This window comes from Trichocoleus sp. DQ-A3, assembly GCF_039961975.1.
Classification (GTDB): Bacteria; Cyanobacteriota; Cyanobacteriia; order Cyanobacteriales; family FACHB-T130; genus FACHB-T130.
This window is the reverse complement of the sequence record NZ_JAMPKC010000001.1, coordinates 1-57,671: the sequence shown is the minus strand read 5'-3', so window position 1 is coordinate 57,671 and position 57,671 is coordinate 1. Positions and strand designations below refer to the sequence as shown.

The 57,671-nt window shown below is 45.6% G+C and carries 51 protein-coding genes, 1 tRNA gene and 1 pseudogene (1 of these 53 running past the window's edge); 25 read left to right on the top strand and 28 right to left on the bottom strand.

The window, feature by feature from the left end:
• Positions 1-376: the 5' portion of a group 1 truncated hemoglobin gene (locus NDI44_RS00265; RefSeq protein WP_190410034.1), read on the bottom strand. The gene continues 5 nt to the left of window position 1, outside the view; the window shows 376 of its 381 coding nt (coding positions 1-376); its start codon is at positions 374-376; its stop codon lies off the left edge, out of view.
• 256 nt (positions 377-632) lie between these two features.
• Complete coding sequence (locus NDI44_RS00260; protein ID WP_190410033.1) at positions 633-1,934, bottom strand: glutamate-5-semialdehyde dehydrogenase; 1,302 nt, start codon at positions 1,932-1,934, stop codon at positions 633-635.
• Positions 1,935-2,192: 258 nt separating this feature from the next.
• Between NDI44_RS00260 and NDI44_RS00255 the strand changes: the two genes are divergently transcribed.
• From NDI44_RS00255 to NDI44_RS00245, 3 genes are all read left to right on the top strand, one after another.
• Positions 2,193-2,873, top strand: coding sequence for a hypothetical protein (locus NDI44_RS00255; protein ID WP_190410032.1), 681 nt, complete (start codon positions 2,193-2,195; stop codon positions 2,871-2,873).
• Between the two features lie 202 nt (positions 2,874-3,075).
• On the top strand, positions 3,076-3,279 hold the full coding sequence (locus NDI44_RS00250) for a tetratricopeptide repeat protein (protein ID WP_190410031.1): 204 nt from the start codon (positions 3,076-3,078) through the stop codon (positions 3,277-3,279).
• A gap of 258 nt (positions 3,280-3,537) precedes the next feature.
• Entirely contained in the window at positions 3,538-3,771 is a 234-nt protein-coding gene (locus tag NDI44_RS00245; RefSeq protein WP_190410030.1) for a hypothetical protein, read from the top strand.
• Positions 3,772-3,775: 4 nt separating this feature from the next.
• Here NDI44_RS00245 and mazG read toward each other — a convergent pair whose 3' ends face one another.
• The gene (gene mazG / locus NDI44_RS00240; protein WP_190410029.1) at positions 3,776-4,633 is read right to left on the bottom strand and encodes a nucleoside triphosphate pyrophosphohydrolase; all 858 of its coding nucleotides are present in this window, start codon (positions 4,631-4,633) and stop codon (positions 3,776-3,778) included.
• Positions 4,634-4,661: 28 nt separating this feature from the next.
• On the bottom strand, positions 4,662-5,276 hold the full coding sequence (locus NDI44_RS00235) for a metal-binding protein (RefSeq protein ID WP_190410028.1): 615 nt from the start codon (positions 5,274-5,276) through the stop codon (positions 4,662-4,664).
• A 91-nt stretch (positions 5,277-5,367) separates the two neighbouring features.
• Between NDI44_RS00235 and NDI44_RS00230 the strand changes: the two genes are divergently transcribed.
• Both NDI44_RS00230 and NDI44_RS00225 read left to right on the top strand, forming a co-directional pair.
• Positions 5,368-5,440 (top strand) — tRNA-Val (locus tag NDI44_RS00230).
• Between the two features lie 99 nt (positions 5,441-5,539).
• Positions 5,540-5,716, top strand: coding sequence for a hypothetical protein (locus tag NDI44_RS00225; protein WP_190410027.1), 177 nt, complete (start codon positions 5,540-5,542; stop codon positions 5,714-5,716).
• 59 nt (positions 5,717-5,775) lie between these two features.
• Here the strand turns inward: NDI44_RS00225 and NDI44_RS00220 are convergent, their stop codons facing one another.
• Positions 5,776-8,397 (bottom strand): S8 family peptidase, encoded by a 2,622-nt coding sequence (locus NDI44_RS00220; protein ID WP_190410026.1) that lies wholly within the window; start codon positions 8,395-8,397, stop codon positions 5,776-5,778.
• Positions 8,398-8,425: 28 nt separating this feature from the next.
• A complete protein-coding gene (locus NDI44_RS00215) occupies positions 8,426-9,457 on the bottom strand; it encodes an ATP-binding protein (protein ID WP_190410025.1) in 1,032 nt (343 codons plus the stop codon).
• Between the two features lie 157 nt (positions 9,458-9,614).
• On the opposite strand from NDI44_RS00215, the gene NDI44_RS00210 reads away from it, so the two are divergent.
• The 5 genes from NDI44_RS00210 (at position 9,615) to NDI44_RS00190 (ending at position 14,618) form a co-directional block, all read left to right on the top strand.
• The gene (locus NDI44_RS00210; protein WP_190410024.1) at positions 9,615-9,773 is read left to right on the top strand and encodes a hypothetical protein; all 159 of its coding nucleotides are present in this window, start codon (positions 9,615-9,617) and stop codon (positions 9,771-9,773) included.
• Between the two features lie 226 nt (positions 9,774-9,999).
• Positions 10,000-10,950, top strand: a complete 951-nt coding sequence (locus NDI44_RS00205; protein ID WP_190410023.1) for a phosphoribulokinase — start codon at positions 10,000-10,002, stop codon at positions 10,948-10,950.
• Between the two features lie 135 nt (positions 10,951-11,085).
• Positions 11,086-11,817, top strand: a complete 732-nt coding sequence (gene radC / locus NDI44_RS00200; protein ID WP_190410022.1) for a DNA repair protein RadC — start codon at positions 11,086-11,088, stop codon at positions 11,815-11,817.
• A gap of 486 nt (positions 11,818-12,303) precedes the next feature.
• The gene (locus tag NDI44_RS00195) at positions 12,304-13,230 is read left to right on the top strand and encodes an RnfABCDGE type electron transport complex subunit D (protein WP_190410021.1); all 927 of its coding nucleotides are present in this window, start codon (positions 12,304-12,306) and stop codon (positions 13,228-13,230) included.
• A 29-nt stretch (positions 13,231-13,259) separates the two neighbouring features.
• Complete coding sequence (locus NDI44_RS00190) at positions 13,260-14,618, top strand: DUF2330 domain-containing protein (RefSeq protein ID WP_190410020.1); 1,359 nt, start codon at positions 13,260-13,262, stop codon at positions 14,616-14,618.
• A gap of 76 nt (positions 14,619-14,694) precedes the next feature.
• Here the strand turns inward: NDI44_RS00190 and dtd are convergent, their stop codons facing one another.
• Positions 14,695-15,150, bottom strand: a complete 456-nt coding sequence (gene dtd, locus NDI44_RS00185) for a D-aminoacyl-tRNA deacylase (protein WP_190410019.1) — start codon at positions 15,148-15,150, stop codon at positions 14,695-14,697.
• 129 nt (positions 15,151-15,279) lie between these two features.
• Positions 15,280-16,419, bottom strand: coding sequence for a GTP-binding protein (locus NDI44_RS00180; RefSeq protein ID WP_190410018.1), 1,140 nt, complete (start codon positions 16,417-16,419; stop codon positions 15,280-15,282).
• A gap of 547 nt (positions 16,420-16,966) precedes the next feature.
• Between NDI44_RS00180 and cysS the strand changes: the two genes are divergently transcribed.
• The 3 genes from cysS to NDI44_RS00165 all read left to right on the top strand — a co-directional run bounded on the left by cysS (position 16,967) and on the right by NDI44_RS00165 (position 22,014).
• The gene (gene cysS / locus NDI44_RS00175) at positions 16,967-18,448 is read left to right on the top strand and encodes a cysteine--tRNA ligase (protein WP_190410017.1); all 1,482 of its coding nucleotides are present in this window, start codon (positions 16,967-16,969) and stop codon (positions 18,446-18,448) included.
• 445 nt (positions 18,449-18,893) lie between these two features.
• Positions 18,894-20,432, top strand: a complete 1,539-nt coding sequence (locus NDI44_RS00170; protein ID WP_242032601.1) for an ATP-binding protein — start codon at positions 18,894-18,896, stop codon at positions 20,430-20,432.
• A gap of 547 nt (positions 20,433-20,979) precedes the next feature.
• Positions 20,980-22,014 (top strand): tetratricopeptide repeat protein, encoded by a 1,035-nt coding sequence (locus NDI44_RS00165; protein ID WP_190410016.1) that lies wholly within the window; start codon positions 20,980-20,982, stop codon positions 22,012-22,014.
• Positions 22,015-22,139: 125 nt separating this feature from the next.
• Here NDI44_RS00165 and NDI44_RS00160 read toward each other — a convergent pair whose 3' ends face one another.
• The 3 genes from NDI44_RS00160 to NDI44_RS00150 form a co-directional block, all read right to left on the bottom strand.
• Positions 22,140-23,144 (bottom strand): ribose ABC transporter permease, encoded by a 1,005-nt coding sequence (locus NDI44_RS00160; protein WP_190410015.1) that lies wholly within the window; start codon positions 23,142-23,144, stop codon positions 22,140-22,142.
• Positions 23,141-24,763, bottom strand: a complete 1,623-nt coding sequence (locus NDI44_RS00155; protein WP_190410014.1) for a sugar ABC transporter ATP-binding protein — start codon at positions 24,761-24,763, stop codon at positions 23,141-23,143. The genes NDI44_RS00160 and NDI44_RS00155 overlap by 4 nt, the downstream gene beginning before the upstream one ends.
• Positions 24,764-24,851: 88 nt before the next feature.
• Positions 24,852-25,829 (bottom strand): substrate-binding domain-containing protein, encoded by a 978-nt coding sequence (locus NDI44_RS00150; RefSeq protein WP_190410013.1) that lies wholly within the window; start codon positions 25,827-25,829, stop codon positions 24,852-24,854.
• 1,020 nt (positions 25,830-26,849) lie between these two features.
• Here NDI44_RS00150 and NDI44_RS00145 point away from each other — a divergent pair.
• Positions 26,850-28,994, top strand: coding sequence for a peptidase domain-containing ABC transporter (locus NDI44_RS00145; protein ID WP_190410012.1), 2,145 nt, complete (start codon positions 26,850-26,852; stop codon positions 28,992-28,994).
• 10 nt (positions 28,995-29,004) lie between these two features.
• On the opposite strand, the gene NDI44_RS00140 is transcribed toward NDI44_RS00145, so the two are convergent.
• The 4 genes from NDI44_RS00140 to NDI44_RS00125 form a co-directional block, all read right to left on the bottom strand.
• Positions 29,005-29,736 carry a hypothetical protein gene (locus tag NDI44_RS00140; protein WP_190410011.1) on the bottom strand — a complete coding sequence of 244 codons (732 nt, stop codon included), beginning with the start codon at positions 29,734-29,736 and terminating at the stop codon, positions 29,005-29,007.
• Between the two features lie 1,012 nt (positions 29,737-30,748).
• Positions 30,749-31,453 (bottom strand): actin-binding WH2 domain-containing protein, encoded by a 705-nt coding sequence (locus NDI44_RS00135; RefSeq protein ID WP_190410010.1) that lies wholly within the window; start codon positions 31,451-31,453, stop codon positions 30,749-30,751.
• Positions 31,454-31,782: 329 nt separating this feature from the next.
• Positions 31,783-33,495 carry an adenylate/guanylate cyclase domain-containing protein gene (locus NDI44_RS00130; protein WP_242033881.1) on the bottom strand — a complete coding sequence of 571 codons (1,713 nt, stop codon included), beginning with the start codon at positions 33,493-33,495 and terminating at the stop codon, positions 31,783-31,785.
• Positions 33,496-33,534: 39 nt separating this feature from the next.
• Positions 33,535-35,094 carry an FAD-dependent oxidoreductase gene (locus NDI44_RS00125; RefSeq protein WP_190410009.1) on the bottom strand — a complete coding sequence of 520 codons (1,560 nt, stop codon included), beginning with the start codon at positions 35,092-35,094 and terminating at the stop codon, positions 33,535-33,537.
• A gap of 161 nt (positions 35,095-35,255) precedes the next feature.
• Between NDI44_RS00125 and NDI44_RS00120 the strand changes: the two genes are divergently transcribed.
• Both NDI44_RS00120 and NDI44_RS00115 read left to right on the top strand, forming a co-directional pair.
• Positions 35,256-36,479 carry a damage-control phosphatase ARMT1 family protein gene (locus NDI44_RS00120; protein WP_190410008.1) on the top strand — a complete coding sequence of 408 codons (1,224 nt, stop codon included), beginning with the start codon at positions 35,256-35,258 and terminating at the stop codon, positions 36,477-36,479.
• A 178-nt stretch (positions 36,480-36,657) separates the two neighbouring features.
• On the top strand, positions 36,658-36,951 hold the full coding sequence (locus NDI44_RS00115; RefSeq protein ID WP_190410007.1) for a hypothetical protein: 294 nt from the start codon (positions 36,658-36,660) through the stop codon (positions 36,949-36,951).
• Between the two features lie 99 nt (positions 36,952-37,050).
• Here the strand turns inward: NDI44_RS00115 and NDI44_RS00110 are convergent, their stop codons facing one another.
• A complete protein-coding gene (locus NDI44_RS00110; protein ID WP_190410006.1) occupies positions 37,051-37,230 on the bottom strand; it encodes a hypothetical protein in 180 nt (59 codons plus the stop codon).
• 200 nt (positions 37,231-37,430) lie between these two features.
• Positions 37,431-37,703: a hypothetical protein gene (locus tag NDI44_RS00105; protein ID WP_190410005.1), complete on the bottom strand. Its 273-nt coding sequence runs from the start codon at positions 37,701-37,703 to the stop codon at positions 37,431-37,433.
• A gap of 305 nt (positions 37,704-38,008) precedes the next feature.
• Between NDI44_RS00105 and NDI44_RS00100 the strand changes: the two genes are divergently transcribed.
• Together NDI44_RS00100 and NDI44_RS00095 are read left to right on the top strand one after the other, a co-directional pair.
• Positions 38,009-39,319: an HlyD family efflux transporter periplasmic adaptor subunit gene (locus NDI44_RS00100; RefSeq protein WP_190410004.1), complete on the top strand. Its 1,311-nt coding sequence runs from the start codon at positions 38,009-38,011 to the stop codon at positions 39,317-39,319.
• Positions 39,320-39,426: 107 nt separating this feature from the next.
• Positions 39,427-40,254: a SirB1 family protein gene (locus tag NDI44_RS00095; RefSeq protein ID WP_190410003.1), complete on the top strand. Its 828-nt coding sequence runs from the start codon at positions 39,427-39,429 to the stop codon at positions 40,252-40,254.
• Between the two features lie 3 nt (positions 40,255-40,257).
• Here NDI44_RS00095 and NDI44_RS00090 read toward each other — a convergent pair whose 3' ends face one another.
• On the bottom strand, positions 40,258-40,713 hold the full coding sequence (locus NDI44_RS00090) for an SRPBCC family protein (RefSeq protein ID WP_190410002.1): 456 nt from the start codon (positions 40,711-40,713) through the stop codon (positions 40,258-40,260).
• Positions 40,714-40,988: 275 nt separating this feature from the next.
• On the opposite strand from NDI44_RS00090, the gene NDI44_RS00085 reads away from it, so the two are divergent.
• Positions 40,989-42,752 (top strand): mechanosensitive ion channel, encoded by a 1,764-nt coding sequence (locus NDI44_RS00085; RefSeq protein ID WP_190410001.1) that lies wholly within the window; start codon positions 40,989-40,991, stop codon positions 42,750-42,752.
• 75 nt (positions 42,753-42,827) lie between these two features.
• On the opposite strand, the gene NDI44_RS00080 is transcribed toward NDI44_RS00085, so the two are convergent.
• Positions 42,828-43,460: an ankyrin repeat domain-containing protein gene (locus NDI44_RS00080; protein WP_190410000.1), complete on the bottom strand. Its 633-nt coding sequence runs from the start codon at positions 43,458-43,460 to the stop codon at positions 42,828-42,830.
• A 326-nt stretch (positions 43,461-43,786) separates the two neighbouring features.
• Positions 43,787-45,193: a GTP-binding protein gene (locus NDI44_RS00075; RefSeq protein WP_242033884.1), complete on the bottom strand. Its 1,407-nt coding sequence runs from the start codon at positions 45,191-45,193 to the stop codon at positions 43,787-43,789.
• 275 nt (positions 45,194-45,468) lie between these two features.
• Between NDI44_RS00075 and NDI44_RS00070 the strand changes: the two genes are divergently transcribed.
• Positions 45,469-45,732, top strand: coding sequence for a DUF3146 family protein (locus tag NDI44_RS00070; protein ID WP_190409998.1), 264 nt, complete (start codon positions 45,469-45,471; stop codon positions 45,730-45,732).
• Between the two features lie 56 nt (positions 45,733-45,788).
• On the opposite strand, the gene NDI44_RS00065 is transcribed toward NDI44_RS00070, so the two are convergent.
• From NDI44_RS00065 to ntcA, 3 genes are all read right to left on the bottom strand, one after another.
• Positions 45,789-46,196 carry a pre-16S rRNA-processing nuclease YqgF gene (locus NDI44_RS00065; RefSeq protein WP_190409997.1) on the bottom strand — a complete coding sequence of 136 codons (408 nt, stop codon included), beginning with the start codon at positions 46,194-46,196 and terminating at the stop codon, positions 45,789-45,791.
• 74 nt (positions 46,197-46,270) lie between these two features.
• Complete coding sequence (locus tag NDI44_RS00060) at positions 46,271-47,872, bottom strand: DUF3084 domain-containing protein (RefSeq protein ID WP_190409996.1); 1,602 nt, start codon at positions 47,870-47,872, stop codon at positions 46,271-46,273.
• Positions 47,873-48,119: 247 nt separating this feature from the next.
• Positions 48,120-48,791 carry a global nitrogen regulator NtcA gene (ntcA, locus tag NDI44_RS00055; RefSeq protein ID WP_190409995.1) on the bottom strand — a complete coding sequence of 224 codons (672 nt, stop codon included), beginning with the start codon at positions 48,789-48,791 and terminating at the stop codon, positions 48,120-48,122.
• Between the two features lie 379 nt (positions 48,792-49,170).
• Between ntcA and fabI the strand changes: the two genes are divergently transcribed.
• Together fabI and hisB are read left to right on the top strand one after the other, a co-directional pair.
• Positions 49,171-49,947 carry an enoyl-ACP reductase FabI gene (gene fabI / locus NDI44_RS00050; protein ID WP_190409994.1) on the top strand — a complete coding sequence of 259 codons (777 nt, stop codon included), beginning with the start codon at positions 49,171-49,173 and terminating at the stop codon, positions 49,945-49,947.
• Between the two features lie 153 nt (positions 49,948-50,100).
• Positions 50,101-50,745, top strand: a complete 645-nt coding sequence (gene hisB / locus NDI44_RS00045) for an imidazoleglycerol-phosphate dehydratase HisB (RefSeq protein ID WP_190409993.1) — start codon at positions 50,101-50,103, stop codon at positions 50,743-50,745.
• 130 nt (positions 50,746-50,875) lie between these two features.
• On the opposite strand, the gene NDI44_RS00040 is transcribed toward hisB, so the two are convergent.
• The 3 genes and pseudogenes from NDI44_RS00040 to NDI44_RS00030 form a co-directional block, all read right to left on the bottom strand.
• Positions 50,876-51,994, bottom strand: a complete 1,119-nt coding sequence (locus NDI44_RS00040; protein WP_190409992.1) for a WG repeat-containing protein — start codon at positions 51,992-51,994, stop codon at positions 50,876-50,878.
• A 221-nt stretch (positions 51,995-52,215) separates the two neighbouring features.
• Positions 52,216-52,617, bottom strand: a complete 402-nt coding sequence (locus NDI44_RS00035; protein WP_190409991.1) for a hypothetical protein — start codon at positions 52,615-52,617, stop codon at positions 52,216-52,218.
• Positions 52,618-52,737: 120 nt separating this feature from the next.
• A pseudogene (locus NDI44_RS00030) lies at positions 52,738-52,930 on the bottom strand (hypothetical protein); the annotation flags it as partial.
• A gap of 249 nt (positions 52,931-53,179) precedes the next feature.
• Here NDI44_RS00030 and crcB point away from each other — a divergent pair.
• Together crcB and mgtE are read left to right on the top strand one after the other, a co-directional pair.
• Positions 53,180-53,578, top strand: coding sequence for a fluoride efflux transporter CrcB (crcB, locus tag NDI44_RS00025; RefSeq protein WP_190409990.1), 399 nt, complete (start codon positions 53,180-53,182; stop codon positions 53,576-53,578).
• Positions 53,579-53,798: 220 nt separating this feature from the next.
• Entirely contained in the window at positions 53,799-55,190 is a 1,392-nt protein-coding gene (gene mgtE / locus NDI44_RS00020) for a magnesium transporter (RefSeq protein ID WP_190409989.1), read from the top strand.
• A gap of 243 nt (positions 55,191-55,433) precedes the next feature.
• On the opposite strand, the gene NDI44_RS00015 is transcribed toward mgtE, so the two are convergent.
• Both NDI44_RS00015 and NDI44_RS00010 read right to left on the bottom strand, forming a co-directional pair.
• The gene (locus NDI44_RS00015; protein ID WP_190409988.1) at positions 55,434-55,688 is read right to left on the bottom strand and encodes a hypothetical protein; all 255 of its coding nucleotides are present in this window, start codon (positions 55,686-55,688) and stop codon (positions 55,434-55,436) included.
• A 101-nt stretch (positions 55,689-55,789) separates the two neighbouring features.
• Positions 55,790-56,968 (bottom strand): amidohydrolase, encoded by a 1,179-nt coding sequence (locus tag NDI44_RS00010; protein WP_190409987.1) that lies wholly within the window; start codon positions 56,966-56,968, stop codon positions 55,790-55,792.
• Between the two features lie 331 nt (positions 56,969-57,299).
• Here NDI44_RS00010 and NDI44_RS00005 point away from each other — a divergent pair, with 331 nt between their 5' ends.
• The gene (locus NDI44_RS00005; RefSeq protein WP_190409986.1) at positions 57,300-57,443 is read left to right on the top strand and encodes a hypothetical protein; all 144 of its coding nucleotides are present in this window, start codon (positions 57,300-57,302) and stop codon (positions 57,441-57,443) included.
• Positions 57,444-57,671: the final 228 nt, after the last annotated feature.

Genomic DNA, 57,671 nt, shown 5'->3' with positions numbered 1-57,671 from the left:
CAACAATATCTTGCCGAGTGCTGGCAACGATATCAAATAGCTCTTTCTGCTCTGTCTGAGGAACTTCAAACTTATCTAAACTTTGTTGAAAATCCGCCAGAAATACTTCCCACTCTTCAGGAGAAATTTTCAGATGAACATGAGAATCGTGCATTGAACGACCCGTATATTGTTGCGGGCCACCTGTCGCCCAGCAAACCATTTCTGTAACCAGATACTTGAAACCTGCTTTTGACACTCGGTGATGTGCTTCATCTACGAGAGGATTTGCATTCAATTTCGGGTCAACCATGATTCTGTCAATGAAATCATCGACTACGGCTGCAATATTGTAAACACCGCCCAGGCGTTCATAAAGTGATAGTTGTGAGTTCATAATGGCTTCTTCTTGAATTAAATAATTCCTGAATTCTCCTTGGCAACTGGCAAAGTTAGCGATCGCTCGGTAAGCATTTTAAGGTTTTAAAAAACCTCAATCCTACTTTAAAGTACACCCCAGCACTCGCGAATAAAATTTTTCCTGGGCTTCTGTTGGAAAAATTTATCTTCGACCTTCACTGGGCTGCTTTCGGGGGTGAGAAAATTTAGGGAGATTCTCCGCCGAGTATTTCTACTACACCTAGATTCGGTGTCTACAAATCTCGATGAGTAAAGAGTTTGGCATCTGCACCGCTGTAGGTGGCAGCAATATGCCCATCGCCTGCGATTTGATATTTGTATGTCACCAGTCCTTCTAAGCCTACAGGGCCGCGAGGAGGCATCATTTGAGTACTGATTCCCACTTCTGCGCCTAATCCGTAACGGAAGCCATCGGCAAAGCGAGTTGAACAGTTATGAAAGACTCCAGCAGCATTGACTTGTGCCAGAAAATTAGTTGCAGCAGCAGTATCTTCTGTCACGATGGCATCAGTATGCCGAGAACCGTAGGTATTAATATGGTCAATCGCTTCTGAGAGAGAATCCACAATTTTGATTGAGAGAATTAAATCGCTGTATTCTGTCGCCCAGTCGGCTTCAGTCGCCTGTGTAATGTTCAGGATTTCGCAAGTGCTTTCATCTCCTCGCAATTCTACATTTTTTGATTGCAAAGTATTCGCAACTTGCGGTAACAATTCCGATGCGATCGCACGATGCACTAGCAGAGTCTCCACAGCGTTGCAGGCGGCTGGGTAGTGGGTTTTGGCGTCTACGGTAATCGAGACAGCTTTTTGCAGATCCGCCGCTTTGTCCACATAGACATGACAAATCCCTTCGGCATGACCCAAAACAGGAATGCGAGTATTTTCTTGCACAAAACGGACAAAAGAGTTAGAACCTCTGGGAATAATTAAATCTACAAATTGATCTAATTTCAGCAGTTCTAAGGTTTCCTCTCTCGTTGTCAGCAATTGCACTACATCTGGATTTACTTCAGTCTTCGCTAATCCTTGGCGAATCGCTTTCACCAGCGCTTCACAAGAGCGCACCGCTTCCTGTCCGCATTTGAGGATAACACCGTTGCCAGATTTGATGGCAAGAGTGGAAATTTGCATCACTGCATCGGGACGCGCTTCAAAAATCACTCCCAGAACGCCTAGAGGACAGGTAACGCGCTTGAGAATTAATCCCTCATCCAGTTCCCGGTGAACCTGTAGTGCGCCCACGGGATCGGGCAGACGCCCCACATCTCTCACTCCCGCGATCGCGCCTTTTAGCTTTGTTTCATCTAACTTCAAGCGAGCGTAAAGCGGTTTGGGAATTCCTGCCGCCTCCGCTGCCTTGCAATCTGCCGCATTCGCCGCCACAATCTCTGGTGTTGCGGCTTCTAGCGCTTGCGCGATCGCTTCAATCGCTTGATTTTTCGCCTCTGCGGACAACACTGCCAAGCTTCGCGCTGCTTGACGAGTTTTTTGAGCGATCGCACTTAAGGACATGGAAGCAATCTGGGAAGTCATGGCTCTGAATCAAACGCCTACGTTCAAGCCAAAGTTTAGCAAAATGTGGCTTCTGTTTAAATTCTAATAGATGGGATGCCTGAGTTTAAATCGGATGAACCTAAGGCTAGAGATAGGTTTACTACTTTTTAATTGATTTATAAATTAAATTTATTAGCTCGATTTTAGCTCATTTTAATAAATTCTTAATTGTTGTTTGTAAAATATATAAGTAGTATGAAAATAAAATTTTCAGAAAAATTACAAAATATAACTTAAATGAGTATACATCAAAAAAAACTGTTAGTTTCTGCTAGCCCACCCGCAGATAAACAGTTGCAATCTAGACAACAGTTACGGATTGATTTGGCTCAAGAGTGCCAAAAATCCCAGCAGTTACGAGCTGATGGCGTTAAAAAGCGCCAAAAATCCCAGCAGTTGCTGGCTAATTTGCCTAAAACCTGTCAAAAATTACAGCAATTGTTGGCTAATAGTGCTGAAGAGTGCCAAAAGTCGCAGCAGTTACGGGCTAGTTCAACTAGAAGTGTTCCGGTCGAGCTGTTAGACATTGATTTAGACATTGATTTAGATGAACGCCTCCCCGCGATAGACTTGCCCTTAGATTCATTAGAGTATTTCGACGCGCTTGTGCAATCGCAGTCTGACGTAGAGACTCGTCTCCAAATGGTAGATCGATTGCAGTTAGACTTAGTAGAAAGTTTGCGATCGCTTGAGGACTCCCTTCAGCAATTTCCACTTGATTTAGGTAAATCTCTGCTGAAAGAAGAGCTGGTGATAGAAAATCAGCAGCTAGATGTCTTAGATAGAGATATCCTCCAAGAGTCTTCCGATAGCCCTGAGTGCGGAGAAATTGTAAAAGTTATTGACAAATTTCTTGCTCAATATTTAAGCGGAGATTACTCAGAAGATGATGAATCTACCGCCAGCGATACTCTTTGAGTATCGCTGGCGGCGATGAAATTTTTTATTTAGTTTCATCCCCATAAACCCGGTTTCTTCGAGAAAGCGGGTTTTTCATTTCAATGGTTCTATCTTTTGGTAGATGAATTTCTGAAATTTTCCGAAACTACTGTGACAAACCGTGTATCTAGCGAGTATTTGGTCAACCAATACCGCTGCTCCTTCTTCAGGGAGATGCATTATGTCACTCGAAGCCGGATTTGACGCGCTCAAACAAGGACGATATCAAGAGGCAGTTCGGTTGCTCAAGCAATACTGCCATTGTTCCGATGCTCGCGCTAAAGACTACCTGAGAGGTTTGATGGGGCTAGCGAAAGCTTATCAAGGGAGCGGGCAGACCCAAAAAGCGATCGCCCTTGGTTTTTTCCTCCCCTCCGTGTTCTAAATTTCGGAAATTTTCTTCATCCAACCTGTAGTTTCAAAAAGGGCGAACACTGCAAGCGCACGGTTCGCCTTCTTCTTGGTGCTGAGGAACTCAAAGCAGCAAACCAGGTGCTAGAAAATTTCATCGCAAATTTATATAAGTATTGTTTTCCTATGAAGAGTATATGAAGTTACATAGATTCAGTATTTTGACGGAAGATAATCGAATCCAATGACCTCTAAGTTAAGTAAAGAACAGTCAGGAAGTGGGCTTCAGAAAATGAGTGCAGTTTCAAAAAATGGGTGGGATTCCTGGAGAATGGCATCAATCGCGATCGCTCGGAATTCAAGAGCATTGGAACAGCTATCGGAGAAACTGACTTCAAAGTACACAGATTCAGAGATGGCTGGGATATGGCGGCAGGCACGGTTGGTGCTAGCAGAAGAAGATGAGTGCTGGCTGGAAGAAGAACTGTATCGCATCCTCATTCAAGATTCCCAAATCGCAGCTTAAAAATTTAGCGTTCCTGGTTTAATTCCCCCGAAGCTGCTAACTGAGCTTTCGCTTGTTGCCAAAGCGTTTCCAACTCATCTAATGTGTAATCAGAGAGGGGACGGTCGGCAAAAGCCTCCATTTTTTTCAGACGCTGAATAAATCGCTGATTCGTTCCCTGTAAAGCTTCTGAAGGATCGAGATCGTACCAACGGGCAAGATTAATCACCGTAAATAATAAATCTCCCAGTTCCGCTTGCTGATGGGCTTCGTCTTCCTGTTGCAGTGCCTCTTCAAATTCTGCTAACTCTTCGTGAAACTTCGCCCACACACCCTCAATATTCTCCCACTCAAACCCAGCCGCCGCAGCTTTTTGAGAGATTTTCATCCCCGCCATCAGTGGCGGCAATGTGCGGGAATAACGAGTCAGTTTGCGACTTAGCTGTTGCGCGTCTTGAGTCGTTTCTCCTTTTTCTGCGGCTTTGATTTTCTGCCAATTTTCGTGGACTTCCTCCGCAGTTTCGACTTCAACCTCTCCAAAGACGTGAGGATGACGGCGGATCAGCTTCTGAGTCAGCCCCTGAACGACATCGGTTAAGCTAAATTGCCCGGATTCACTGGCAATCTGCGCTTGCAGCATCACTTGTAGCAATAAGTCCCCCAGTTCTTCAGCGATCGCATCTTTATCCCCAGTGCGAATCGCATCTACGACTTCATAAGCTTCTTCGATGACATACGGGGTGAGGGTTTGGGGAGTTTGCGCTAAATCCCAAGGACAACCCCCATCGGGTGATCGCAACTGGGCAACAATCTCAATCAACTGTTGCAGCGCTTCTAGTGCAGTTTGAGGCATGGGATGAGCAGATTCTGGGGAATTCAACATAAACGAAAATTCAGTTGGCCTTTCGATCTTACCTTCGCGTTCTCTGTGTCTTGGCGGTTGGTTTCTGGACTCTGCGCCGACTCGATGCGCCCGTTCGCTTCCGAGTCTTCACTCGCTTAGGCATCACCGTCTTCAAGCCACTTTTTTTAAACCGCTTGTAGGCAGAACCCCCCCAGTCACTGAATGAGTGACTCATTGCACCCAATTCCAAACCCACAAACAGCGCCATCCATTCAGCCGGATATTGAGTAAGCGATCGCTGCGCCTGATTCGCTACCACCTGCCAAGTCCACCCGACACCCCAGACTAGCTGTAGCATCCCCAATATCAACAATCCCACGAGAAAGAGCCAGCAGGAGAGATAAAGCGATCGCACGATTGTCCCAATTGCCAACCCGTGGGAAAAAACCGAGCGGTGACGTAAACTCTTCTGGTAAGGTATCCAAATCCACCGCAACCAGCCCCAACGCTGATAAGGACGGGAGTTTAAATCCAAGTCTGGGCTAAACATTAGCCCGCTGAATAAAAATCCTCCGGAAACAATTAACGTCAGATCGCCACTGCGAGTCAGCCCGAACGTCATGCCCGCCACCCAAGGCAGGCACCATAAAGTAATGCGATCGTGCGTCCGACCAGAGGGCATCCGTTAAAATTTGAGATTTTTTAAAATTTATTCTGTTTGAATAGTAGCAGCAGCAGCGTAATCTGCTATTATCTAAAAAGTGTCTGAATTTGGGCGGTTAGCTCAGTTGGTAGAGCGCCTGCCTTACAAGCAGGATGTCACTGGTTCGAGTCCAGTACTGCCCATTAAAAATTGTATAGTGACTAACTCTCTGTCATTTGCGACAGATTAATGTCATTTAGCCGAATTCAGCTTCATCCAGATTCATTTGGAGAAGGGAAGGTATGCGCGCATCTCGGAACCACAATAGCAGATTATGGAGCCGAACGATTGGGGTCGCCTGTTGTGCTATCTTCGAGCGATCGCTCGAACCCGTGGAGTTTGGCTTACGAATAAGCGATCGCTCTTTCATACTCCGTCATTATCTCAGTACCTCAGGGAATAATATGGGGCGGCAATAGTTTACTCGCTAAATTGGAGAAATTGAGATTGCAGCTAGAGGAGAAAGTAAGTAATTGCGTCAGATGCCCCCTAGTGATTGAATTTCTACTTGCTGCTCAACCTCTATTTCAACTTGAGCTTCGACAAGAGCCGTATAAATTGGGATATTAACCCCTAAAGCCTCAAAACTAACTACTAGAGAATAGGGAACTTCAGCATTTGGATCGTTATTCCAGCCCTCATGTCCAACTACTGCAATACAGAAAGCTTCTGTGAGTTCAAATGACTTTACAGTAGTCCAATCTTTTTGAATAGTTCCTGCACTTCTAGATACATCTCTAATTATTCCGTGATTATTTTGTTTGCCTAGAGTCCATTTAAAAATTCCCTCTCCTTTTTCGGCATCTTCCGGAGCATCATATTTATCTAAAATCCTGGCAAGAAATCGTTGTGGATCTTCTCCTCTCTTACTGCAATCCCAATCGAGCCAAGTAGAAAGATATTTTCGACGATTTCTACGAGTGCGACGTGGTTGTGCTTTGTAAGACAAGGTAACTTCCATCAAAATATCAAAATCCTCTCCCTGAGTTCGCAATTCTTCAGGTAATTTGACTTGGTAAACATGAGCCTGTCTAGCTTTGATAAGACGCTCTCCTCTGGTAATTAAAGTGATACGATTTGGAGCATTACCTAAAGCCCGTTCAAGATTTGGGATACCATAACCCATTAAACGAACAGTTTCTAATTTTGCTTTTGCTGATTCTGACCATCTGGCTGATTGTACTATCAACGCCCGGTAGAGAAGGCAATTTTCATCAGGCAAGTCAGCCGCAATACATGCAGCAATATGGCTAACTTTTGGCGCAGCAAATGATGTTCCAATAGTATCAGATGCAACGGCTGAACCACCATTTAAAGTTGAACGCACTAATTCAGGGCAAACATTTTTAGGGTAAGTAATATTGGGTGGTGTACCTTCATCTTTAACTAAATCCCCACCATATTCAACTACTTCCGGTTTAATCGTTTCCCAAATTCCTAAACCAGAGCGTGAAAAGGCTGATGGTTTATCTTTTTCTGATATCGAGTAACAAGGCGGAACATTATAAGAAACTGAAGAAATTGAGCCAACAGTTAAAGATTGAAAACTTTGTGCTGGGTTAGCAATTCTACAGGAATCTGCTAACAGATAATCAGGATATGTTCGATTTGCAGCAAGATGTTCTTGAACAGATAATCTTGTAAAGCCTTTTTTTTCGTTTAAGGGTCTGTTTAAGGGTAAATTGCCAGATGCAACAATAAAAAGAATATCCTTCTGCCATGTCAGATTATCAATAGCCGCTGCCCAAGCACTCATATATTGAGTTCGGCAAGGAACATCCCCAGTGATAGAGTGGTTAAAAAGTTTTGTTCCTGTTTGCTCGTGATAAAGTTCTACAACTTCACTTAGTAAATTAGGCGGAAATAGCTGCTTAGGTAGTTGGCATTTATCATCAAGAACTCTGGCATTTTGAATCCAGCAGACAGCTTTTTTCGTGCCACTACGAGGAATAGTTCTTGGATAAATTACTGCACCAGCGACTCTAGTTCCATGCCCACCATTACTAACGTAATCAGCCGTTTGTTGAGTCTTTCCAGGAATCCAAGACCTTGAGTTTCCTGAATCAATTGCTGCCTTGAGAAGAGAATGTCTTTCTTGAATACCACTATCTATTACACATACTTTAGGAGCATTTGATTCTGGTGATTCTAGTTGAAACGGTGGAGGAGAAACAGTATCACGTAATCCTTCCCGCTGAAGAATTTCAGCAAACTCATCTGGCTCACTAACATCAAAAATATAAGGAAAGCTTAAAACTAAATCTTTTAACCCTTGACCTGAGATTTGAATGCGGCAAGAAAAACTGTCTGACAGCTCAGAAGATTTAGGAATTATTCCATCGACTATATTTAAAATTTCTCCCTGATATGGAGGAGAGGTGACGAAATCCGTTAGTTCATCTTCTCGCTGCGATTTGAGAGCATCCCATTGCTGGTATGTAGCATCACGTTTGTCTATCCAATTATTAATTCGTTTAGCATATTTTTCATCACTCTCTCCTTCCTTCCGTTCTGGGCATTCAGGTAATTGTGACTTAGTACCTACACAGGCAACTCCTACATCCACAATATATATTTGCTCATCTCCAATCTGATCCCACTGATTTAGTAATTCTGGTGAAAGGATGTATTCTGGTCGCCTAGTTCCATCCAGAATTTCCCATATCCCCGCAACCTTATTACCCCCTCGCTCTTCTTTAATAAATTTCTCTATCTTCTTCTGTAGTTCACTAAATTCTTCTGTCTCATTGGCAGAAGCCCCAACAATATATCCATTTTCCAATTCAGCAATTAATTCAATACCATATTTCCTCAAATCTTCTGCATCAAAAGCAGTAGGATCAATTTGTAAAATGATAGGTATAGATTTTTCAGAATTTAGTGGCTTTCCCTCTTCCTCTCGTTTTTCTTGAGTATCTTGCCAATAAGAAACTAAGGAGTCTACTGAACTCTTTAGCTTACTTCCATGTCCCCATCTATCACTTAAATTTGCAGATGTTTGGGGATTTTGTTTTCTTCCTCCTCCTGGCGGAGATGCAGCAATTCCTTGTGTTGTTAGCTTAAGCTGGATATGCGGAAACCGCTCAGAGCGTTCAACCATTTAGTTCTCCAGACACCAAAATTTAACTTCAGGACACTTTGATTTCTTTAATAGCTTCTTCTAAATGTTCCTGAATAACTAGCTCCTCCCGCTCAAGAATTGCTCGTTTAGCTGCATCTTGTGCAACCCTCACAGCTTGAGCAGCAGAAAAACCTTCCATCTGCTTAATGATACTAGACCAGTTGATAGAGCCTACTTCAATTGCAGATAGTGTATCTTTAAGTATAAATCCTAACTCTTTTTCTCCAGGCTTGGGTACTTCTATCAAGTCATCAAATCGTCTCCAAAGGGCAGTATCAAGAGATTTGTTGAGGTTGGTTGCTGCTACCAGAAGACCAGAGGACGGTTCATACTCATCCAAAATCTGGAGAAATGTATTGACTACTCGCTTGATTTCTCCAACTTCTTGAGAGTCTTCTCGTGACTTAGCAATCGAATCACATTCATCAAGAAACAACAAACAGGGATTTTTTGAGGCATCTTCAAATACAAGTCTCAAATTGCTTGCAGTTTCGCCCAAAAAAGACGACACCATTGCATCAAATCGAACTTTGACGAGTGGTAAACCTGTATTCCAGGCTAAACGCTCTGCTCCCAGCGTCTTTCCACAACCTGGAGAACCGTACAAGAGAATTTTTTGCCTATAGCGCAGTCCATGATGAGCAAGTCTATCTCTTGCTGCATACTCACGCTCAATTCGCTGGAAACGTTTCTCCACAACTTCCGGCAGCACCATATGATGCCGTAGTTTCTCCCTCGGTATAACAGTAACTAGGGGAAGACTGAAGCGCTTGCTCGTCGGCAGTTCACTGAGAGACTGTAAGTTTTCCGATACCGATAGCGAAGCAGTAGCAAGTTTAGCAGCGTTAGAAGCTGTTTTGCTATTTGTTGCAGGCTTCTCCTTCTGGCTCTTTTTCTTTATGTTCTCTAACTGGTCAGCTAGCAGCGTATGTCCCTTGCTACGCTCTTCCTCGATTACTAGGTACGTAAGTTTGTCAATCGCCTCTGTGTCGGAACTGGCGATCGCTCTAAAAATTCTCTTGAGAAGCTCTGCTTTCATTACGCCCCTCAGTATAAGGGGTAGTGCAAGCCTATTTTAGCCAACTACTACCTTTATTTTATATTTTAGTACATATGTACTATATAAAAAATAATAAGCATAAAATATAGTGCATCGTGTAGAAGCGCTGACTCCTTGTTAAACAGTATTAAGTAGAATGCGATCGCTCATTCACTCCCTCCCAACTTTGACCGCATCGCTTGCCACGCCTCAATGTGTTGCTGTAACTGCTGTGTGGGCGATCGCTTTTTGCCTGATGAGTGCCGCAGTTAACCCAGCACGGGAACCGCAGGATTCATCGGTTGAGGGCGAGTAGAGCTAATTTTAGAGACTGCTGAAGATTGCGATCGCAATCTGGCATTGCGATTAATTTACATTAATTTACTCAGCGGGTGCCGATATAAAGAACGCACTAGGAGCAACCTGCACAGAGAACCAACCCCCGAACAGCAGGCATTCTTGCGATCGAGTCGATCCCTATTCCTTCTACAATTGAACAATTCAGAATGTCCAGCAGGACTTGCTTTTGCACGAGAGGGAAAATGAGCCATCGTCCGATTATTCTAGGCATTGTTGGTGACAGTGCCGCTGGTAAAACAACACTAACACGAGGAATTGCTCAGATATTAGGTGAAGAGAATGTCACCATTATCTGTACCGATGATTATCACAAGTACGACCGGATTCAACGTGCAGAGAAGGGAATTTCAGCACTGCATCCCGACTGCAACTACTTGGATATCATGGAGCAACACCTGTCCCTGCTTCAAAATGGACAGCCCATCCTGAAGCCGATTTACAACCACGACACGGGGATGTTCGATCCGCCTGAGTATATCAAGCCGAGCAAGTTTGTGATTGTTGAAGGGCTTCTCGGTTATTCAACCATGAAAACCCGTGACTATCACGATGTAAAAGTTTATTTAGCACCGCCTGAAGCTCTACGCGCTGAGTGGAAGATCAAGCGAGATACGATGAAACGGGGCTATAACGAAGAACAGGTTCGCGAACAATTGAGAAAGCGCGAACCAGACTCAGAAGCATACATCCGTCCCCAGCGCCAATGGGCAGATATCGTGGTGAGTTTCTACCCGCCTACAGACGCGCCAGAGGAGAGCAGTTCACACCTGAATGTGCAATTGGTACTCAGACCGACAATTCCACATCCAAGCTTGACCGAGATTTTGAACCCAAGCAGTCCTAATTACAAACCGGCAATTCGCCTGGAACTTGAGCGGGATATGGGTAAGCCGGTTGATGTGCTAGAAATTGATGGTCAAGCAACCAGCGAACAAGTCAAAGACTTAGAGCGGATGCTGTGTAACGACATCCCCGATTTACTGCCTTTCTGTAGCTTGGACGGCACCCCCAATCTGGGTACTCTCGTCGGGACAACTGGGGAAACGCTCCAAAGTTACCCTCTGGCACTGACTCAGCTACTAGTTGCCTATCATATGCTCAAAGCTGCAAATATCCACACAGTAAAGAATTAAAAAATTAAAAATGCAAAATTAAAAGTTGATTTTCTCAATTTTTAATTTTTAATTCTTAATTGTTTTGTTCTTGGCGCGATCGCAACTCTCACGGCACTATCGGGAAAACTAGATATAGTCTTTCCCGGTGCATTTATGACCTATTGCCTCAGAATTGCAGATATACCCCTTAGCGAACGTCCTCGCGAACGATTAATGGCGCAGGGAGCCAAAAATCTTGCAACCGCTGAGCTAATTGCGATTCTACTGGGCACGGGTCAAGGGGCCGGGAAACTTTCCGCTGTCGGTCTTGGGCAATACATATTACAGGAATTAAGTCAACACCAACGCGATCCGCTGGATATGTTACGAGATATCAGCGTTCAAGAGTTGACAAAAATTCCCGGTGTAGGGCCAGCAAAAGCCACCACAATTCTAGCAGCGGTTGAGTTAGGAAAACGGGCATTTCTATCTCGCCCCGGAGTTAGCACCATGATTGATAGTCCTGCTGCCGCTGCTGCTGCGCTCAGTCATGAGTTGATGTGGCAGATGCAAGAACGATTTGCCGTGGTGCTGTTGGATGTAAAGAATCGCTTGGTGGGTACTCAAGTGATTACCATTGGCACTGCAACTGAAACGTTGGCTCCTCCCCGCGAGATTTTCCGAGAAGTCCTTCGCCAGGGTGCGACGCGGCTGATTATTGCACACAATCATCCGTCAGGGAGCATTGAACCCAGTCAAGAAGATATGGATTTGACCCGTCAGTTGTTGATGGGAGCGCAATATTTAAGTATTCCGCTGCTAGATCATTTGATTTTAGGCAATGGTGACTATCTGAGTCTGCGGCAAACAACCACCTTATGGGAGGAGTATCCGCAGGGGGATTGAAGTCGTGACAACGTCCCCATAACCTCTATGCTTTACCCACATCTGTTGAAAACCCTGTCATGCTACGGGAAAGGGCGCAGCCTTTGGATAGCGAGTTGCCCGTTTTTGTCCTCAAGTTATCGCTCAAATGCGAAAATCCCTACAGGGTTTTTGGACTTATGGGTAAAGCATAGCCATTAATCTTGGAGGCTTCTCAATTTCACAAGTGAGAGTTGCTGATTCATGAAGCAGTCGGAGATCTAAATCGCTGGCTCATAACTCAAATAAGATTTCTATATAGACTACTTTTGAAAAGCTTTCTAAAATTCATGAAAAGCATTGGCAAGATCCCTCGCTTCTCCAAGAAGTCTGGGAGTTGAATCGCTGGTAAAAACCGTCTTAACTAACCGGCATCTTTGTAACAATTTCTGTAACAGAACCCCTGTTCGCATCTTATTGCGTCTAGATTCAGGAGAAAGATACGGCTAATCTTACTATTAATCGGCAATGCTGCTAAAAGATGTCCGAGACTATCAAATTCTGTTTCTATCCTTGTTCCTGTTCTTAGGTATTTGGACAAGAGACTGGACGCTAAGACCGGATCTAATTCTAGTGGTCATGGTAACTTGTCTGGGGACTCAGTGGCTAGCAGTATCGATTAAACAAAACTTATTCAATTTGCTTCCGGTACAAGATAATTGTCCCAATGAAATTGATTCTGTTTTAACAAATGTTCCTATCAATCTTTCATTACGGAGTGCTTTTATTACGGCTTTAGGTCTCAGTTTGCTGCTAAGAGCCGATAGTTACAGCACAATGATTTTGGCTGGTTCTTTCGCAATTCTCAGTAAATTTATTTTTAATTTTCGGAATAAGCATTTTTTTAACCCTGCTAATTTTGGTATTATTGCCGCGCTTATCTTGACAAAAGATGCCTGGGTTTCGCCCGGACAATGGGGAGATGAATGGTGGTATGCGCTGTTATTTGCAGGCACCGGGGGCACGATTTTAAAACGAGTTGGTCGTTGGGATACAACTGCTGCTTTTTTAGGTTCCTACGCTTTGTTGGAAGCTACTCGCAATATTTGGCTTGGCTGGACATGGGATGTATTTTTACATCGATTGATGAGCGGTTCTTTGTTGTTATTCGCTCTATTTATGATTACAGATCCTCGTTCTATTCCTAACGCTAGGAGTGGGCGTTTAGTATGGGCAGTTTCTATTGGCTGCTTAACTTTTTTCTTGCGAAATCAATTTTTTATTTCTACTGCTGTTTTCTGGGCTTTATTCGCCCTTGCACCTATGACCGTTCTGTTAGATTTTCTCTGGTCAGCACCCCGATTTTCTTGGGCGGAGACTTCTTCACAGACATTCAGTACTTCAGTCATTGATAAACCTGAGGAAACTGAATCTGAGACGTATCTACAAGTGTAAGTTTTTATTAATTACTAGCAGAGGTGACAATGAAGTTATTTCGGATCTGTAAAACTTTAGTGATAACGCTTCTGGCTGTTATTTGCTTTGCTCCGACAGCCTGGGGATTTTGTGGATTCTATGTAGCGAAAGCAGATACAAAGCTTTACAATAAAGCGTCGCAAGTAGTAATTGCTCGCGATCGCGATCGCACTATTTTAACGATGGCGAATGACTATCAAGGCGATGTCAAAGACTTTGCTCTGGTTGTCCCCGTTCCGACAGTGCTTCAGAAAGAACAGGTTCACGTTGGCGACCCTAAAATTATCGAGCGATTGGATGCTTTTAGTGCGCCGCGACTGGTGGAATATTTTGACGAAGATCCTTGTAATCCGGTCATGTACGAGAGGCTCCCTGCACCAGCATCCGCACCAACGTCAGGCGGTGCAAGAGCTAGCAGGGATGAAGACAATAGCTTGGGTGTCACTGTAGAAGCTCGTTTCAATGTGGGAGAGTATGACATTGTTATTCTCAGTGCAAAAGAATCAAACGGTCTAGAAACCTGGCTAAATCGCAACGGATATAAGATTCCACGGGGTGCAAAACAACTGCTGCAACCCTATATTCGGCAAAACATGAAATTCTTTGTTGCAAAGGTCAATCTTAAAGAATTTCAAAATTCTGGTTCTCAATTTCTGCGACCTCTACAGATGGCTTACGAATCGCCTAAATTTATGTTGCCGATTCGTCTAGGGATGATTAACTCTACCAGTGAACAGGATTTAATTGTTTACGTTTTATCACCTAAAGGACAAGCTGAAGTTACGAATTACCGAACTGTAAAAATCCCCTCAGATGCTGAAATTCCAGTATTCGTCAAAAATGAATTTGGTGATTTCTACAAATCGATGTTTCAAACTTCATACACTCGTGAGGATAAAAAGGTTGCCTTTCTGGAATATGCCTGGAACATGGGGAACTGCGATCCCTGTTCTGCCGAACCTTTAAATCCAGAAGAACTGCGGAAAGCTGGTGTTTTTTGGCTAGATAATTATCCTTCGGATGCCCGCGAGTCAGCGCCTTTCCGTAGAGCCGTTGTTCCCTCTAATAATGTTTTTATCACCCGTCTCCATGTCCGGTACACCCGCGATAAATTCCCGGAAGATTTGGTGTTTCAAGAAACATCAAATGAACAAAGTTTTCAAGGTCGTTATGTTCTTCGTCATCCCTTTACAGGAGATGTGAAGTGTCAAGCGGGTCAACAGTATAAACAGTCTTTGACTAAACGATTTGAACAAGAGGCGCAGACTCTCGCCAAGCTGACTGGGTGGAATATTCAGGATATTCGGAAGAAAATGCCTGTTGCACAAAGCAGTTCTAGACCTTGGTGGCAAAACATCTGGCCTTAATAATGACCTAACATTTTAACCCTCTTTCCTGCAAAGGAAGGGGGAATTTACAGCTTTGGAGTCAATGTTATTCAAGTTAAGTCGCTTCTCGTTCTAGCAGCAAAGTAACAGGGCCATCATTTTCAATTGCTACCTGCATCATCGCCCCAAATTCGCCTGTTTCCACGCGCAAACCGCTCTGGCGCAACTTAGCGATAAACTGTTCGTAAAGATTTTGAGCGATCGCAGGCGCAGCAGATTTATCAAAAGAGGGGCGGCGTCCTTTGCGACAATCTCCGTAGAGGGTGAATTGGCTGACTACCAGCAGTTCGCCCCCAATTTCTAGAACTGATTTCTCCCAACGTCCGCTACCATTTTGCTCATCTGGAAATAAGCGCAATTCCAGACATTTACGAGCCATCCACTCCAGTTCGGCTTCGGTATCTGTTTCGGCAATGCCTACGAGTAAATTAAGTCCGCGCCCAATTTTGCCGATTACTCGATCTGAAACTTCAACTTGTGAGGATTTAACTCGCTGAATGACAACGCGCATAATTAGCTTCGATACACCTGTCGGGACATGGCATTGTCATGTCCCGACCAAACATTAGAGCCGCCGCGATCTATTTGACCTAACTGAGGAACGCGATTAGGAATTTAGCAATTAGCTAATTCCTAAAAACTATTTCCCAAAGCCTTTACCGCGAGAAGTAGAAGGCAGACAAACACAACTTTTGATTTGTTGTTGCAGGGTTTCTTTATCTAAATCCTGACCAATCAGTACCAACTGGTTTTTTGGTTTTCCTGTCCAATCTTCATCATCGATGGAGAAGCGCTTGCCGCACAGATGGAAGATATGACGCCGAGGACTTTCATCAAACCAAAGAATCCCTTTGGCACGGAAGACGGTCGAGGGCAACTGATTATCTAAGAAATTTTGAAACTTCTTGATCGCAAAAGGCTTGTCGCTTTCAAAGGAAATTGAGGTGAACCCGTCATTTTCCAAGTGGTGAGAGTGATGATCGTGGTCGTGATGGTCGTGAGTGCAAACGCCATGATCGTGATCGCAACTACTATGATCGTCGTGATGATCGTGATGATCGTGGTCATGACCGTGGTCGTGGTGGTGATGGTCGTGACCCTTTTCTGCCTCGTCGTTTTGGAAATATTTGTCAGTCTCAAATAAACCGACGCTAAGAAGTAACGGCAGCGGCACCTGTCCCTTGGTGGTTCGCATAATCCTGGCACCGCCTTTCATATCCCGAATTCTGACTTCTAAGGAGTCTAAGTCGGCTTCATCCACCAAGTCTGCTTTGTTGAGCAGGATGATATCACCGTAGGCGATCTGGCTGGCGGCGGCTTCGCTGTTGAATAAATCGAGACTGAAGTTTTCCGAATCTACGACCGTAATGATGGAATCTAGACGAGTCATGTCTCGCAGTTCGGTACCTAAAAAGGTAAGTGCCACTGGCAGAGGATCTGCGAGTCCGGTTGTCTCGACTACCAGATAATCGACCTTTTCTTCGCGTTCCAGAACTTTGTAGACTGCTTCGACGAGATCGTTATTAATGGTGCAGCAGATACAACCGTTACTTAACTCTACCATGTCCTCGCCGGTGGTGACAATCAGCTCATTATCAATGCCGATCTCACCAAATTCATTAACCAGAACAGCGGTTTTGACGCCTTGCTGATTGCTCAAGATGTGATTGAGGAGGGTGGTTTTGCCACTGCCAAGGAAACCTGTAATGATCGTCACGGGTAAGCCGTGCTTGGGGGCATCTATCTCTGGAGATTGACTGGGAGTGGTGGCTGGTTGCATAGTGCGACTTTCAGATTTTCTCAAAAAACGTTGATAGAGCTATACGTAAATTACTGTAGGAGCTAAGCGCTAAGCGGAGTGTAGGTTTAGATCCCGATGATGGCTTGAAATGGAGATCCAACCTTTTACTTTATAGCAAGCGAACAGCTTCGCATACGCGCTAACAGAGCGATCGCTCTCTCCCTCCAGCTTACCTAACTCTGAAGAAGGCATTCTCCAATCCTTTTCGCATCGCCTAAGCATTTTTCATCTTGAAGCGAATTTCGATCAGTAAAGCAATGTTGTTAGCGTTAGTGTTAGCGGATGCGAACTGACAAGTCAGCGCTAGGCTAACGCCTCGCTTCGCTAACGCTATCGCGTTAAGTCGATGTTGAAGCGCATGATGTTGTGTTGAAGCCGCATTGCTCCCTAGTTACTCTCTTAAGCACCTACTTTTTGAGACTTAATTAGCGACAAAGTAAAATTTTAATTCGGATGAGTGGATGGCTTGCTGACCAGGGAATTTAAAATACTGATACAGATGCACTTTATTTCTTAAGTTCTAGGAATGGCCCTAACACTCTACAACACCCTCACTCGTCGCAAGGAAGCCTTTGAACCCGTTGAACCCGGTAAAGCCGGGATGTACTACTGCGGCGTGACGGTGTATGACTATTGCCACTTGGGTCATGCAAGAGCTTGCATCGTCTGGGATGTGACGCGCCGTTATCTGCAATTTGTCGGCTATGACGTGCGCTATGTGCAGAATTTTACCGATATTGATGACAAAATCCTCAACCGGGCACGGCAAGAAGGTTCGTCAATGGAAGAAGTCGCCGAGAAATACATCCAAGCTTATTTTGAGGATATGGCGCGGCTGAATATCAAAGAAGCCGATGAATATCCGCGTGCTACACACACGATCAATGGGATTCAGCGGCTGATTCACGAGTTGGAACAGAAAAATTTCGCCTATCCCGCTGGGGGTGATGTTTACTATGCGGTGCGTCAATTTCCGGAGTACGGTAAGCTGTCGGGACGCAAGTTAGAAGATATGCAAGCGGGCGCGAGTAACCGGGTGGAGGTGGAAGACCTGGAAGCGTCCAAGAAAAGAGATCCGTTTGATTTTGCGCTATGGAAGGCGGCAAAACCGGGGGAACCCGCCTGGGAATCGTCTTGGGGTGCGGGTCGTCCGGGGTGGCACATTGAATGTTCGGCAATGGTGCGCGATCGCTTGGGCGATACAATCGACATCCACGCTGGCGGTGCTGACTTAATTTTCCCTCACCACGAGAACGAAATTGCCCAATCAGAAGCGGTGACTGGCAAGCCGTTAGCAAACTACTGGTTGCATAACGGGATGGTGACGGTAAATGGCGAGAAGATGTCTAAGTCTCTGGGCAACTTTATCACCATTCGCGAGTTACTCGATCGACCCGTCGATCCAATGGCAGTGCGGCTATTTGTTCTTACAGCCCAATATCGCAAGCCGATTGATTTTACCGATGAAGCAATACAAGCGGCGACAAACGGTTGGAATACGCTAAAAGAAGGTCTGTTGTTTGGCTATAAGTACGGTTCCCAACTGAGTTGGACGGGAAACCCCGCTAATCTCCCCGTCAGCGAGGGGGGACATGACAACGCTGTGGAAAGATTTCAGGCAGAAGTGGATGATGACTTGAATTTTCCTGGCGGGTTAACCATATTGTTTGAACTTGCCAAAGAGTTAGGCAAGCAGGGAAATATCCTCGTTCATCAGGGTAAAACTGAGATCCCACCCGAACAATTAGAAATTTACTGGCATAATTTGGTTGATTTGTCAAGTGTGTTGGGCTTGGAAGTAAGTGCTGACGAGATCGCAAAGCTACAGGTTGAAACTGCCGCTTCTGGTGGTTTCAGCGATGCAGACATTGAGGCGATGATTCAGCAGCGCCAGGAAGCCAGGATTGCGAAAAATTTTGCTGAAAGCGATCGCCTTCGCAACGAGCTACAAGCCAAGGGCATTACTTTAATTGATAGCCCGGATGGTACGCGATGGCATCGTAACTAAGATGAGCATAGCGGCAACTGCCTATGTTGCACCAATAGCGATCGCCTTGACGAGATTTTCAGCAGGAGCGATCGCTTTCTTCTTTCTCACCCTCACTCTCGTCATCTGAGTCTCATCCTGACTTTGCCAGCGCTGTTTATAACGCTTTTGAGTTTAGCAATTTGGCTACCTTGGCTGATTGCTTGATTAGGAGAGTGGCTAAAAGCCTACAAAATGGCATCTACACAAGAGAAGAGTGCTAATTCACACCCGTGGTAGAGGCTTTGCGTTTAAAGTTTCCGTATAGTGTATCGAACAACACGTAAATTTACGTAAGCGATCGCGATCGCTGTTTCCGGATTAAGCGATCGCAAACGTGTAGAGATCGGTAGCACTACGCAGCTTTTTCAAAAGCTTGATAGTAGCCATACTGAATCAGGGCATTAACAGAGGTGCGATGGGACTGATGCACAAAATTCCAGAAGACACTTCTCACTGGACGGACTACTCACAAGAAATGCTAAGCAGGACTCAACAACAAGTAACGCCCTGGGCATGGATTGAGCAAGCATCAGTAACCCGGACTGAGGATTTTGAACAAAGCCAAAAAGAGGCGACTTCCCAACCGTCACCCCTACATTTAGATTCGACGCTAGAAGAATTAACGCTCTACGACGCTAGTATCGAGTCGGAACGTGCCGTAGAGGAAGCAATCCAGATTTTTGAAGCGAACCCATTGCTTCCTGGCATGATTATTACCGAACAAGGTAATTTCGTCGGAATGATTTCGCGACGGCGCTTCTTTGAATCTATGCGCCGTCTCTACAGCTTAGAGTTATCTTCCCCGCCTTCTCTGAAGGCACTCTACAGCATTGCCCGATGTGAGATTTTAGTATGCGATCGCAACAGTTCCATTGTCGAAACTGTACAGCAGTCCTTAAAGCGATCGCCCGAACTCATTTACGAACCGCTCGTCGTGCAACTGCAATCGGGAATTTGCAGACTCTTAGACGTACATCAGTTACTCATTGCTCAATCGCAGATTCATCAACAGGCAGCAGAAGCACTGCGGCAATCAGAAGCTCAATCCAGAGAGAAAACAACCCAGTTAGAGCAAACCCTGCATGAACTCCAGCGTACTCAAGCTCAACTGATTCAGACCGAAAAAATGTCTGGGTTGGGACAAATCGTTGCCGGTATCGCCCACGAAATTAATAACTCTGTCAGCTTTATTTATGGCAATCTCACCCATGCCAGCGAGTATGCCTACGACTTGCTGCACTTGCTGCACCTGTTTATCCAGCACTATCCTCAGCCAGTGCCAGAGATACAAGCAGAAATGGAAGACATTGACCTGGATTTTCTGAGGTCAGATTTGCCGAAACTTCTATCTTCAATGCAGGTAGGTGCAGAACGGATCTCTGAGATTGTTCTTTCCCTGCGGAACTTCTCTCGGCTCGACGAAGCAGAAGTGAAGTGTGTCAATATTCACGAAGGCATCGACAACACGCTCCTGTTTCTACAAAATCGGCTCAAAGGCAGAGGTATACGCCCTGATATTGTGGTTCATAAAGACTATGGCGACCTTCCTTTTGTAGAATGCAATGCTGGGCAACTCAACCAAGCATTCATGAATATCTTCTGCAATGCAATTGAGGCACTAGAAAAGGAAATTAGTCACAGACAAGGAAATACCCATTACCCATCACCGATAATTCGGATTCGCACGGAAGTCGGAGATAACAATCAAGTTGTAATTCGGATTGCAGACAACGGCATTGGGATGACCTCGGAGGTACAGCAACGATTATTCGATCCTTTCTTTACGACTAAACCTATTGGCAAAGGAACTGGCTTAGGGTTGTCGATTAGTTATCAAATCGTGGTAGAAAAACACAGCGGTCAATTGACCTATATTTCCGAAACGGGGAAAGGAACAGAGTTTGCGATCGCGATTCCGATTCAGCAGTACAATTCATCCGCTACTCTGTCTCAGTGCGCCTGAGCCAAAATTGCTGCTTGTCTTTTTCTAAACCTTTTTAACTCAATTGTTATGGCAATCCTATTTGAGTGTGGATGCTAGTAGTTCAGATCCCCGACTTCTTTCTCGAAGTCGGGGATCTCGCCTTCACGAATCATTCAGGCTTGCGATATCAAAGTATAGGTACAGTGGATTTCTGTTAGCTGCCTCATTTCAAATCTGGTAGATTTCCCGCAAGAGGAAACCGCTTCCTCTATCTACCCACATTTCAGGGAGGAGAGATAGAGACTTAGACTTGCTTTGGATTTTGGGAAATTGCGAGTAATCAATCGGATTGGATATTACTACCTAATTAGACAGATTAATTTAACATTAGTACAACTCTTTAGATAGACGAGCCAAGAAAATAATAGAGGTAGGGTTTTAACAAAGAGTTTCAAGAAATATGTCTTTAGGCTGCTAACTGACGTAACTGATTGAAGGTCAATTTTTTTACAACCAACATTTGTTCGCTTTTGGCAAGTAAAGTTGCCAAAGTCAGTATTTTTTAGCCTAAGTTCAGGATATTCCCATGAGTACGCAAAATCAGAAACATTCGGTTAAAAAGCTTGTTAGCTTGATGAGCGTTGCTGGCGCTAGTGTTTTCCTCAGTTTTCCAGCATTAGCCCTCATCAATTCCAACTCTAGTACGAGAAGCCAACAATTATTAGCTCAGAGTACTCCAGGTGGGGCACAAACAAATCCATCTGGCGCTGGTGCTAACCAACAAACTCCCGCTGGTACGGGTACGGGTACTAACCAACAAACTCCTGCTGGTACTCGTACTGGGCAACCTAACTATGAGGTAATTAGCCCAGGAGTTGTGCAACAGAATCCGGCAGGTGCGGGCACTACCCAGCAAACTCCAGCAGGAACTGGCACTGGGCAACAGAATCCGGCAGGTGCGGGCACTACCCAGCAAACTCCAGCAGGCACGGGAACTGGCACGGGAACTGGTACAACTCAACAAAATCCAGCCGGAACTGGCGCTGGGCAACAAACTCCAGCAGGCGCGGGTACAACTCAGCAGAATCCCACAGGTACAGGTACAGGTACTGGGCAACAAACTCCAGCAGGTGCGGGAACTGGTACAATTCAGCAAAATCCAGCCGGTACAGGTACTGGACAACAAACTCCAGCAGGTGCGGGAACTGGTACAACTCAGCAGAATCCGGCAGGTACAGGTACAGGTACTGGGCAACAAACTCCATCTGGTGCGGGTACAATTCAACAAAATCCATCCGGAACTGGTGCTGGGCAACAAACTCCATCTGGTGCGGGTGCAACTCAGCAGAATCCAGCCGGAACTGGGACTGGGCAACAAAATCCAGCAGGAACGGGCACTACTCAGCAGAATCCCGCAGGTAATACTCCAGGGGCTACGCAACGGAGTGGTCGGCAGGGGAATTATACTCAGTACATGAGACTTGGGTACGCTGCAACCCAACAAAGGGATTACCAAACTGCTTTGATTAACTTTAGAAGGGCGCTTAATTTACGTCCTGGGGATTCGTATGCGACACGAGCGATTAGCAATGTAGAAAGCTATCTTCAACGCAGTCGTTAGTTAAATCTTCGGTGAGGATCGGCAAACAGGGAGTCGCGATCGCGACTCCCTGTTTTTTGTTTTTTAGACTTATTCTGCCTGACGCGCGATCGCTTCCTACCAGTCTGTCATCGAAAGCTCAACGCTTACGCAGCGCTAGTGTGGGTGCGAAGTTTGTCAATCGTCACGGCGATAATGATCACAAGACCTTTAACAACCAACTGCCAGAAAAATGACACGTTCATCAGGGTTAATCCATTGTTGAGGAGGGCAATAATTAAGGCACCGAGTAAAGTCCCCCAGATGGTGCCAATGCCACCCGTGAAGCTAGTTCCTCCCAAAATTACGGCAGCGATCGCATCAAGTTCGTAGCCTTGACCTAACATACCCGTCGCACTGTAGAGACGCGAGGCGCTCATCACTCCGCCTAAACCGGAAAGCAACCCACTTACACCATAAACAAATAACAGCACCCGACTTACCTTAATTCCTGTCAGTCGTGCCGCCCGGATGTTACCGCCTACTGCGTAAATATGCCTTCCTAATACTGTGCGTCTTAAGACAAACCAACTCGCTACAACGGCAAGCAAAGCAATCACAACTAGCCAGGGAATGGGGCCAAGATAATTGTTGCCTATCCAAGCAAAATTTAGATTTCGATTGAGAACGGTTGTGCCATTAGCAACTAAGTAAGCAACACCCCGCAAAGCTGTATAAGAACCAAGGGTGACGATAAAAGGTGGCAAACCTAAATAGGCAATCAACGAACCATTTAGTAAGCCAAGACCTAATCCTGCTAATAGAGCGGCTGGTATGGCGAGCAAACCAAGACCGGGGATTAACGAGACAAGCACCCCGACAACTGCGGTTACGCCCAAAATTGACCCCACAGAAAGGTCAATTCCTCCGGTCAAAATAACAAACGTCATTCCGGTCGCTAGCACGATGTTGATCGATGCTTGCCGAATGACATTAATCAGATTTCCGGGCGAAAGAAAGCTTGGCGTAACAATTGAAAAAATTATACAGATTGCAACCAAAATCGGGAGGATGCCAGCAACCTGAATGAAATTTCTCCAAGCTTGACGCTTACTTGCTTTAGAGCGATCGCTCGTTCCATTCTTGGTGGTTCTTACTTCTGTTTGACTCATGATTTTGCTACCTCTCTTGCCCCTGTGGCATAAGCCATGATGTTCTCTTGTGTAATCGCTTCCCCAGTCGAGCCGCCTACTTCACCAACCAGGCTTCCCGCACGCATCACCAAGACGCGATCGCTCATTCCCACAATTTCCGGCAGTTCGCTGGAAATCATCAAAATGGCGACACCTTTTGCTGCTAGATCGCTAATAATTCGATAAATTTCGCTTTTCGCGCCAATGTCAACGCCTCGCGTAGGTTCATCGAGCAAAAGTACTTTAGGATTAATTGCCAACCAACGTGCCAGCAATAACTTCTGCTGATTTCCCCCAGATAAATCCATTGCTCTAATGCTTGGACTGGCAAGACGAATTCCTAAGTCGCTAATGGCATCTGCCACAATTCTTAAAAGTGATTTTGAGTTGATAATGCCAGCTTTTGCCTCTCGCCCAAGAACATTCAAAGTTATATTTTCACCAGAACTCATATCTAGAAATAAACCGAGATTTTTTCTGTCTTCTGGTACATAGGCAATTCCTGCTTCAATTGCATCATCTGGGCTAGAGATGTTCAATGGACGTTGATCTTTAATATCTTCTGGCACATAAGCAATTCCAGATTCAATTGCATTAGTTGGCTCAGAGATATTGAGACGACGACCTTCGAGTTTTATTTCGCCGCTAGTCTTTCGGTCTGCACCAAAAATTAGACGCGCAATTTCTGTTCTACCTGCACCCACTAAACCTGCTAAACCAACAATTTCTCCAGCATGCAGTTTAAAACTCGTAGATTTTACCTTGCGTCCATCACTTAAATTCTTTACCTCAAGGACTACTGGGCCAGGACGTGTTTGACGCTTATGTTCGTATAAATCTTGTAAAGAACGACCCACCATCATTTCTACTAAGCGAGGAGCGGAAATTTCACTCCTCTCCAGAGAGCCTATATATCCGCCATCTCGAATTACGCTAACGCGGTCAGCAAGCGCATAAATCTCTTCCATCCGATGGCTAATGTAAATAATCGCAATTCCTTCATTCCGCAAGCGACGAACAACCTCGAAAAGCTTCTCTGTCTCTCGGTCTGAAAGCGCTGCTGTCGGCTCATCCATCACTAGAATGCGGCTCTTGTGTTTGAGCGCTCTAGCAATTTCAACTTGCTGCTGTTCTGCAATGGAAAGGGTCGAAACTAGGTCGTTCGCATCAAAACTTGCATCAAGGTTCTGCAAGACTTCAGAAGCTTGACGCCGCATTCCGTCTTGGTCAATGAAGGTGCCTCCTTTCTTAAGCTCGCTTCCCATAAAAATGTTTTCAGCTACTGTCAAATTTGGGGCAAGATTAAGCTCTTGATAAATAATGGCTATCCCCAAATCTCTGGCTTGGCCTGGGTCTGTCATCTTAACAGCTTGACCGTCAATTCTGATTTCCCCTGCATCGGCTATGTAGGCTCCAGCCAGGATTTTCATCAACGTACTCTTGCCTGCACCATTTTCACCCATGAGAGCATGAACTTCCCCAGGATAAATAGTGAGAGTTACATCATGCAAGGCGGTGAACCCATTAAAGGTTTTTGTAATTCCTTGCATTTCGAGTACAGGTTTAGTTTTTATTGAGGGTTGAGTGCTACTTGCCATCAGAAATCCCTGTAATGTTTGTGAAAGTACGATTCAAATGGACGGATTATAAATTCATAAATTTGGGCGATTAACGGCAAAAACTTGGTTATTCACTTGTCCAGCCTTTATGCTGATTCACGTTTTCACGAGTAATCAGCGTGACTGGAATGAGAATGTTTGGATTGGCAGGCTTGTTGCCTTTGATAATGTCATTCCCGACCTCAACTGCCTTGGCTGCCATGCGAAAGGGGTCTTGAGCCGCAGTCGCAACAAATAAACTATTTTCCTGCTTGAGCGCATCTAGAGCTTCGGGTGCGCCATCGACGCCAACAATAAAGAATTCTTTCCGTTGTGCTTGTGTAGCAGCTAGCTCTGCACCAATACCACAAGGATCGTTAATTGCAAAAACAGCATCAATTTTTGGGAAGGATGTGAGCAGATCGCTCATGACTCTCAACCCACCATCACGGCTACCTTCTGCATTCTGATCTTTTGAAAGTATCTTGATATTGGGATATTTGGAAAATACGCTCAGACAGCCTTGGACTCGCTCAATGACTGAAGCAACAGGAGGGCCGTTAATAATTACAACATTGCCTTGACCCTTCAACCGATCTGCGATGTATTGACAACTTACTTCACCTGCTTGCACGTTATTAGAGGTAACAGTGGCATCAACACCTCCTTCAGCAGCAGTATCAACTGCAATGATTGGAATTCCTGCTTGTTTAGCTTTTTCAACCGCTGCAAAAATCCCCTTACTGTCAGAAGCATTGAGTACAATCATGCTGACATCTGAGGCAATGAAATTTTCGATTTGATTAAATTGCTGATTTAAATCGTCCCCGCTGGAGACGAGGGTTGTGCTAATGTCCGCACCGCCAATTCTCTTAGCTGCTGCCTCTGCACCCTTACCAACTTGTACAAAGAAGGGGTTGCCGAGATCGCGCACTGTGACAGCAACCGATGAAAGTTCTGAACTGTTTTGTTGGCTGTTTTGAGCGTTCCGGGGAGCTGACGTGCAACTCACAAGAGCGCTACTGACTAGACTAAAAAGACTAAATGCGATCGCTACTCGTTTCACCTTAAACTCCAATGAATACTCATTTGGAAAGAGTCGCGCGAATCTTAGCCCGCAAACCAAAAAGTAATCCTTTCAGATTGAAGCTTTAATACCTTAAGTTTTAGGTAATAAAATTCCAAGTATAGGGTTATACAATTCCTTTTTCTTTTTTGCTAGTAAAATTTTCTCAATTCAATTGCTGGAACGCTTATTTAAAGAAAAATGTTCAGGAAATTCCTTCTTGCTTCCTCCTAAGAAAAGTTATTTTTTCCTAAAATTTATTAAAATTGTGTAAGCGTTTTAGAGTTTCAAAACTAGAGAAAACTTTTTAGCAAAAGCCACTAAAGGTTTTGTTTAAAGGCTTGCAGAGTCTTCTTCTATTTGACTCGCGATATCGTATATTTTGCGACTTAAATACTGAGTTAGCATCAATCTCAAGATAGAGGAAAGACATTTAAAACAAGCAAATTTTATTGAGTTTTGTGTATGAGTTCTTATAAAGATTGTTGGGATTATTCATTCAATGCTTAAGAGGTAGGCTAAAGTAGTTATAGCTAAGTAATACGGCTTGTTAATAATTAATAACTTTTTGTTTTAATGTATTTGATTTAATGTAAAGAGGTAGGACTCTTGTCAAGAGGCTGGGATTGTTCAAACGCCTCATATTAGATGCAAACGTCATAATTGCAGAAATGTTTGACCAAGGGTTTTATCAAACATTCATGACAAGTTATGTAAATGTGGTTACTTGCGTGTTAATTGAGATTTTCGCTTTGGAGCGATCGCTCCCATCGTTGAGCTGGGTTGATGAAAACCCAAGTATGCATCTACTGCTTTGTGATTGATGCTGGTTGCCAAAACTGACTGAGGCGGTCACGAATGTCAAAGGGAAGCAGCCACGATCTTCTTGTAGTGACTGCTTTTGAGCGCCTCCTAACTCTATCAACCGTTCAAGTTGACCATTAGATTTTGTCTATAGTGCGCCTATAGTGTGTTAGTTACCGAACCGCATAAATCCTGACACTATGGCATGAGTTAAGCATGAAGTACGAGCATGTCTTACAACACAGTGAAGAAGACTGCGGAGCAGCTTGTCTTGCTGCGATCGCGAAACACCACGGGCGGACTTTTACGCTCAACCGCATCCGTGAAGCCGTAGGCACTGGACAGCTAGGAACCACATTGCTAGGACTCCGGCGGGGTGCAGAAGCACTCGGTTTTAATGCTAGAGCAGTGAAAGCTTCACCACAGATTCTTGACAAATTGAAGCAAGCACCGCTACCAGCCGTCATTCACTGGAAAGGCTACCACTGGGTTGTTTTATACGGGCAACACCGGAAAAAATATGCGATCGCCGATCCCGCTGTCGGCATCCGTTACCTCACTAAAAACGAGCTAGCGGCAGGCTGGACAAATGGCATCATGCTGTTACTAGAGCCAGACTCCGCCCGCTTTTTTGCCCAAGTTGATGATAAAGTTGGCGGTTTTGGGCGTTTCTTTAAACCCGTCTGGGCTTACCGAGGGATTCTGGCTGAGGCATTTATCATTAACCTTGTCTTGGGGTTGCTTTCCCTGACATCCCCCTTCCTCATCCAAATCCTCACCGATGATGTGCTGGTTCGGGGGGATACCCAGCTACTAACGGGTGTCGTGACTGCTGTTATGGTGATGAATGTTGTATCCAGTAGCCTCAGACTGGTGCAATCTAACCTAATCGCCCATTTTTCTCAACGGCTCCAATTAGGCTTAGTTTTAGAATTTGGCAGAGCAATTTTGCGTTTGCCGCTTTCCTATTATGAAGCTCGTCGCAGTGGCGAAATTGTCAGCCGCTTGCGAGATATTCAAGAAATTAATCAGTTAGTTTCTCAAGTCGTTGTCAGCTTGCCGAGCCAGCTATTTATTGCCATCGTTTCTTTTAGTTTGATGTTGTTCTACAGCATCAAACTAACAAGTGTTGCTGTGTGCATTGCTGTTGTTATGACAATTTCCACAATTATTTTCCTGCCGACACTGCAACAAAAAACTCGGAGCTTATTAGTCTTAGAAGCAGAAAATCAAGGCATTTTAGTTGAAACTTTTAAAGGGGCACTGACGCTCAAAACGACTACATCTGCACCGCAATTTTGGGAAGAGTTTCAGAGTCGCTTCGGTCGCCTTGCCAACATCACTTTCCGCACGATTCAGATTGTCATTATTAACAGTACCTTTTCTGGATTAGTTTCTAGTATCGGTAGCGTCATCTTACTTTGGTTTGGCAGTAGCCTGGTGATTAGTAAAGAATTAACCATTGGGCAACTGTTAGCTTTTAATGGGATGAATGGAAACTTTCTAGCGTTTATTGGGGCAGTCGTGGGATTTGTCGATGAACTCACTCGCGTTCAAACCGCCACCCAACGTCTTACGGAAGTAATTGACTCTACACCAGAAAATCCAGTTGATGACAAAAGACCCTTTGCTAAAATTCCGGGAGATGCAGATATTATTTCCACAAATCTCAACTTCCACCACGCTGGCAGAACTGACCTTTTAGAAGATTTTTCGCTAACAATTCCTGGAGGAAAAGTTATTGCACTCATTGGTAAATCTGGCTGCGGTAAAAGCACCCTGGCGAAGTTAATCGCTGGATTATATTCACCACATTCTGGAAATCTCCGCATTGGCATGTATAATTTGCAAGATTTATCACTTGATTGCTTGCGACAACAGGTGATTCTCGTTCCTCAAGAGCCTCACTTTTGGAGTCGCTCAATTGTGGAAAACTTCCGCTTAGGTTCCCCTCACGTTGCATTTGAACACATTGTGAGAGCTTGCCAGATTGCGGGTGCAGATGAATTTATCAGCAAGCTACCCGACAAATATCAAACCGTTTTGGGTGAATTCGGGGCAAATATTTCTGGCGGACAGCGGCAACGATTAGCAATTGCCAGAGCGATTGTAAACGAGCCGCCAGTTCTGATTTTAGATGAATCCACGGGGGGACTCGATCCGGTGAGCGAAGCGCAAGTTTTAGAGCAGTTGCTGTCTCACCGCCAAGGCAGAACCACCATTTTAATTAGCCACCGCCCCAGAGTAATTAATCGAGCTGATTGGATTGTTTTTCTGGAGCAAGGTCGCTTGAAATTGCAAGGTTCTCTGGAGGAGCTACAAGCCCAAACTGGCGCTCATTTGGACTTTTTGATTCCCTAAAGTGAAATGATTATTTTACAGAGGCATTGGTGAGGTTAACATTGCTGGCAGAGGATGCGGAGAGGCTTTTTATGGTAACGTTCGCCGTGGCGGATGTCGTGTTGTCGCCTAAGAAAATCAGGTTGGAAGTTGTGTAAGGGTTGAGATATCCGGGAGGCGGTGTAAATCCGGTATATTGACGCAGATTGCCTTGCAAAACAGGAAAGGTAGAACCGTTCATAAACAGTTGATACTGGTTGTCTTTTACATACAATACATAGTTATTCATCGTTTTCTGGACGTTGAAAGTTACTTTCTCGCCTTGAGTAAAACCAACGTTTTGCGCCCAGATGCTATTTTGCCAGAAACCTAATTCCAGCCCATAAGGTTGCGTTTCACCAGAGACGCCATTGCTCATCACAATCAGACTGAAACCTGCACGATTGTTGTTGAGGTGAGTTTCTGAACTCACCTTGACGCTGAAACTGATGCTATATCCGGTACTGCGGTCAAGCAGCACTGGCGATACTTTGAAGTAGCCTGCTTGATTACTGGTATTACCCGTATTCAAAATAGTGCCTTCAGTGGAAGGCGTTGCAGTCGGTACAGGAGACTTAAAAGCATTTTCTTTATATTCCCATCCTTGTTGAGCGGGCGTTTGATTTGGCTGCGATACGCCGTCGTAAAGAGGAACGGCGTTAGCAGAAGTGGCTCCCATCGCTAAGGTAAAGCCAACAGTAAGGGCGGCTAGAGTTTTTTTCATGAGTTTGTTTCCTTTGATGACCATCTCGTAAGTAAAAAGCCGATGTTTATAATTTTTTTGCGGGTTGGACTAGCATGAGAATGCAGGTTGTCTTTGAGCTTTAACGCCAAAATTGGCTCAGGAGATTTTGGATGGTACTTAAGACAGAAGACAGAAAAAATTAGTAGTTGCGGGATTTTTAATTGTCATTGCTACCTGTTTCTCCTACCTACCACTTCCAAAAACGTTCATCGCTTAACAAACCTGCAACACCTTACAGGGGCGAGACAAAGCTTCTAAAAACTTCATAACTGGAAGCGATCGCTCTCATACATCTCATAAAGTCGATGCATAACGCTAGGAACTCTTGAATTCCTAATCAATCCTGATTCCAGATACTTTACATCTTGCACCTACCAAATCAAAGCTCTGCCTTGATTCCTCTCGTTCTCTAGGCTGACGCTTAGAAACGAGGGGTAGATGGATTGTTGCCTTCCCAGTTCCCAGAGTAAGGTGCAAAATGTCCGTGTTCCCTACCCTACACTCAAATATCCAAATTCAACGAACTGTAGCTTCGCCACTGAAATGAGTAGATTTCACCGCTGATCTGAGGATATTGCTATCCGTATTATCACCGATGAAAGAATCCTTTACCCTAAATTCATAATTTAGAGGCTTTAAATGAAGTTTCTGTGAATTAAGCGCGATCCTGCAAGCGATCGCATCATTTTCTGATATTAATCGTGAGCCAGAATCACTTGTTAATATTATCTAGCCGAAGTTTTTTCCTTAAAAACAGTAACGATTTACTACAGAAATTACAACTATCAACTATCTATCGATATATATAGCAGTTCTCACTTTGTTTCGATATCTACTCGTAACCTCACCCCTGACCTCTTCTCTGAAAGTGAGGAGGAGCAGGGGTGGGTTTATGTACTGCTTCCAAACAAAAATTCCGATATTTTAGCTAAGACCGAGCTAAGTAGGATGGACAATCCTGAACGTAGACAAGTGCTATTTGAGTGCAGCTTTAATTAAAACCTAGAAGGTGTCCAATTGCTTTGAAAATACTCAGATAAAAATTCCCTTCCATCGGTCGAAACAATACAAATTGTCCAGGAGTTCCAAAAAAGGGTCTGAGTGTCCAGCCTAATTGACAGCCAACTAAAGCATAAAGAATTAACCAAAATTTCAGAACTCTGGTACGAGTTTCTTGTGCTGCTTCGCTATCTTGTACGGACATAAACTGTATTCCCTGATAGAGGAAAGTGACGCCAGTCAATCCGGTGAGAGCAAAAATACCCACATTTAACAATACAAAAAATTGGTAGTTGTGGGCGGTCAACAGAAAAACTAGCGCTACGGGTGCCAAGCTAAATTCTAAAACGCTAATCACGGCGACAGAAGTTAGAAGCATGGCGAAATACTGTCCAATACTTTTGCTTGAGCCAAAAAGAATGCTGAAAAAATATAAAGTTGGCAAGCAAAGAATCAGCGTGATTAAGTAAAAGCAGGGAAGTTTAACAGCAGAGGACAATGCTTGTAAAAAGCTATGAGATGAACCGATAATTGCGCCATAGGCGGCAAAAAAGAGGGAACTACAAACGAGTAGAGAGGTGATTTTACTGGGAAGTCTTACGCCTTGACGAATTTCTTCCATAAATCCTTGGCGATCGCGTAGCAGCCCCATTAAAACGGTAAAGTAGTGGGTGGTTTGAAATTCTTGTTTAATCATGGTGCGATCTTTTGACTCAGAGCCAAGAGAGGTTCAATAATAAACTGGGGATGATCTACATTCCTTAACCTCGCTTTTTCGAGTTGAGCCGGAAATATTTAGAGATTGGCTTGTTCGCAGTCCTGAAAAACGTGAGAATCGCAAGTCTTCTACAAAAATCTATAGTGGAATCGCGCTGACTTCGGCCCTGAACTAAAGTTAGGGATAAGAGCTAAAATCAGTTGAAATTGGCCCAAATACTGGGTAAACAAAGGCTTTCAACCTGTTTTAAGCTTTAGCTTTAAGGTGAGAGATTTATCTCAAGGCTCTTATATATCAGTACCATTCATCTATCGTGAATCGTCTTGATGTCTGCCTTTGAGGAGAAAGCTTTTCATCTCCCCTTTACCTTTTACCTGGATAGTTCCCCGTTCCTGAAACTGGTACTTATGCCGTAAGCGTTCATAAGTTGCTCCTGTCACTTGAATGCAACCCGCAATGCCTTGGGATTCCATACGGCTAGCAATATTCACCGTATCACCCCATAAATCATAGATAAACTTTTTCGTGCCAATAACGCCTGCAACGACGGGACCCGTATTAATTCCAATTCGGATGGTGTAGTGTTGAGGGCGAGAAGTAGACAACGCTTCGCCAATCTTGGTACTTAAGCAAGTCATTTCCTCCAGCATATCCAGTGCCATTTCCGCGATCGCTTCCGCGTGATCTTCTGAAGGCATTGGCAGTCCTCCTACCACCATATAAGCATCTCCAATTGTCTTAATTTTCTCCAAACCGTGGCGATCTGCCAGTCGATCGAAGGCTGAGAAAATCTGATTGAGCAACTCAACCACATCAGTTGGGGAAATCCGAGCCGAAAGCTCAGTAAAACCAACAATGTCAGCAAACAATACCGTCACATCGGCAAAGTTTTCCGCAATCGTGCGCTGTTCCTGTTTTAATCGATGGGCGATCGCTTCTGGAAAGATATTTAGCAGCAGACGCTCAGATTTTTCCTGTTCTGCTTGCAAATTTTTTAAAGCAGTGGCGAAGATATTCGCAATCACCCCAGATAGCAACACCGCCGTCAATACTGTCATCGCTTGCAGTACCGTAGCTAGCGTGCTGGTTCGGGCGATTTCAAGGCGCGATCGCTGTACGTCAGCATTTGCCAACCCAATTACTTTAGTGGAAACACTTGCCGCTTGCTCGTCAAAAGTGCTGATTTTGCTTCTAATTTGAGCGTCGAGGTTGATAATTTCTCGGATCGCTAACTCGTAAGCATTCAGATACTCCCACGCCGCCGCCTTCTGAGTGGCATTGAGTTGGGGTGCTTGTTGAATTCCCTGGCGCAAACGTTCCACCGCCTCATACACCGCCTGGATTTTGTCCTCCTGACGGTTGGAGAGATATTCTTTCTCCACCGACTGCATTTCCCGATATGAAATCATCAACTCCGAACTGGCAGAGAGTTGCAGCGTGTCGTGCAATAGCCGCGAATTTTGCTCTAACCGCGCCAGCACCCCCACATCATCGATTCCCAGCGTCCCCACCAACGCCACAGCTTCTTTAAAGCTGCTAGCATAGCGCTCGACAAGCTCTACATAAGCCACCAATTCCGGATTGCTCCGACGCAAAGCATCGCTAACCTTCCCACCATTGAGTAACTCTTGCAACTGGCTGCTGATATCTAGGGCTTTGTCAATTTGCTCCCGATGCGCCTGGACATAATCCTGGCTAGCGCTGGAAAATCCCATAGAAGGCCAGCTCAAAAAAAAGTCTTTTTCCAGTTGGCGGGCGTCCTGTAAGGCGGCATCCATCTGAAATACTTTTGCCTGCACCTCAATGCTGGTGAGAATCGCCGCTTCTGTCTCTCGCACCACTGCATTCAGCGACAGCCAGCTCGTCATCGCGACTTGTGTAATCAGCAGCAGCAGCGCCACAACTGCCCAAGTAAACTTGCTGGTAATGCTCAAGCGATGCCAGAGTTTACCTAAGGATAAAGGATGAAGTCTCAAGCGTGAAGTATCAAGTGTAAAATTTCCTCTTTTAGGCTTCATCATGCTTGCCTCTATGGTTTCTTTTACCCTTACCGAAGGGCTTCACCCTAGATTCTTCAGGCTTCTATAATCGCCTCCGGAGCCATATTTCCAAGCTTGGAGGAAGCGATCGCAGTAGTATCGAGGCAGGGGTGGCAACGTCTTCGTCCACGGTTGCAGGGCGGTTGCTAGAGGATATAAAGCCGTGTAAATTCCCAAGTTTAGGTAGTGAACCATCCAATCTAGCAGCATCGGGATTCCCACTAAGGGAATAATTCGAGCCACTAATCCGGGGTAAGTGACGGCTGTTTTTAACAGGGCTTTTGATAAGGCGGGAAACTGGACGACATCTTGTAAAAATGGGCGTAATACCTCATCTCCTAGCTGTTCCATCGCTTGAAATACGCTAGAAAGCAACTGGTTGATTTGATTTGGGTCAACTTTTTGCTCGATTTCCACGCCCATTGTTCTTTGAAACAGCCAGGTTACGGCAATATTCGGCTGATAAGGCTGCAAAAGTGCCAAAGCATTTTTAGACACAGCATCTACTTCTAAAGCCTCATGAATGCCTTCTGTTAACCGTTTCAGGTGTCGCACCATCGCCCCAAACCCGCCAAAGCTGACGGGAGATTGGTTGCCACTGCTATCTCCTACGGGCAGAATGCGACTCCAAGGCATCTTTAGTGAGTTGCGATAAGAGGGAAAGAAGCCAAACAGCGCCCGTTGAAATTGCAGTTGGGAAACTTCTACGCCTTGATATTCGGGCAACAGGCGCAGGTATTCTTCAAAGAAGAACTCTAAACTGGGACGACTGGGGTGAGCATCCAGGTAAGTAAATAGATAAGTCGTTCTGCCATCTCGTGCTGGGAAAGCTTCCCAAAAGTATTGGCATTGATTTTGAATAGATGTGAAAGTTGCGATCAGATCGCCGGTTTCGTTACTAGGAAAGCCTTTGACGTAACTCCCCACGACTAAGCAGACGCCTTCCGGTTTTTCTCCCTGTCGCGCTTGCTGAACAATGGGTGAAAAATGTCCCATCGCATCGATTAATAACCGCGTTTTCAAGCCGCCGGAGGCTTCCACCCTGATGCCATCTGGGTGAACCACTGCCCCTTCAAAGGGAGTGTTTTCAAACAACTGTCCGCCAGCAGCCAGAAACTTTGATTTGAGGGTGTCTAGGAGAAAAACGGGATCGACACCGATATTCAGAACATCGCGCACCCATACCTCAGAACCGCCTAAAAAGCTGACGCGGGCGGGATTATACTCGGTTGCGATCGCTTGTTCTAATTCCGCTTCAGTCAGTAGATTCAGCTCTAAAAACACTTCTAACTCTTGGCGGGAGATATTCCACTCTTGATCTCTACCGCGCAAGATTCCTCTTTCAATCAAGGCAACTCGCCACCCCAACTGAGCTAAAGCAGCACCGATTAAAATTCCCAAAGTGCCGCCGCAGATTATTGCATCCCAGTCTACGCTTCCTAGCGGCTCTTGGCTTTCTTTCACCACCATCGGAATCGGTGTAGTGTCTTCCTTGATGGCTTGCCAAAGGCTATCGGCTTTACGCAGTCCGAGGAGAGGATTTCCCGGTACCTGAGATAGAATCTGTTCGGTTAGGCTCATGGATATTTGCAAAAGATGCTGCCAATCCATCCTAATCGGCAAGAGTTCTCAAGGTTGAGGGTTTTGGCTTGATGAGCTTTATGTGACCAGATTGTAGAGTCAATAAAATTGCTGTTTAAGTAGAATTACTTTCGACACATGATAAAAAGCGCTATCACCTGATGTCACAGCAGATTTTAAAGCCTCGATTACCGCTTCCACCACCGCTGATGATGACGGAGGAAGGTTCGTTTGCAAACATGACGCTTCTGAAGCGAATGCCTGCGATCGCGCAGCGAGTAATTGCTGAAAACGACTTTCCGGCATCGATTGTAAACAACCTGGAAACCTTGATCCGGGAATTGCCAAATGGGATCGTGCGATCGCTCAAAGATGACAATGGCCCAGATTTGGCTGCGTGGACGAGATATTTAGCACCTTTTCTGGGGAAGCGCTGGATAGACATTCCCTGGTTGTTTGCCGAGTTATACTTTTTCCGGCGGATTGTGGAAGCAACCGATTACTTTCTGCCAGGATCGAGCCAAGGCGTAGATCCCTACGGGTTGCAAAAACGCTTGGGTTTAGAAACGGCAATGGATTCAATCCGGGCAATCGCCGCTAGGATTGGGCATCATACAAGCGATCGCCATACCCGTTTAATCCTACTGCTCTATTTTTCACTGTGGGGCAACCGCGCCGATCTCAGTCTTTGGCCTGTTGACGCTGGAGACAGCGATCGCAGCCGTCAGGAAATTCAGCACGAAGAGGCTCATATTTTGGTCGATGATACACCCATCATTGCGGACAGAATTGCCAGCCTTGATGGGGGAAGAATTGACTTCATCGTCGATAATGCTGGTTTTGAACTCGTCTGCGATTTGTGGTTGGCAGATTTTCTGCTAACCACTCAGGCGGCTGAGATTTCCCTGCACCTGAAGCGGTATCCTATCTTCGTCTCAGATGCGACCATTCAGGATCTGCACCACACTTTAGAGGTTTTGGCTGCTGACGTTGATGGGGAAGTGCGATCGCTTTCTCTGCGCTTGCAAGACGCTATCGCTTCCGGTCGTTTGCGATGCTATGACGATTTATTTTGGACAATGCCCTTGCCTTTCTGGGAAATGCCCGAAGCTTTGCGACAAGAGTTAGCACCCGCCAGCCTAATTTTTGTTAAAGGAGATGCTAACTACCGCCGGTGTTTAGGCAATTGCCACTGGGACTTTACGACCCCTTTTCAAGATATTGCTTGCTACTTCCCTGCGCCCTTGGTAGCACTACGCACCCTCAAATCAGAACTGGCGGCAGGTTTACAGCCAACTCAGATAGAAACACTTAACGAAGAAGATCCTCAGTGGTTAACCAATGGACAGCGGGGCGTCATCCAGTTCGTTGACTTTCCCGCTTAGAAGCGATCGCGAAAAGTTGCCCATACCGACTACGCACACAAAGCCGACTGCATTATTACAACCAACGGTATCAAATGCTAATCTCCCAAAAGTGGGAGGAAAAGCTGTTTTTATTTACGTAAGTTTTAAGCACGGCAGAAGTTTCCAACGCTTCAAAGTTTATTTTGAGGGCAACATCATGACTGTAGGTGCAAACAACCAACCAATGCAACCTCAAGACCAATCCCTGTTTGCAGAACTATCCGAACAGGAACAAGAGGCAGTGGCTGGAGGTTTAGATTTATTCAGTTTTGACTTTGACGATTTGAAGGCTGAGATTCCCAATGGCACTCTCAATCTCAGTCCATTTAACATCAGTTTCACGATTGACGATACCAGCTATACAGCTCAACTAACAGAACCAGCAACAATATCAATCGTGGATGGAACTTTGACTGGAACTGGAGGAAATTTAACAGTTACTAGCAGTTAAATTGTCAATTTATTCGCTGCAACTATTCAGTCAAACCACATGGCAACCCCCCTATTTTAAAATTAGGGTGGGTTTTTTCATGGTTGACCAAACCCAGGCTCAAGCCACGAGTTTTTCTTTGCCATCAAGTAATAAACGCAGCATTTTTGAAAAGAGCGATCGCAAGGCGAGCATCGCATCCCTTTGAACAATTGATTGCTGATAATAATCTTTGAATAAAAGATTCTCAACACAGAAAATTTCTTCCAAAACACGTTTTTGATGCCTTGCAGATTTCATTTCCGTCCTTCAGGCAAAATAAAAAAGATGCGATAGAGCAAAACTGCTCTAGAGACTACTTACAAAAGAATATAGAATTGCGGCTTTTCTTTAAAAAGTGCCCCAATTCCATTGATTCTACCTGAAGAACCAGCTCAATTTTGCCTTAATAATCAATGATCTCAGGAAAAAAAGTTAATCGGACATTACTTTCAATAAGGTTATTGCAGTCCGTTGCCTCCGTCTTCAGGGAGTGTCGCTGGGATCGTTACATAACCACCTTCTTCACCAAGCCACAGGGTGATAAAATACCCCCCCTCATCGTTAACTTCCAGTGGAGTGACAACATTCCCTCCAATCGGTATGCTGCCAGGTGTCGTGGGTGTGTGAAAACCGCCTGTAATGGTGGCAGCTTCCTCATCCGTGAGTTCTTCTAGAAGATTGAACTCCACCGTTTCCAGTTCGGAAAGCGCTAGATCAAAGGGATGGGGCATAAAATCCTCCTAAATTTTCAAGTGTATTGTTGTTAACTAATTAGAGTTTTACTCGGTAGCATAAATGACCGTACCCCTCTGAGGTAAGGTTTTACATTAAAACAAACACGCTTTTAATCAACGCTACTCCATTAATTTAAGAGTTTCAAAAAATCGACAAAAAGTATTGTGTAAATTTCAGACAACAGCGTGCGCTAGTAGAAGCAATTGACCGCTCAAATTTTAAACGATGGCAAAGAAATTAAATTTTATTTAAAGTAAATGCAATCATAGTAGAGAACACTCATGAACTAAATGGGGCAATCATGCTCAGTGACAGCAACCCCGACTTTCTCCGCCCAGTCTCTAGCGACGAATTTCTTCCTCCCATCAGCCGATGGACAACGCTAGGGGGATTGTTTTTAGTCGGTACTTTTGGGGTAGCTGTGATGCTTGCCGCTTATACGCAGTACAACATTACTGTTAAAGCTGCTGCCGTTGTGCGTCCTATAGGTGAGCTGCGAATCGTGCAAGCTGCAACAGAAGGAACGATTAAAAGCATCTCTGTGAAAGAAAATCAGGTCGTGAAACAAGGGGATGCGATCGCGATTCTGGATAACTCCCAACTCCAGACGAAAAAAAGCCAACTGCAAGGCAATATCCAGAATAACCAACTGCAACTGAGTCAAATCGCAGCTCAAATTAGTGCCCTTGACAGCCAGCAAAAGGCACAGTGGAACTTGATGAATCGCAACATTGCCGTTTCTCAAGCGGATCTGGGTCGTAACCAACGAGACTATCAAGAGAAGCAAATCATAACTAAGGCAGAAGTGCAAGAAGCACAGGCATCTGTGGATTTAGCAAGGGCGCAGATGAATCAATATCAACAGCTAGCAAATACGGGCGCGATCGCTCAACTGCAAATCAAGGAAAAAGAAGAAGCTTTCAAAGCCGCGCAAGCGAGACTACAACGGGCAAAAGCCATGCTTAATCCCAGTGCGGCACCCGTAGTAATTGCTAACGAGCGAATCGCTCAAGAAAGAGCAACGGGTGAATCTACCTTAGCAACATTGAACAAAGAACGAAAAACCCTGATTCAGCGTCAAATTGAAATTCAAAATCAACTCAACAGCGACACTCGCGAACTCAAACAAATCGGGATGGAACTGCAAAAAAGCGTGATTCGTGCTCCAGCATCTGGCACCATCCTCAAACTAGAACTGCGAAATGCCTCTCAGGTGGTGCGTGCAGCCGAACCAATTGCTCAAATTGCTCCCAGCAACACGCCACTCATCGTGAAAGCGCGGGTAGCGGCTCAGGATATCGGGAAAGTGGCGGTTGGGCAAAAGGTACAAATGCGGGTTTCTGCCTATCCCTATCCCGATTATGGAACTCTCTCCGGACAAGTGAGCGCGATCGCACCCGATGCGATCGCGCCTGAAAATAATAACGCCAACGCTCCTGCGGTTCCGCCCTCCTACGAAGTAACCATCCAGCCAGAAAAAATAAATCTGATCAAAGGCGATCGCCCCTATCCGATTCAACCAGGAATGGAAATTGCCGCAGAGATTATTTCTAGGGAAGAAACCGTACTAACATTTATTCTTAGAAAGGCAAGGCTGCTCACCGATTTGTAGTTAGATGGCTAGCACAGCTAAGTTACTAATTATCCTTTAGTTACAAGCGAGATAGCACGTTGTTTTCTACAATCAGAGGAAGAGTTTCGCTAAACAATTGAATTGTCATGAACTTGCCACTGGGTCGCCTATCCTTTTATCAGGAAATTAATCAGCCAGATGAGCAAATTAATCTGGCAAAAGCTGCTCTGGACATTGCTCAGGAAGAATATCCAGACCTCGACCCGGATGAATACCTCAATGCCCTCGATACAATGGCAGCGGAGATACAAGAACGCCTACCTGCCCAACGATATCCCCTGCGGGTGATTCAAACTATCAATCAGTATCTTTACGACGACTTAGGTTTTACTGGAAATAACGAGAACTATTACGATCCCCGCAATAGCTTTTTAAATGATGTAATCGATCGGCGCACTGGCATCCCGATCGCCCTAGCGCTAGTTTATTTAGAAATTGCACGACGCATTGATTTTCCGATGGTTGGGGTGGGGATGCCGGGGCATTTCCTGATTCGCCCACAGTTTGAGGATGTGGGAATCTTTGTGGACGCCTTCCATCGCGGCGAGATTCTGTTTGAGCAAGATTGCAGAGATAGACTTGCAAAGATTTACCAGCAATCTGTGCAACTGCAAGCGACTTTCGTAGAACCCGTGAGTTCTCGGCGCTTTTTGACGCGGATGCTGACAAATCTGAAAATGATTTACCTGAACCGCCAGGAGTTACAAAAAGCACTTGCCACAGTGGAACGGATTTTGCTGTTGTTCCCAGACGCACCGATGGAATTGCGCGATCGCGGTCTTCTCTACTTCCAAATGGGTCGCTGGTCAGAGGCATCCCAAGATTTAAACATTTATCTAGCGATACTTCCCAATGCGGAGGATGCTGGCGTGATTCGCCAGTTACTGACACAAATCGAACAAGATATCTATTAGCCTTTAGCGATCCATCTCCTCTGCCACTCGCTTGAGACGTCGCAATTGAGCTTGCATATCGGCTTTCGTTAAGGCAGCGGCGAAGGTGTTAAAACCCCAACGCACTAAAGGACTGGGAATTTCAAACTCGAAGCGATTCAGCAGGCGCGTGCCCTTTCCCGTTGCCTCTGACTGACATTCCCAGCGATCGCGTCCTTTGAAAAATCCTTCAAATCCCCAGACGATTAGCCCCGGTTCTCGCTCCACAACCACCGTTTCGAGCGTGGGGTGCAATAAGGGAATTTGAATAATAAACCGACTTTGACTCCCCACATCCGTTCGCCACTCTCCGACGGGTTCGCACCGCAACGCCGGATTCAGCCATCGATGCATTAAGACACGATCGGTAATGCAGCGCTCAACCATTGTTGCACTGGCATTGATTTGGATAGATTGCTCGAAAACTTCAGTAGGGGACATACTATACAGCTTACTGGAAGAGAACCCTACAGAAACGCAAATCGGGAAGCACCGCTAAAAATCGCAAATATCCGACTTTTTCGGCTTATTTATCTATAAAGATAGATTAAAAACTGAGAACGCTGGTCTATATCTATCTCATCCTGTTTTTAGTCGGTTTTTAATTCTCTAATGCAGTAGCGAGAGAATTTATCAACGTAGGATAAGTCTTGGCGATTCCTGCTAAGCAGCGTAACTTTTGTATATTTGCCCATCCGACGTTAACTCAGAACACCATGAATGGAACTTGGCAAGGAATTACACTCACTCTCTTTCGAGAGGTGCCACTCAGGTTGAACGGGTTGTTAGCGCAGAGTACACCCGTACCAGCGGCGGAATCCTCTCCTGCAACCAATAATAATTTTTCGGTTGACAATATTATCTCAGGACTCGGCCTCAACTTAGGCAATTCGCTAGTGGATCTGATTAAGGCGATCCTAGCGTTAGTCGTTGGCTTGATCGTGGCTTCACTGGCGGCGGCGGCGGTGCGAGGACTGCTGAATCGCACAAACATCGATAATCGTTTAGCAGCTTGGATTACGGGTCGCCAAGGGGCTGAAGAAGGGCCACCTGTGGAGAAATGGATCTCCAGCGTGGTGTTCTGGCTGATTATGCTCTTTGCCATCGTTGCTAGTTTACAGACTTTAAAACTAACAGCGGTTGCGGGTCCCCTTAACACTCTGTTAGAGCAAGTCACTCAGTTCATCCCCAAACTCGTTAGTGCAGCGATTCTGTTAGGAATTGCCTGGGTACTGGCAACCTTGACAAAGCTAGTGGTAACGCGGGGACTGCGGGCGCTGCGGTTAGACGAACGTTTGGGCGAACAAACGGGAGGTACGGCACCGGGGGATACGACGCCAGGGGGTACGACGCCAAGGACAAACCAGTATTCTCTGAGCGATACCTTAGGCAACGCTCTGTACTGGTTCATCTTTTTGCTATTTCTGCCGCTGATCTTAGATGCCCTACAGCTACAGCAGGCACTGGGTCCGGTTAATAACCTGCTAAATCAAATTTTGGCAGCAGTACCGAATATTTTGACTGCTATCGTCATCGGTGCAGCAGGTTGGTTGCTGGCGCAGGTGGTGCGGCGGATTGTGACGAATCTGCTGACGGCAACCGGAACGGATCGGTTGGGTGCAAGATTCGGAATTTCACGGGCAACCGGCGGACAAACGCTTTCTTGGCTGATCGGGACAATTGTTTTTGTTCTGATTTTAATCCCGACCGCGATCGCTGCTCTCAATGCTTTGGGAATTGCGGCAATTTCGGTTCCGGCGATCGCCATGTTGACCCAGATTCTCAACGCGATTCCGCTAATCTTTACAGCGGCGTTGATTCTCGGCATCGCTTATGTAGTTGGACACTTTGTTTCAGAGTTAGTCACCAACATCCTCACCAGCATCGGATTCAACAATATTTTCTACTGGCTGGGACTCCAATCTAAGCCTTACACCCGCGCCACGCCAATTCTACCTCCGGCTCCAGAGGCACAGATACCGCCTACGGGACAAGAAACTATCCTTCAGGAACCGACGCCTCCCACCCGCACCCCGTCAGAACTCGCCGGGATTGTGGTATTGGTTGGCATTATGCTGTTTGCGACAGTAGCAGCAACTAATATTCTGCAAATTCCGGCGCTAACTCTGTTGGTCAGCGGGATTGTGGTGATATTAGGTCGAATTCTCGCTGGTTTGGTGGTGTTTGCGATTGGTTTGTATCTCGCTAACCTCGCCTTTAACTTGATTACCAGTTCCGGTACTCGCCAAGCGCGGATACTCGGACAAACTGCTCGGATTGCGATTATCGCCCTCGTTTCAGCAATGGCGCTGCAACAGATGGGAATTGCTAGCGATATCGTTAACTTAGCTTTTGGATTGCTATTGGGAGCGATCGCTGTCGCGATCGCCTTGGCTTTCGGGTTGGGTAGCCGCGATGTTGCAGCTGGGCAAGTCCGCGAATGGCTGGCATCCTTTAAAGAAGATAAAACGCCTCGCTAATCACAAATTTTCTTGGTCAGTTAAACGTAGGGTGGGCATCCGTGTCCACCCTTTTCAAATGTTCCTCACGCACCATCATTCCTTAGTACCTGCTTGCTTGAGCAACTCAAGTATTTTGGTGTGTCCTTTATACTTGGCAATATCTAAGGGTGAGTTTCCATTCTTGTCTTGTTCTGTTACATTAGCCCCTTGGTTAATTAAGCTTTTAACCTCATCAATATTGTTTCTAGCTATAGCCAATAAGAGTTTGTCATTTTCATTCTGACTTTGTCCTAAAGACTCTTCCCAGTCTGCCCAAGACTGTTCTAGTTCATGCTTTTCCTCTAGTTCTAATTCTTTTTCAATATCTTTAAGGGTAATAATAAGGCGATTCAGTATAGCTTTTTGCTCTCGATTTAGGAAAATCTCATTGATTTTTTCAATTCGGCTGCAAAATAAGTCTGAAAAACCTCTCTCTTGCAAAACACTTCTGGCTAGCCTGGGGAGAAAGTAACACAAAGCTTCATCCGAAATGAGCGAGTAATCACAGATCATCATTGAGCATTGCTCGTCGCTCATTTCATCTTTTAAAACTTCACCAAAATCTCGCTGAATCGCTAAATATTCACCCTCAATAACTCCCTTTTTTGGAAGAATAGGGATGATCAAAGGCTTTTTGAAGGCTGAGAAAGCTTGGTTAATATCATCTAATAAAGACTTATCTTCCATTCTTTTTGCTATAGAGGTTGGAAAAAAGAGAGTTTACAATTTATTTATAATATCTATATTTTGATTTGCTTTTTAGTACCTTTTCTGGAACTCGCGCAGAGGACATTGTCCTCCGCGCTCCAACTACAACGTCTAGTCAGACAAATACAATTACTATATTATGACTTTAACATGCACAAAACAAGCATTTTATTATAAGTATATTCGAGCTAAATAAAATACATCGATCAGTTGCACTGATCGATGTATTTATAAATCGAATTAGATGAATTTCAAGTAATAAAAAACAAGCGATCGCTTGTTTTCAAAAAGAGCGATCGCGTGTTTTAATTCACTAACTTTGCACTCAACTCATTCTTAATCCGATTCAAAATTGAGGCTTCATCCAGTGAAGTCAGAATGCGACTTACCACGGCTTTTGGGCCATCGGGACCCCAGGAAGCGCCATTTGCCAAGTAAGTTTTAGTGACTTGTCCAATCCCGTAAGAAGAAACCCCAGAAACACCTGCCTGAGTCACGGCAACTGATAGATAGGGACCTAAAGACACCCCACCCGTTGCGGGTGCGGAGAGTCCTAAGAGACTTTTCAGGGAACTCAGTCCCAAAGTTGCCAAAAGTTCGCTAGCGCTAATTCCGCCCATACTGATGGCAATTTTTTGTAGCAGTCCCACCGCTCCAGGCTGAGTCATGGGAATGCCGTAGAGTTTAGATAACGTGAGAATCATTGCCACGTCGATAACGGCACCGCTGAGGAGATCGACAACCGTGACCGGGTTGAGGGCGATCGCAACTGCCTTCGTCATCACCCCTTTCCAGATGATCTGATTCGCACTTTCATCGCGAATCTGCATCTTCCTAGCAATCATCTGTTCGTTCACATCATCGGCATACAGCATGGTGTTGAGCGCTACCAAAGCCTTGCCTTCTCGGTGCAAAATTTCCAGAATTTTCAGCTTCAAATCCAGAACTTGGGGCGTTCCCGGTCGTCGCTGCACTGCCCTCGTTCCGTCAGGACGGCGAACCGCCTGCGCCACCAGGGGAGAGGCAGCAACCATTACAATTTCATCCGGTGAGAGCAATTCCCGCACCCGTTCATCCCGAATTTTGCGATAAATCGCCATCCGGTCGGCATCCGGATACTGGTCAATTTTGTTAAATACCAGCAACATCGGTTTACCGACTTCCCGCAATTGCGAGAGCGCCTCGTATTCCACCTTGTTCATGTCGCCCGAAATGACAAACAGCAGCAAGTCTGCTTGTCTGGCAACTTGTCTGGCTAAGGTTTCGCGGGTTTCTCCGTCTACTTCGTCAATTCCAGGGGTGTCAATTAGCTCGATTTGGGAATTGCCCGCACTCGGCAGCGTGACTCGTAGGATATCGCTGACGCTTCCCGCCTCATTCTCCTGAGTCAGTTGCCAGCTGGCACCTTGATGGGTGCGGGTGACGCCATGAAGCGGTCCCGTTTCAAACACGTTCTGACCTAATAAGGCGTTCAGTACTGAAGATTTACCCCGTCCCACCATCCCAAAGGCGGCAATCTGGACGACCGATCGATCTAACTTCTCCAGCATCGTTGCCAAATCATTAATCTCGGATTCCAGTCCCGTCCGCTCTTGAGGAGTGAGATCCAGGTTATCTACCAAGTCTCGCAGAGCATTTTGCGCCTTTTTGTAATTCAGTTCTGCTTGGATGTCATCAAAGCTCAAAATGGCGTTATCTAGTTCCCGATCCAAATCTGTCGCGTCCGGGGTTTGTGAAGGGAACTGGCTGGCATTTGGGGTTCGGTCAGACGATAAACGACTCAAAATTGCACCTTTTTTGCTCAGATGTTACTCTTCTTTCATCCTAGTCAATACCGATCTAGTCTGGCACTTTCCATATCCAGAGGGATATTTTTACTCGGTTCGTGCCAGCTCAGTATCAGCTGTGAGAATGATGTTATCTCGAAGGCGATCGCAATAAGTTTAGTATTGTTGCTGAATGAAGGTATTTGATCGGCACAGCGATTGTGAGTTCTAAGCGTTTACCTCAAACTACTGCCCACGTCCGAATTACCCATCTTTCCTGGCAACGGGGCTTTCTGGCAGGGGAAGTCACGGCGGCGGAATATGAATGGCAGTTCCAGTGGTGTTTCCGACAGGGTCAATTGTCGGTGACACCCTCTTTGGGACGCGCTTTAATTCAGGAACCTCTGGGTCGATTTTTAGAACAGAAAGATTACCAGCTAGAGCCTGGAGGGGACTATGCGTTTACGATCCGGGCGGAACTTTAAAAGTTTTGAGTTTTGAGTTCAGTTTAAATTAAGAAAGTTAAGAATGACAGAGTTTCCTAGTTCCTCGTCTCTCGTTGCTTCATGTATCTTTCGATGAGGAGGATGGCAACAATGTCATCGATTGGTCGGGGTAGACTCCGCATACCTTGGGGAATCAGGCGTCCTAAACCTTGGGGAGGGTACATTTGCCAATAGCGATCGCGTGCTTCCAAGGTACTGTAGCGCTCATCTACCAGGACAATCGGCACCGACGTTGGGAACTCTTGCTGAAGTTTCTTTTTCCAACTTTTGGAAGTGGTTTGATCGCCCATCACTAGAGTATCAATCGGAAATTTTTCACATAAGTCAAGGATCGTTGCGATCGCTGCTTCTGCTGGTACAACCTGGTGGTAATGCAGAGAATTGTCTTTCCCCACTACGGCTAAACCACACTTATCGCGCCCTGGATCGAACCCTAAAATCATCTGAATTGGCTAATCGCTAATTTACAAATGGTTAATTGCCATTAGTCATCATCTCATCACTAATGACTAATAAATTACATCCTGACCACAACTTCTCCGTCTTCAACCGCCTCCAAATTTAATTTCATGGGTCCGGCAATATAGGCGTCCTCAGCCACGACTGCTTTCAGAGAAATCGGCTTATTGTGCTTTTTCAACTGCTCGATAAACCGAATCAAGCTAACAATTCGATTGTCGCCAACCTGAACTGTATCGCCCAAAATCCCCGCGCGAGTAGCTCGGAACTGGGATGCTCCAAGCAGCAGGTCAATCCGCTGCCGAATTTGTTGGTCGGTCATGTTTGAAGGATCGGCAGATGTCGTTGCTACGACTTCACCAGTGCGGAATACAACTTGATTGGGTGCGGCGTCTGCAAAGACTTGTACCTGCTTTTCTCCCTGGACATAGTTACCAGCCGAAAAAACTCGGACTACATAGTTTCGACCATCCTGAATCTGGTTGATCAGTTGCTCGACCTGTGCCTCTGTAATTTGCACGACCCGTTCGTTCGCCACCTTGTTGAGACCGGGTTGGGTCGCTTTAATCGCTGTCCGATTCGCTTCCCGTAATAGCTGCTCAATGACCTGTCGGGCTGCAGCTGGCTCGACAATACGAAAAACGCCAGCCGCCAGAACCTGACCGCGCAGCAGAGCCAGACTACCCTGACGCAAAGTTTGATAAGACTGGTAATACTGTTCTAAGGTTGCCACTTCCTGCTCTAGGGAAGCTTGTTGTTTTTCGAGTTCTTTAAGGCGATTTTCTCGCTGGGCAATCACCTCATCTCGTTGAGAAATTTTGTTATCAAGTAGAGATAAGGCTTTGTCTCGCTGGGCAATTTGCTCATCGCGATCGCTCAGGCTCTTCCGAAAGGCAGCAAGTTTCTCATCAAGTTCCACAAGGGCTTGATCCCGCTTGAGAATTTGCTCATCGCGTTGGCTAATTGCTCGGTCTTGCTGGGCAATTTTTTGGTCGCGCTGAGTCACTTTCGCTTTGAATTCAGTAATTTCAGCTCTGACTTGATTTCGCTGCTGGAGCAATTCTTGGCGTTCTGCTTGAAGTTGTTGGATTTCCGAACGTAGCGTCTTGGCTTGCCCTGAGACAGATGTAAGCTGTTTTTGGGTTTGCTGAAAGCTGCTGGCAACCCGGGTCAGTTCGCTTTGAGTCTGATTTAGTTGCGCCTCCGTCTGGCCTTGTTTAGCCAGCGCAGCTGCCAAAGATCGATTAATCGCATCTAAGCGCTGCTGAGCGACAGATTGCTGGGTGCGAGCTTGAGCGAGTTCCTTCTCTACTTGCTCTTTTTGGGCGGCGGTTTTAGCAAGTTCGCTTTCGGTTTTCCGTTTCTGCTCGTTCGCTTTAGCAATATCCTTACTTGCTGTCTTGAGTTTTTTCTGCACTTCTTGGAGTCTAAAAACTCCAATCCGCAATTGTTCGCTGGTCGCGAAGATGATTGTTAGTGTTGAGGCAGAAATCGTTAGCCCTGTCAGAATCGTTACTAAAACAGCTGTTTTGCGGGGACGCAGATTGAACAACGACAGGCGTGCTTTTCCCACGCGCGTGCCAATGCGATCGCCTACCGTTGCGATGACGCTTCCCAACACTAAAATAGACAAAATCAGGAAGAGCGCACTGTCGGTCATTGTCTGCTACAGTCATTCCAGTTACAGCCTATCGCATCGCAGGCTAGAGAAAGGGTTAACAGGAATTAAAGATCGAAGGTGAAATCGGAAAGGTTAAAGGTTGGAAGGTTGAAAACTATCCGCTTAAAACCTGACACCTTTTAACTCAACTCCCGACTAAATGTTAAAACTGGATAACCTGCTCGCGCTACCATGCCGTTTTAACCAACAACCTAACCTACAACCTGACGAGAGCCTCTAGCTGTTTTCAAGTAAACTGCTGACTCAGTGTAACTGGGTTGTGTACCGTAATTTTTTTCTTGTGGATAGAAATCATTTTTTCCTCCCGCAAATCTCCCAGTAAGCGGGTGACAGTTACCCTGGTGGAGCCGATTGCTTCTGCGATCGCTTGATGAGAAAGCTTCAGATCGATCGTAATTCCATTGGCGGTAGGAACGCCAAAATCACGGCACAGAATCAACAGAAAACTCACCAAGCGCGATCCCATATCTCGGTGAGCTAATGTCTCAATCATCATTTCTGTTTGCAAAATGCGCGAAGAAAGCCCTCGCAGCATCAACATCGATAGCTCCGGATTATCCTTGAGCGATTGCTCTACCTGATCGATCGGTGCCGAAAGCAGCTCCACTGGCGTAAATGCTACAGCGTGATAAAACCGATCCGAACGATGCCCTGTAATTAAGGACAGTACTCCAAAAACGCTGTTTTCTCGCAGCAGCGCCACGGTAATTTCTTCCCCAGCTTCATACACGCGAGACAGCTTTACTGCACCTTTGAGCAAAAAGTATACCCGTTCAGCCGGGTCTCCTGGGAAAAAGATCGTCTTGCCCCGCTCAAAAGTTTCCACCACGGGTGGAAACGCCCCACCTCCCAGTTGACGGAACACAGCTGCTAGCGGTCTATCTTGCGTCACTGCCACTTCCTTTTTCCTAAATGCTGCCCTACAGACTTCTGCAACTTTCTGTCGGAGGAACTTTAACCATAGCAAAACAACTATGAGAGTTTTCTGACATTAGACACAGATAAACTGACTTCCAAGCGGTTTTTGTGCTATTTGATACAAAATTTTAAAGTAGTTTCCCCGGCTACCTTCTTTAGTTCTCTCCCTGCTCAAGGCAAGTAAGATTATGACGGAAAATGTTGATATCTTGACAGTATCTGCGCTATCGGGTGGGATGCATGGTGAGTAAGGAGGCACGCTCCTTACCCGTACTAGACAGCCTTGCTCCGGGCGATCGCGATCTTGAATACTCCCCTAAATCGGATATCCTCTAATATTGCCTTCAAAATCGACATTTATGCTAGATTTAACCGGAAAAAACGCCCTTGTCACCGGCATTGCCAACAATCGATCGATCGCCTGGGGGATTGCTCAGCAACTGCACCAAGCGGGTGCGAATCTAGGAGTGACTTACCTGCCAGACGACCGGGGTCGCTTTGAAAAAAAAGTGGCAGAGTTGGTAGAACCCCTCAACCCCAGCTTGTTTTTACCCTGCGATGTCCAGAATGAGACCCAAATTCAGTCTACATTTGACGCCATCCGCGATAAGTGGGGTAAGCTAGACATCCTGATCCATTGTCTTGCCTTTGCGAACAAGGAAGATTTATCAGGTGATTTTAGCAACACTACCCGCGCTGGCTTCACCCAAGCTCTAGAAATTAGTACCTATTCTCTGGTGCAACTTGCCGGGTCAGCAAAACCACTGATGACAGAAGGCGGCAGTATTGTCACGCTGACTTATCTAGGCGGCGTTAAGGTGATCCCCAACTACAACGTAATGGGAATTGCCAAGTCTGGATTGGAAATGAGTGTCCGTTACCTGGCATCTGAATTAGGTCCACAGAATATTCGCGTGAATGCAATTTCGGCAGGTCCTATCCGCACTTTGGCATCGTCGGCGGTAGGTGGCATTCTGGATATGATCCATCACGTTGAGGAAGTAGCACCGCTGCGACGCACTGTAACTCAGAAAGAAGTGGGAAATGCGGCTGCTTTCTTGTGTAGCGATTTGGCAAGTGGCATTACAGGTCAGGTGCTGTATGTCGATGCGGGATACGAGATTATGGGGATGTAAAAAGAATCAAACATTAAAAATTAAAAATTAAAAAGCAAAGATTCTGCTAATTTTTAATTTTTAATTTTGCATTTTTAAGGCTTTCGCGTCTCCCAAATGCTCAGTAACGTAGGATAATAAACTTAACTTTATTTTCTTGAGTGAGCATCTGCGATGCAGGCACGCGATCGCCAATTTACACCTTCTCCAAGCATTGAACAGCTTTTGTCTCCTCGCATGGCAAGGGTTCCCCGCAAGACGGGCGAAACGGATGTTATCGTCACCGTCAAATTAGACGGGAATGGCACTTGCAATGCAAAAACTGGCATTCCGTTTTTAGACCATATGCTGCATCAAATCGCCTCTCACAGCCTGATTGATTTGGATGTAGCCGCGACGGGAGACTTGGAAATTGATGACCACCATACCAATGAAGATGTGGGAATTACCCTAGGAATGGCGTTGCATCAAGCACTGGGCGATCGCAAAGGAATTGTCCGATTTGGGAATTTCCTCGCCCCTCTCGATGAAGCGTTGGTTCAGGTAGCGTTAGATTTTTCCGGACGCCCCCACCTCAGCTATGGCTTGGAGATTCCGACTCAGCGAGTCGGGACTTATGACACTCAGCTAGTGCGGGAATTTTTTGTGGCGTTGGTCAATCACAGCCAGATGACGCTGCACATTCGCCAACTCGATGGAATTAATTCGCACCACATTATTGAAGCGACGTTCAAAGCGTTTGCGCGATCGCTCCGCATGGCAATCGAAGTTGATCCCCGTCGTAGCGGTACGATCCCCAGTTCTAAAGGCGTGTTATAGGTTTCCTTGCAAATACACTCCGATAAAGGCAACGAGAGCCGGGGAAATCCTCACCAGGCTCTCGCTTCATTCTGCTGAAGTTTCCGCGACCACTGACTCTCAATTCTTCTATGTCTTCAGAAATGAGAACTTATGGAAGAGGTTTGCGGATATAGCCATATTTATTGCCAATCTTAACTTTTGCTAGCCCTTGCGAAAAAGATTGAGCGCTATCAAATTGGGGTTTAATTACGAATTTGCCACTCTTATTGATATAGCCCCATTTGTCGCCGTTCTTTACCGCTGCTAGGTCTTCTGAAAAGTTATAAATATTATCAAATTGTGGGGGAATGACAACATTGCTTGCCTTGTCAATATAGCCTACCTTAGTGTCTATCGTTATGCCCGCCAGTCCTTGAGAAAAGTCCCCAGCCCAATCAAATTGGAGTGGAATAACAAGATATCCCATTTTGTCAATATAGCCCCACTTATTATTACTGGATATCACTGCTAGTCCTTCCGAAAAAAACTTAGCTTCCTCAAATTCCAACGGAACAATAACGTCTCCCCGATTATCGATATAGCCCCATTTGTTGTCTTTTTTGACTGGCGCGAGTCCTAGGGCTGATTCAGTGCGATCGCTTATAGAAAAAGATTCAGCAACATCAAACTGGGGTTGAATGACGAAGTTGCCTTTCTTGCCGATATAGCCCCACTTTTTACCGATTTCTACCGCCGCCAGTGCTGACTCAGTGCGATCGCTTATAGAAAAAGATTCAGCAATATCAAATTTTGGGTTAATTACCAAGTTGCCTTTCTTATCAATATATCCCCACTTTCCATCTATCTTTACCGCTGCCAGCCCTTGAGAAAAATTCTTAGCCAAATCATATTTTGGTTTAATGACTAAGTTGCCACTCTTATTGATATAGCCCCACTTGTTCTTTAATTTGACAGCCGCTAACCCTTGGAAAAAAGATTCGGCATTATCAAATTGAGGTTTGATTGCGAAGTTGCCTTTATTATCAAGATAGCCCCATTTGCCGTCTATTTTGACTGCTGCTAGCTCTTCTGAAAATGAATCAGCCCAGCTAAATTTAAGCGGGATGACTATTTGCGAATTACGGGCTTGTCCCTCAGTTGCATCAAAATTAACTTGAGAAGTCCGAAAATTTGAGATGGCTTCACATCCAGAAATTAGAGCGATCGCTAATCCAAACAGAAGGCTGGCAACCGCGACAAGCAATCTGTTGTGAGTTGCAATTTTCATAAAAGTACCCTATCCAATCGCAGCCAAGATTTAAGTAATCAATATTTGTTAATCATCTGAAGTAAACCCTGTTATTGTCAGTGAAATTCTAAAGCTTGCTGGTAATGCCTGACTAGATTAGGCTATCCGAATTTAGAATTAAAAAATTAGAAAGGCACCCAGCTAGCTGAGTGCCCCTGTTTTATATCAGCGCGTGGTTGCGCGTGATTACTGTTTCAACATCAAGAAGGGGTGCGAGGAGCTGTCAGGACATCCCAAGCCGCTTTAGCAGCTTCGGCAAGGCGATCGCCTAAAGTTGACACTTCCTTCACGATGGACTCCCAGTTCTTCTCTGCATCCATTTGAATGAGTTTAATCGAGTATGAAATTCGCTCTGGATCGAACAACTTATCCTGTTCAATCTTCTCCCGTGCTTGTTTCACTGCATTGAGATAGGCATCGCGAGTATATTCGGTAGCAGATTTTGTTTCTACCTGCGCCCGTTTTTTAATGGCGTCAATCAGCGCCATCGTTTCACGCTTCAAATCTTCGGATTCGCCTGCCATATTTTCATCAACGATAGCCTTTGTCTCCGGGCTAACTGTTATGGCGGTTTCTGTATTATTAGGGACTTCTGTATTCATGGCTACATCTCATGAGTAGAGTTTTGAGTGAAAAAGATTAGCTTTTAGTAAGGTTCGGCTACTAATTTCACAAACCGGAAAATTGAAGAAATGCTAGTACAGACCAATAAATCATCAGCGGTAGCTAACCATTGGGGCAAGAAACGCGATCGCACGACCAATTGTGACAGCAACGGCTTGAGTTAACGTGTCGCGATTGTAGATATGGTAGAGTTCGTAAGTTCGTCACAGCTACTAAAGCAATCCCTACCAAGGCACCCGTCCAACCACCAATGAACCAGTAGCTGACGGTAATGATTGGCGCACTAAACAGACCTAATCAGGCAACGGTTTTAAACTGATTCACTCCGCTTGCTCTCGTTGAAGGCATCTGCTTAAATAAAGGGCTATATCAGAAATAGCATTTCTGTAGTATATTTCCTTCAGCCTATCGGTATAATTTCAGAGGGTTATGGGAAAAAACGATAGCAAAGGTACGGGTTAACCAACCTAACCTCCTATGAGAAATCGCTGGATTGAAGACCCTTCATTCCTCAGTCCGAGAGTCTAATTTTCAAGTTAAATGCTGCAAGACCCCGCGATTCGTCATCCCATTGCCATCAGTTTAGGAGCGATCGCTGGAGCATTGAGTCGCTACTATCTCACCCTCTGGTTTGCCCAACGCTTCGGCACCAGCTTTCCCTACGGCACCTTTTTTATCAACCTTACAGGTTGCTTTGGGATGGGTTTTTTTGTCACTCTCGCCTTAGAACGGGTAGCGAATATTCCTCTAGATGTGCGATTGATGGTAACGACCGGCTTTTTAGGAGCTTACACAACTTTCTCCAGTTATGGGTTAGAAACATCTACTCTACTGCGCGATCGCAGTTATGCCGCCGCCGGTATTTACTGGGCAGGTAGCGCCATACTTGGAATTATTAGCGTTCAGCTAGGCACGCTTCTGGCTCGGAGCGGGCGGTAGAAAGAACCCTATGACTGCTTAGCACGCACCATTCCCAGAGCCTTCAATCTCGATCCTTGGAGACTAGACTGGTGCAGGAAAAATATCAACAATTGATTAAGTAGGGCGGTTGGCTCTCATTGGTGCTGCATTTACTCTTAAATCCCACGAAAACAACCGTACCAATGCCCTTTAGACTAAAAGCAGCAACAAACTTAACACTGGATTAAGAGGGTCTACCTTGACTGACACCAATACTCCTTTCCAGACAGTCTCCCGCAGCGAACTCCGGCAGCTCGTCCGAATGCAGCTGCAAATGCTGCTTGAGGCGGAAGACCTTCAGGGGGCAAAAGCAATCCTCGTCCCGGTGCAACCGGCGGACATTGCAGAAGCCATTGAAGGGTTGCCAGAGGCGATGCAAGCGATCGCCTTTCGCTTGCTCTCCAAGGACGAGGCGATTGAAGTTTATGAATATCTCGACTCTAGCGTGCAGCAGGCGCTGATTGAGGAATTCCGGCGGCAGGAAGTTCTGGACATTGTTGATAAAATGTCCCCTGATGACCGGGCACGACTTTTTGACGAACTGCCCGCTACCGTTGTCCGTCGTCTGCTCGAACAGCTCACCCCCACCGAACGCCAAGCGACAGCTCAGTTGTTGGGTTACGAGGCTGGTACTGCTGGACGATTGATGACACCAGAGTATATCTCTTTGAAAGAAAACATGACGGTGGCGGAAACGCTGGAGCGAATTCGCAGTTTAGCCCATGCTACTGAGATTATTTATTACCTTTATATTACGGATGCTGCTCGTCACTTGTCGGGCATTTTATCCTTACGCGATTTGGTAATCGCCAATCCCGAGCAGAAGATTGGGGACATTATGACTCGTGATGTGGTATGCGTTTATACCAGCGATGACCAGGAAGAAGTGGCGCGGCTGATCGGGCGCTATGACTTTCTCGCTGTCCCGGTGGTAGACCGGGAGAAGCGTTTGGTGGGCATTGTCACCGTTGATGACGTGATTGACATCATTGAACAAGAAACGACAGAAGATATTTACAAACAGGGCGGTCTCCAGTCGGGGGGCGACAATTATTTCCAGACAGATTTACTCACGGTGGCTCGCAAGCGAGTCGTCTGGCTGTTCGTTTTGCTACTAACTAATACTGTCACCGGCACGATTATCAAAGCGGAAGAGGAAATTCTTCGGCAAGTGGTATCGCTGGCGGCGTTTATTCCCTTGTTAACTGGCACTGGCGGGAATGTCGGTTCTCAATCCTCGACAGTCGTGATTCGGGGCTTAAATACCGAAGAACTTCGAGAAATGGGGCCAGCACAGGTGGTAATGCGAGAAGCGATCGCTGGGGCACTCCTGGGAGTGATGTTAGGCACCGTGGCAACGTTATGGGCTTTCTGGCTGCTGAATGGAGATTGGTCAGTCTCGCTGGCTGTAGGGATTAGTTTGGTGGCTATCTCGGTTTTGGCATCAGTTGCAGGTTCCGGTCTTCCGTTCATCTTCCGCGCCGTCGGGTTAGATCCGGCTTTGATGTCAGCACCGTTTATTACAACGGCAGTTGATGTATTGGGCGTACTGATTTACTTTAATTTGGCGCGGCTAATTTTGAAGTTGTAGAAGCAGCGAGTAACTGGGTATTCAGTTGAATTAGGAAGTTATGAGAAGGTGATATCAAATCCGCTTGTTCGACCACGCATTCTTGTCCGCGTAGCGTCCTGAAAGGGCATAGAAACCTACTTCCTGCCCCTTCGCTATTCCCGCTTCGCTGGCAAAGAGGGTTTGGGGATGAGCTTTCAAATGATAGCGACTCAAACGAATTTGATCTACGTAAAATTAAACGTTGAGAATGAGATTTCGCGTCTACAATTCTGTTGCTGTATCAGGAGCAACAATTTCCCCTTCCATACTCATTAAAGAGTCTTGATCGGTAATCAAATCACTCAACTCATGGAAAGTGACGCCCATATCTTCACAAGCTTTCTTGAGTTCTCGCTTAAAGGTGCCTAAATCCTCACCATAGCCTGACAGATGAGCCGCAGTTTCAATTCCCTGTTTTGCATTTGCTTTAGCACAATCAACCAGCTCTAAACCTTTGAGAGGTGTGGGTGAGGCCATAAGTAGTTTTGAATTTTAAGTTGTATTATTTGCAGCATACTGAGATTTACTCCAGAGACTTATCCTTCTGGAGTTAGAAAATCGAGGGAATTCAAATGCTTTTAGCGATGCTGCCAATATTTACAGACAGCATAGGCGAGGGTAACGACGCCAGTAATAATGGCAGATTCATCCACCTCAAATTGGGGATGGTGCAGCGGGTAGTTTTTTCTGTCCGGGTATCCCACGCCTAGTCGAAACATTGTACCGGGAGCGTGTTCCAGATACATCGAAAAGTCTTCCGCACCGAGAGAGGGTTCCAGTAAAATTTGGACGCGATCGCTTCCCCACGCTTCTTTGGCAGCTGTTTCCACCAACTGAGTCAGCGCTGAGTCATTTTGCACAGAAGGGACTCCCCGGCGATAGTTGACTTCGCAGGTAGCTCCGTAAGTTTTACAGATATTGCAGACAATTTGCTCGATCCACTGGGGTAAGGTGGCATGAGTTTCCGGATGCAGCGATCGCACAGTTCCCAATAATCGCACATGGTCGGCAATCACATTCGGGGCGCGTCCACCCTCGATTTTACCAATCGTTAGCACGACTGGGCGCAACGGGTTCTGTGTCCGGCTAATCGCTTGCTGAAGAGACGCGATTGCTTGCGCCGCAATCCAAATTGCATCAACTGCCTCATGAGGACGCGCCCCGTGCCCAGATTCGCCTCTAATATTAATTTCCAGATCGTCTGCGGCTGCGGTCAACGCACCGTAACGAATTCCCACCGATCCCGCCGCAATAGAAGGGAAAACGTGAACGCTCATAATCGCGCTGACATTCTCCATCACTCTATCTGCAACCATCCACCCAGCACCTTGAGCGATTTCCTCTGCTGGCTGGAACAGAAAACGCACATCTCCTGGCAAGGCATCTCCGAGCTGAGATAGTATCATCGCCGTCCCTAAACCGACTGTGGTGTGGACATCGTGACCGCAGGCGTGCATAATTCCCGGAAGACGCGAGGCATAATCTAAACTGGTGCGTTCTACGATTGGCAAAGCATCCATATCAGTACGAATTGCCAGTAGTCGCTCATCGATACCTTGTCCTTTTAACTCTCCAACTACGCCAGTTTTACCCACCGCTTCTTGGACATGAAGGCCACAGGAAGACAGCACGCCAGCAACATAAGCAGCAGTTTGGTATTCTTGACCGCTTAGTTCTGGGTGAGCGTGGATATGTCGTCGGATTTCAATCAGGCGAGGCGCTAGTTTTTCGGCAATGTCTTTAATACGAGTCAGCACAGATTTATTAATTGAGTGAGCGTTTATTTAATGATAAGAGTTGTAAAAACCTCAACTGCCCTTTAAGGATTCAATTATAAAGACTGTGAGCGATTACTGAATAATCGGTAAATAGAAAGCCATTGCAGAATATCCGCAAAAGCAGTCATCTAACCTTGACAAAAACAGGGCAAAGGCTATATAGAGCTGGCTGGACGTGATGCGATCGCTACTGGGATCGATTGATTTCAAAACCTACTATTAATAATCATTCCAAAATATAAATATCTTTCCACCGACATAGTTGCATCTACAGGTTTCGGTACTTAATTCATAATAATTTCAGGTGATAATGACCGATTTTGAGGCGATTTCCAGAGGTTATAGAAATAAGTTAAAGTTAGCATTGCCAGAAGGATTACTTTATCAAGAAGTAAAAAACTACCAACTGCTGACAAGTAGCGATCGCCTTCAGCTAATTATGCAAAGTTTGTAGTCATGTATCTGCTTGAGCGATCGCATTAACCCGTTACTAAGGTCTAGACGTATCGGTAGCTTGCAAAACCCAGTCTAGGTGTAACAAAATGTTACCCTAGCGAGTCTGGATCTATCGCTCTTCTGTCACTCTAGGCAGCAGAAAATAGGGAATCTTGCATTTGTAGGGGGATAGGAACTGCGCCGTGAAAGTAATTCATAAGCGCAATCAAGCGTGAAAATCCCAAAG

What these genes read in the sequence shown, in the direction of transcription:
- NDI44_RS00260 (WP_190410033.1), bottom strand. Translation starts at nt 1,934, where the DNA reads ATGACTTCCCAGATTGCTTCCATGTCCTTAAGTGCGATCGCTCAAAAA.
- NDI44_RS00255 (WP_190410032.1), top strand. Translation starts at nt 2,193, where the DNA reads ATGAGTATACATCAAAAAAAACTGTTAGTTTCTGCTAGCCCACCCGCA.
- NDI44_RS00250 (WP_190410031.1), top strand. Translation starts at nt 3,076, where the DNA reads ATGTCACTCGAAGCCGGATTTGACGCGCTCAAACAAGGACGATATCAA.
- NDI44_RS00245 (WP_190410030.1), top strand. Translation starts at nt 3,538, where the DNA reads ATGAGTGCAGTTTCAAAAAATGGGTGGGATTCCTGGAGAATGGCATCA.
- mazG (WP_190410029.1), bottom strand. Translation starts at nt 4,633, where the DNA reads ATGTTGAATTCCCCAGAATCTGCTCATCCCATGCCTCAAACTGCACTA.
- NDI44_RS00235 (WP_190410028.1), bottom strand. Translation starts at nt 5,276, where the DNA reads ATGCCCTCTGGTCGGACGCACGATCGCATTACTTTATGGTGCCTGCCT.
- NDI44_RS00225 (WP_190410027.1), top strand. Translation starts at nt 5,540, where the DNA reads ATGCGCGCATCTCGGAACCACAATAGCAGATTATGGAGCCGAACGATT.
- NDI44_RS00220 (WP_190410026.1), bottom strand. Translation starts at nt 8,397, where the DNA reads ATGGTTGAACGCTCTGAGCGGTTTCCGCATATCCAGCTTAAGCTAACA.
- NDI44_RS00215 (WP_190410025.1), bottom strand. Translation starts at nt 9,457, where the DNA reads ATGAAAGCAGAGCTTCTCAAGAGAATTTTTAGAGCGATCGCCAGTTCC.
- NDI44_RS00210 (WP_190410024.1), top strand. Translation starts at nt 9,615, where the DNA reads ATGCGATCGCTCATTCACTCCCTCCCAACTTTGACCGCATCGCTTGCC.
- NDI44_RS00205 (WP_190410023.1), top strand. Translation starts at nt 10,000, where the DNA reads ATGAGCCATCGTCCGATTATTCTAGGCATTGTTGGTGACAGTGCCGCT.
- radC (WP_190410022.1), top strand. Translation starts at nt 11,086, where the DNA reads ATGACCTATTGCCTCAGAATTGCAGATATACCCCTTAGCGAACGTCCT.
- NDI44_RS00195 (WP_190410021.1), top strand. Translation starts at nt 12,304, where the DNA reads ATGCTGCTAAAAGATGTCCGAGACTATCAAATTCTGTTTCTATCCTTG.
- NDI44_RS00190 (WP_190410020.1), top strand. Translation starts at nt 13,260, where the DNA reads ATGAAGTTATTTCGGATCTGTAAAACTTTAGTGATAACGCTTCTGGCT.
- dtd (WP_190410019.1), bottom strand. Translation starts at nt 15,150, where the DNA reads ATGCGCGTTGTCATTCAGCGAGTTAAATCCTCACAAGTTGAAGTTTCA.
- NDI44_RS00180 (WP_190410018.1), bottom strand. Translation starts at nt 16,419, where the DNA reads ATGCAACCAGCCACCACTCCCAGTCAATCTCCAGAGATAGATGCCCCC.
- cysS (WP_190410017.1), top strand. Translation starts at nt 16,967, where the DNA reads ATGGCCCTAACACTCTACAACACCCTCACTCGTCGCAAGGAAGCCTTT.
- NDI44_RS00170 (WP_242032601.1), top strand. Translation starts at nt 18,894, where the DNA reads ATGCACAAAATTCCAGAAGACACTTCTCACTGGACGGACTACTCACAA.
- NDI44_RS00165 (WP_190410016.1), top strand. Translation starts at nt 20,980, where the DNA reads ATGAGTACGCAAAATCAGAAACATTCGGTTAAAAAGCTTGTTAGCTTG.
- NDI44_RS00160 (WP_190410015.1), bottom strand. Translation starts at nt 23,144, where the DNA reads ATGAGTCAAACAGAAGTAAGAACCACCAAGAATGGAACGAGCGATCGC.
- NDI44_RS00155 (WP_190410014.1), bottom strand. Translation starts at nt 24,763, where the DNA reads ATGGCAAGTAGCACTCAACCCTCAATAAAAACTAAACCTGTACTCGAA.
- NDI44_RS00145 (WP_190410012.1), top strand. Translation starts at nt 26,850, where the DNA reads ATGAAGTACGAGCATGTCTTACAACACAGTGAAGAAGACTGCGGAGCA.
- NDI44_RS00140 (WP_190410011.1), bottom strand. Translation starts at nt 29,736, where the DNA reads ATGAAAAAAACTCTAGCCGCCCTTACTGTTGGCTTTACCTTAGCGATG.
- NDI44_RS00135 (WP_190410010.1), bottom strand. Translation starts at nt 31,453, where the DNA reads ATGATTAAACAAGAATTTCAAACCACCCACTACTTTACCGTTTTAATG.
- NDI44_RS00130 (WP_242033881.1), bottom strand. Translation starts at nt 33,495, where the DNA reads ATGATGAAGCCTAAAAGAGGAAATTTTACACTTGATACTTCACGCTTG.
- NDI44_RS00125 (WP_190410009.1), bottom strand. Translation starts at nt 35,094, where the DNA reads ATGAGCCTAACCGAACAGATTCTATCTCAGGTACCGGGAAATCCTCTC.
- NDI44_RS00120 (WP_190410008.1), top strand. Translation starts at nt 35,256, where the DNA reads ATGTCACAGCAGATTTTAAAGCCTCGATTACCGCTTCCACCACCGCTG.
- NDI44_RS00115 (WP_190410007.1), top strand. Translation starts at nt 36,658, where the DNA reads ATGACTGTAGGTGCAAACAACCAACCAATGCAACCTCAAGACCAATCC.
- NDI44_RS00110 (WP_190410006.1), bottom strand. Translation starts at nt 37,230, where the DNA reads ATGAAATCTGCAAGGCATCAAAAACGTGTTTTGGAAGAAATTTTCTGT.
- NDI44_RS00105 (WP_190410005.1), bottom strand. Translation starts at nt 37,703, where the DNA reads ATGCCCCATCCCTTTGATCTAGCGCTTTCCGAACTGGAAACGGTGGAG.
- NDI44_RS00100 (WP_190410004.1), top strand. Translation starts at nt 38,009, where the DNA reads ATGCTCAGTGACAGCAACCCCGACTTTCTCCGCCCAGTCTCTAGCGAC.
- NDI44_RS00095 (WP_190410003.1), top strand. Translation starts at nt 39,427, where the DNA reads ATGAACTTGCCACTGGGTCGCCTATCCTTTTATCAGGAAATTAATCAG.
- NDI44_RS00090 (WP_190410002.1), bottom strand. Translation starts at nt 40,713, where the DNA reads ATGTCCCCTACTGAAGTTTTCGAGCAATCTATCCAAATCAATGCCAGT.
- NDI44_RS00085 (WP_190410001.1), top strand. Translation starts at nt 40,989, where the DNA reads ATGAATGGAACTTGGCAAGGAATTACACTCACTCTCTTTCGAGAGGTG.
- NDI44_RS00080 (WP_190410000.1), bottom strand. Translation starts at nt 43,460, where the DNA reads ATGGAAGATAAGTCTTTATTAGATGATATTAACCAAGCTTTCTCAGCC.
- NDI44_RS00065 (WP_190409997.1), bottom strand. Translation starts at nt 46,196, where the DNA reads ATGATTTTAGGGTTCGATCCAGGGCGCGATAAGTGTGGTTTAGCCGTA.
- NDI44_RS00060 (WP_190409996.1), bottom strand. Translation starts at nt 47,872, where the DNA reads ATGACCGACAGTGCGCTCTTCCTGATTTTGTCTATTTTAGTGTTGGGA.
- fabI (WP_190409994.1), top strand. Translation starts at nt 49,171, where the DNA reads ATGCTAGATTTAACCGGAAAAAACGCCCTTGTCACCGGCATTGCCAAC.
- hisB (WP_190409993.1), top strand. Translation starts at nt 50,101, where the DNA reads ATGCAGGCACGCGATCGCCAATTTACACCTTCTCCAAGCATTGAACAG.
- NDI44_RS00040 (WP_190409992.1), bottom strand. Translation starts at nt 51,994, where the DNA reads ATGAAAATTGCAACTCACAACAGATTGCTTGTCGCGGTTGCCAGCCTT.
- NDI44_RS00035 (WP_190409991.1), bottom strand. Translation starts at nt 52,617, where the DNA reads ATGAATACAGAAGTCCCTAATAATACAGAAACCGCCATAACAGTTAGC.
- crcB (WP_190409990.1), top strand. Translation starts at nt 53,180, where the DNA reads ATGCTGCAAGACCCCGCGATTCGTCATCCCATTGCCATCAGTTTAGGA.
- NDI44_RS00015 (WP_190409988.1), bottom strand. Translation starts at nt 55,688, where the DNA reads ATGGCCTCACCCACACCTCTCAAAGGTTTAGAGCTGGTTGATTGTGCT.
- NDI44_RS00005 (WP_190409986.1), top strand. Translation starts at nt 57,300, where the DNA reads ATGACCGATTTTGAGGCGATTTCCAGAGGTTATAGAAATAAGTTAAAG.